The organism is Citromicrobium bathyomarinum (assembly GCF_038594605.1).
Lineage (GTDB): Bacteria > Pseudomonadota > Alphaproteobacteria > Sphingomonadales > Sphingomonadaceae > Alteriqipengyuania > Alteriqipengyuania bathyomarina_B.
In genome coordinates, this window is record NZ_JBCFZM010000001.1 from 310,802 (window position 1) to 363,958 (window position 53,157).

At 64.1% G+C, this 53,157-nt stretch carries 68 protein-coding genes, 1 tRNA gene and 1 pseudogene (2 of these 70 only partly in view); 44 read left to right on the plus strand and 26 right to left on the minus strand.

What is annotated here, in order from left to right; all coding sequences use genetic code 11:
• From AAG612_RS01420 to AAG612_RS01430, 3 genes are all read left to right on the plus strand, one after another.
• A protein-coding gene (locus AAG612_RS01420) for an EF-hand domain-containing protein (protein WP_342506522.1) crosses the window boundary here: on the plus strand, positions 1–466 show its 3' portion. The gene continues 164 nt to the left of window position 1, outside the view; 466 of the gene's 630 nt are visible here — the last part of the coding sequence; its start codon lies beyond the left edge, outside the window; it ends in the stop codon at positions 464–466.
• A gap of 302 nt (positions 467–768) precedes the next feature.
• Positions 769–1,671 carry a PEP-CTERM sorting domain-containing protein gene (locus AAG612_RS01425; protein ID WP_342506524.1) on the plus strand — a complete coding sequence of 301 codons (903 nt, stop codon included), beginning with the start codon at positions 769–771 and terminating at the stop codon, positions 1,669–1,671.
• 58 nt (positions 1,672–1,729) lie between these two features.
• The gene (locus AAG612_RS01430) at positions 1,730–1,867 is read left to right on the plus strand and encodes a hypothetical protein (protein WP_342506526.1); all 138 of its coding nucleotides are present in this window, start codon (positions 1,730–1,732) and stop codon (positions 1,865–1,867) included.
• 17 nt (positions 1,868–1,884) lie between these two features.
• Here AAG612_RS01430 and AAG612_RS01435 read toward each other — a convergent pair whose 3' ends face one another.
• Positions 1,885–2,361 (minus strand): MgtC/SapB family protein, encoded by a 477-nt coding sequence (locus AAG612_RS01435; RefSeq protein WP_342506528.1) that lies wholly within the window; start codon positions 2,359–2,361, stop codon positions 1,885–1,887.
• 118 nt (positions 2,362–2,479) lie between these two features.
• Between AAG612_RS01435 and AAG612_RS01440 the strand changes: the two genes are divergently transcribed.
• A complete protein-coding gene (locus AAG612_RS01440) occupies positions 2,480–2,962 on the plus strand; it encodes a TspO/MBR family protein (RefSeq protein WP_342506530.1) in 483 nt (160 codons plus the stop codon).
• Here the strand turns inward: AAG612_RS01440 and AAG612_RS01445 are convergent.
• Positions 2,959–4,041 carry a mechanosensitive ion channel family protein gene (locus AAG612_RS01445; protein ID WP_342506532.1) on the minus strand — a complete coding sequence of 361 codons (1,083 nt, stop codon included), beginning with the start codon at positions 4,039–4,041 and terminating at the stop codon, positions 2,959–2,961. The genes AAG612_RS01440 and AAG612_RS01445 overlap by 4 nt on opposite strands.
• Positions 4,042–4,314: 273 nt before the next feature.
• Between AAG612_RS01445 and AAG612_RS01450 the strand changes: the two genes are divergently transcribed.
• From AAG612_RS01450 to AAG612_RS01545, 20 genes and pseudogenes are all read left to right on the plus strand, one after another.
• Entirely contained in the window at positions 4,315–5,694 is a 1,380-nt protein-coding gene (locus tag AAG612_RS01450) for a DEAD/DEAH box helicase (protein WP_342506534.1), read from the plus strand.
• 76 nt (positions 5,695–5,770) lie between these two features.
• On the plus strand, positions 5,771–6,016 hold the full coding sequence (locus AAG612_RS01455; protein WP_342506535.1) for a helix-turn-helix transcriptional regulator: 246 nt from the start codon (positions 5,771–5,773) through the stop codon (positions 6,014–6,016).
• Positions 6,013–6,510 carry a hypothetical protein gene (locus AAG612_RS01460; RefSeq protein ID WP_342506537.1) on the plus strand — a complete coding sequence of 166 codons (498 nt, stop codon included), beginning with the start codon at positions 6,013–6,015 and terminating at the stop codon, positions 6,508–6,510. Before AAG612_RS01455 ends, AAG612_RS01460 begins: the two co-directional genes overlap by 4 nt.
• An 18-nt stretch (positions 6,511–6,528) precedes the next feature.
• Complete coding sequence (locus AAG612_RS01465; RefSeq protein ID WP_342506540.1) at positions 6,529–7,035, plus strand: hypothetical protein; 507 nt, start codon at positions 6,529–6,531, stop codon at positions 7,033–7,035.
• Between the two features lie 62 nt (positions 7,036–7,097).
• Complete coding sequence (gene gorA / locus AAG612_RS01470; RefSeq protein ID WP_342506542.1) at positions 7,098–8,453, plus strand: glutathione-disulfide reductase; 1,356 nt, start codon at positions 7,098–7,100, stop codon at positions 8,451–8,453.
• Between the two features lie 213 nt (positions 8,454–8,666).
• Positions 8,667–10,199, plus strand: coding sequence for an acyl-CoA carboxylase subunit beta (locus AAG612_RS01475; protein WP_342506544.1), 1,533 nt, complete (start codon positions 8,667–8,669; stop codon positions 10,197–10,199).
• Positions 10,200–10,235: 36 nt separating this feature from the next.
• Positions 10,236–11,075, plus strand: coding sequence for a M48 family metalloprotease (locus tag AAG612_RS01480; protein WP_342506547.1), 840 nt, complete (start codon positions 10,236–10,238; stop codon positions 11,073–11,075).
• A gap of 1 nt (position 11,076) precedes the next feature.
• Positions 11,077–11,532, plus strand: coding sequence for a methylmalonyl-CoA epimerase (mce, locus tag AAG612_RS01485; RefSeq protein WP_342506549.1), 456 nt, complete (start codon positions 11,077–11,079; stop codon positions 11,530–11,532).
• 173 nt (positions 11,533–11,705) lie between these two features.
• Complete coding sequence (locus tag AAG612_RS01490; protein ID WP_342506551.1) at positions 11,706–12,317, plus strand: glutathione S-transferase family protein; 612 nt, start codon at positions 11,706–11,708, stop codon at positions 12,315–12,317.
• Positions 12,318–12,368: 51 nt separating this feature from the next.
• A complete protein-coding gene (gene scpA, locus AAG612_RS01495) occupies positions 12,369–14,522 on the plus strand; it encodes a methylmalonyl-CoA mutase (protein WP_342506553.1) in 2,154 nt (717 codons plus the stop codon).
• A complete protein-coding gene (locus AAG612_RS01500; protein ID WP_342506555.1) occupies positions 14,519–15,055 on the plus strand; it encodes a hypothetical protein in 537 nt (178 codons plus the stop codon). Before scpA ends, AAG612_RS01500 begins: the two co-directional genes overlap by 4 nt.
• Positions 15,056–15,141: 86 nt before the next feature.
• On the plus strand, positions 15,142–16,434 hold the full coding sequence (locus AAG612_RS01505; RefSeq protein WP_342506557.1) for an O-acetylhomoserine aminocarboxypropyltransferase: 1,293 nt from the start codon (positions 15,142–15,144) through the stop codon (positions 16,432–16,434).
• A 480-nt stretch (positions 16,435–16,914) separates the two neighbouring features.
• A pseudogene (gene bioB, locus AAG612_RS01510) lies at positions 16,915–17,864 on the plus strand (biotin synthase BioB).
• Positions 17,861–18,712 (plus strand): alpha/beta hydrolase, encoded by an 852-nt coding sequence (locus AAG612_RS01515; RefSeq protein ID WP_342506560.1) that lies wholly within the window; start codon positions 17,861–17,863, stop codon positions 18,710–18,712. Before bioB ends, AAG612_RS01515 begins: the two are co-directional and overlap by 4 nt.
• A complete protein-coding gene (locus AAG612_RS01520) occupies positions 18,709–19,509 on the plus strand; it encodes a heme-dependent oxidative N-demethylase family protein (RefSeq protein ID WP_342506562.1) in 801 nt (266 codons plus the stop codon). Before AAG612_RS01515 ends, AAG612_RS01520 begins: the two co-directional genes overlap by 4 nt.
• Entirely contained in the window at positions 19,506–19,904 is a 399-nt protein-coding gene (locus AAG612_RS01525; RefSeq protein WP_342506564.1) for a lysozyme inhibitor LprI family protein, read from the plus strand. Before AAG612_RS01520 ends, AAG612_RS01525 begins: the two co-directional genes overlap by 4 nt.
• A complete protein-coding gene (locus AAG612_RS01530) occupies positions 19,904–21,940 on the plus strand; it encodes an ATP-binding protein (RefSeq protein WP_342506566.1) in 2,037 nt (678 codons plus the stop codon). The genes AAG612_RS01525 and AAG612_RS01530 overlap by 1 nt, the downstream gene beginning before the upstream one ends.
• Before the next feature lie 46 nt (positions 21,941–21,986).
• The gene (locus AAG612_RS01535; RefSeq protein ID WP_342506569.1) at positions 21,987–22,412 is read left to right on the plus strand and encodes a hypothetical protein; all 426 of its coding nucleotides are present in this window, start codon (positions 21,987–21,989) and stop codon (positions 22,410–22,412) included.
• Between the two features lie 9 nt (positions 22,413–22,421).
• A complete protein-coding gene (locus tag AAG612_RS01540; protein ID WP_342506571.1) occupies positions 22,422–22,793 on the plus strand; it encodes a tRNA-binding protein in 372 nt (123 codons plus the stop codon).
• Positions 22,794–22,852: 59 nt separating this feature from the next.
• A complete protein-coding gene (locus AAG612_RS01545) occupies positions 22,853–23,395 on the plus strand; it encodes a DUF421 domain-containing protein (RefSeq protein ID WP_342506573.1) in 543 nt (180 codons plus the stop codon).
• On the opposite strand, the gene aroB is transcribed toward AAG612_RS01545, so the two are convergent.
• Positions 23,389–24,507, minus strand: coding sequence for a 3-dehydroquinate synthase (aroB, locus tag AAG612_RS01550; protein ID WP_342506575.1), 1,119 nt, complete (start codon positions 24,505–24,507; stop codon positions 23,389–23,391). The genes AAG612_RS01545 and aroB overlap by 7 nt on opposite strands.
• A complete protein-coding gene (locus AAG612_RS01555) occupies positions 24,495–25,067 on the minus strand; it encodes a shikimate kinase (protein WP_342506577.1) in 573 nt (190 codons plus the stop codon). The genes aroB and AAG612_RS01555 overlap by 13 nt, the downstream gene beginning before the upstream one ends.
• Before the next feature lie 55 nt (positions 25,068–25,122).
• Here AAG612_RS01555 and AAG612_RS01560 point away from each other — a divergent pair, with 55 nt between their 5' ends.
• From AAG612_RS01560 to AAG612_RS01580, 5 genes are all read left to right on the plus strand, one after another.
• The gene (locus tag AAG612_RS01560) at positions 25,123–25,275 is read left to right on the plus strand and encodes a hypothetical protein (RefSeq protein ID WP_342506580.1); all 153 of its coding nucleotides are present in this window, start codon (positions 25,123–25,125) and stop codon (positions 25,273–25,275) included.
• Positions 25,272–27,137, plus strand: coding sequence for a hypothetical protein (locus AAG612_RS01565; protein ID WP_342506582.1), 1,866 nt, complete (start codon positions 25,272–25,274; stop codon positions 27,135–27,137). Before AAG612_RS01560 ends, AAG612_RS01565 begins: the two co-directional genes overlap by 4 nt.
• A gap of 20 nt (positions 27,138–27,157) precedes the next feature.
• A complete protein-coding gene (locus AAG612_RS01570; protein ID WP_342506584.1) occupies positions 27,158–28,066 on the plus strand; it encodes a tyrosine recombinase in 909 nt (302 codons plus the stop codon).
• The gene (locus AAG612_RS01575; protein WP_342506587.1) at positions 28,066–29,022 is read left to right on the plus strand and encodes an acetyl-CoA carboxylase carboxyltransferase subunit alpha; all 957 of its coding nucleotides are present in this window, start codon (positions 28,066–28,068) and stop codon (positions 29,020–29,022) included. The genes AAG612_RS01570 and AAG612_RS01575 overlap by 1 nt, the downstream gene beginning before the upstream one ends.
• A gap of 124 nt (positions 29,023–29,146) precedes the next feature.
• Positions 29,147–30,622: a M48 family metalloprotease gene (locus tag AAG612_RS01580; RefSeq protein WP_342506589.1), complete on the plus strand. Its 1,476-nt coding sequence runs from the start codon at positions 29,147–29,149 to the stop codon at positions 30,620–30,622.
• 75 nt (positions 30,623–30,697) lie between these two features.
• Here the strand turns inward: AAG612_RS01580 and AAG612_RS01585 are convergent, their stop codons facing one another.
• Entirely contained in the window at positions 30,698–30,865 is a 168-nt protein-coding gene (locus tag AAG612_RS01585) for a Flp family type IVb pilin (protein ID WP_342506591.1), read from the minus strand.
• 114 nt (positions 30,866–30,979) lie between these two features.
• A complete protein-coding gene (locus tag AAG612_RS01590) occupies positions 30,980–31,162 on the minus strand; it encodes a Flp family type IVb pilin (RefSeq protein WP_342506593.1) in 183 nt (60 codons plus the stop codon).
• A gap of 163 nt (positions 31,163–31,325) precedes the next feature.
• Between AAG612_RS01590 and AAG612_RS01595 the strand changes: the two genes are divergently transcribed.
• Together AAG612_RS01595 and AAG612_RS01600 are read left to right on the plus strand one after the other, a co-directional pair.
• Positions 31,326–31,715 (plus strand): NUDIX domain-containing protein, encoded by a 390-nt coding sequence (locus tag AAG612_RS01595; protein ID WP_342506595.1) that lies wholly within the window; start codon positions 31,326–31,328, stop codon positions 31,713–31,715.
• A 108-nt stretch (positions 31,716–31,823) separates the two neighbouring features.
• A tRNA-Arg gene (locus AAG612_RS01600) sits at positions 31,824–31,900 on the plus strand.
• 84 nt (positions 31,901–31,984) lie between these two features.
• Here AAG612_RS01600 and AAG612_RS01605 read toward each other — a convergent pair.
• From AAG612_RS01605 to AAG612_RS01630, 6 genes are all read right to left on the minus strand, one after another.
• Positions 31,985–32,770: an NUDIX hydrolase gene (locus AAG612_RS01605; protein WP_342506597.1), complete on the minus strand. Its 786-nt coding sequence runs from the start codon at positions 32,768–32,770 to the stop codon at positions 31,985–31,987.
• Positions 32,771–33,016: 246 nt separating this feature from the next.
• Complete coding sequence (grxD, locus tag AAG612_RS01610) at positions 33,017–33,346, minus strand: Grx4 family monothiol glutaredoxin (protein ID WP_342506599.1); 330 nt, start codon at positions 33,344–33,346, stop codon at positions 33,017–33,019.
• 36 nt (positions 33,347–33,382) lie between these two features.
• Positions 33,383–33,616 (minus strand): BolA/IbaG family iron-sulfur metabolism protein, encoded by a 234-nt coding sequence (locus AAG612_RS01615; RefSeq protein ID WP_342506601.1) that lies wholly within the window; start codon positions 33,614–33,616, stop codon positions 33,383–33,385.
• A 5-nt stretch (positions 33,617–33,621) separates the two neighbouring features.
• Complete coding sequence (locus AAG612_RS01620; RefSeq protein ID WP_342506603.1) at positions 33,622–33,945, minus strand: DUF1476 domain-containing protein; 324 nt, start codon at positions 33,943–33,945, stop codon at positions 33,622–33,624.
• 111 nt (positions 33,946–34,056) lie between these two features.
• Complete coding sequence (locus AAG612_RS01625; RefSeq protein WP_342506605.1) at positions 34,057–35,058, minus strand: NADPH:quinone oxidoreductase family protein; 1,002 nt, start codon at positions 35,056–35,058, stop codon at positions 34,057–34,059.
• Between the two features lie 36 nt (positions 35,059–35,094).
• Positions 35,095–35,274 carry a hypothetical protein gene (locus AAG612_RS01630; protein ID WP_342506607.1) on the minus strand — a complete coding sequence of 60 codons (180 nt, stop codon included), beginning with the start codon at positions 35,272–35,274 and terminating at the stop codon, positions 35,095–35,097.
• A gap of 134 nt (positions 35,275–35,408) precedes the next feature.
• Here AAG612_RS01630 and AAG612_RS01635 point away from each other — a divergent pair, with 134 nt between their 5' ends.
• From AAG612_RS01635 to AAG612_RS01655, 5 genes are read left to right on the plus strand one after another with little or no spacing between them, the layout of a single operon-like run.
• The gene (locus AAG612_RS01635) at positions 35,409–35,834 is read left to right on the plus strand and encodes an acyl-CoA thioesterase (RefSeq protein ID WP_342506608.1); all 426 of its coding nucleotides are present in this window, start codon (positions 35,409–35,411) and stop codon (positions 35,832–35,834) included.
• Positions 35,835–35,883: 49 nt separating this feature from the next.
• A complete protein-coding gene (locus tag AAG612_RS01640; RefSeq protein ID WP_342506610.1) occupies positions 35,884–36,645 on the plus strand; it encodes a fatty acid desaturase in 762 nt (253 codons plus the stop codon).
• Entirely contained in the window at positions 36,642–37,160 is a 519-nt protein-coding gene (locus AAG612_RS01645) for a sterol desaturase family protein (RefSeq protein ID WP_342506612.1), read from the plus strand. Before AAG612_RS01640 ends, AAG612_RS01645 begins: the two co-directional genes overlap by 4 nt.
• Positions 37,157–37,492 (plus strand): hypothetical protein, encoded by a 336-nt coding sequence (locus AAG612_RS01650; RefSeq protein WP_342506614.1) that lies wholly within the window; start codon positions 37,157–37,159, stop codon positions 37,490–37,492. The genes AAG612_RS01645 and AAG612_RS01650 overlap by 4 nt, the downstream gene beginning before the upstream one ends.
• A 52-nt stretch (positions 37,493–37,544) precedes the next feature.
• The gene (locus tag AAG612_RS01655) at positions 37,545–38,339 is read left to right on the plus strand and encodes a hypothetical protein (protein ID WP_342506616.1); all 795 of its coding nucleotides are present in this window, start codon (positions 37,545–37,547) and stop codon (positions 38,337–38,339) included.
• 15 nt (positions 38,340–38,354) lie between these two features.
• Here AAG612_RS01655 and AAG612_RS01660 read toward each other — a convergent pair whose 3' ends face one another.
• From AAG612_RS01660 to AAG612_RS01710, 11 genes are read right to left on the minus strand one after another with little or no spacing between them, the layout of a single operon-like run.
• Positions 38,355–38,762 (minus strand): SufE family protein, encoded by a 408-nt coding sequence (locus tag AAG612_RS01660; RefSeq protein ID WP_342506618.1) that lies wholly within the window; start codon positions 38,760–38,762, stop codon positions 38,355–38,357.
• A gap of 43 nt (positions 38,763–38,805) precedes the next feature.
• Positions 38,806–38,982, minus strand: a complete 177-nt coding sequence (locus AAG612_RS01665; RefSeq protein ID WP_342506620.1) for a hypothetical protein — start codon at positions 38,980–38,982, stop codon at positions 38,806–38,808.
• Positions 38,979–39,212, minus strand: a complete 234-nt coding sequence (locus tag AAG612_RS01670; protein ID WP_342506622.1) for a hypothetical protein — start codon at positions 39,210–39,212, stop codon at positions 38,979–38,981. Before AAG612_RS01670 ends, AAG612_RS01665 begins: the two co-directional genes overlap by 4 nt.
• Positions 39,213–39,255: 43 nt before the next feature.
• Positions 39,256–39,549: a hypothetical protein gene (locus tag AAG612_RS01675; protein ID WP_342506623.1), complete on the minus strand. Its 294-nt coding sequence runs from the start codon at positions 39,547–39,549 to the stop codon at positions 39,256–39,258.
• Complete coding sequence (locus AAG612_RS01680; RefSeq protein ID WP_342506626.1) at positions 39,549–39,854, minus strand: hypothetical protein; 306 nt, start codon at positions 39,852–39,854, stop codon at positions 39,549–39,551. The genes AAG612_RS01675 and AAG612_RS01680 overlap by 1 nt, the downstream gene beginning before the upstream one ends.
• A complete protein-coding gene (locus AAG612_RS01685) occupies positions 39,854–40,195 on the minus strand; it encodes a hypothetical protein (RefSeq protein WP_342506628.1) in 342 nt (113 codons plus the stop codon). The genes AAG612_RS01680 and AAG612_RS01685 overlap by 1 nt, the downstream gene beginning before the upstream one ends.
• Entirely contained in the window at positions 40,195–40,503 is a 309-nt protein-coding gene (locus AAG612_RS01690) for a hypothetical protein (RefSeq protein ID WP_342506630.1), read from the minus strand. The genes AAG612_RS01685 and AAG612_RS01690 overlap by 1 nt, the downstream gene beginning before the upstream one ends.
• 26 nt (positions 40,504–40,529) lie before the next feature.
• Positions 40,530–40,913, minus strand: coding sequence for an envelope stress response membrane protein PspC (gene pspC, locus AAG612_RS01695; protein ID WP_342506632.1), 384 nt, complete (start codon positions 40,911–40,913; stop codon positions 40,530–40,532).
• Entirely contained in the window at positions 40,910–41,233 is a 324-nt protein-coding gene (gene pspB / locus AAG612_RS01700) for an envelope stress response membrane protein PspB (protein WP_342506634.1), read from the minus strand. Before pspB ends, pspC begins: the two co-directional genes overlap by 4 nt.
• A 3-nt stretch (positions 41,234–41,236) precedes the next feature.
• Positions 41,237–42,124 (minus strand): phage shock protein PspA, encoded by an 888-nt coding sequence (pspA, locus tag AAG612_RS01705; RefSeq protein WP_342506636.1) that lies wholly within the window; start codon positions 42,122–42,124, stop codon positions 41,237–41,239.
• Positions 42,121–42,273, minus strand: coding sequence for a hypothetical protein (locus AAG612_RS01710; protein ID WP_342506638.1), 153 nt, complete (start codon positions 42,271–42,273; stop codon positions 42,121–42,123). The genes pspA and AAG612_RS01710 overlap by 4 nt, the downstream gene beginning before the upstream one ends.
• 151 nt (positions 42,274–42,424) lie before the next feature.
• Between AAG612_RS01710 and pspF the strand changes: the two genes are divergently transcribed.
• From pspF to AAG612_RS01735, 5 genes are all read left to right on the plus strand, one after another.
• Positions 42,425–43,450 (plus strand): phage shock protein operon transcriptional activator, encoded by a 1,026-nt coding sequence (gene pspF, locus AAG612_RS01715; protein ID WP_342506640.1) that lies wholly within the window; start codon positions 42,425–42,427, stop codon positions 43,448–43,450.
• A gap of 477 nt (positions 43,451–43,927) precedes the next feature.
• Positions 43,928–45,391 carry an IMP dehydrogenase gene (guaB, locus tag AAG612_RS01720; RefSeq protein ID WP_342506643.1) on the plus strand — a complete coding sequence of 488 codons (1,464 nt, stop codon included), beginning with the start codon at positions 43,928–43,930 and terminating at the stop codon, positions 45,389–45,391.
• A gap of 5 nt (positions 45,392–45,396) precedes the next feature.
• Positions 45,397–45,909 carry a DUF6653 family protein gene (locus tag AAG612_RS01725; protein ID WP_342506645.1) on the plus strand — a complete coding sequence of 171 codons (513 nt, stop codon included), beginning with the start codon at positions 45,397–45,399 and terminating at the stop codon, positions 45,907–45,909.
• A 184-nt stretch (positions 45,910–46,093) separates the two neighbouring features.
• Positions 46,094–47,287, plus strand: coding sequence for an RsmB/NOP family class I SAM-dependent RNA methyltransferase (locus tag AAG612_RS01730; protein WP_342506647.1), 1,194 nt, complete (start codon positions 46,094–46,096; stop codon positions 47,285–47,287).
• 59 nt (positions 47,288–47,346) lie between these two features.
• Entirely contained in the window at positions 47,347–47,877 is a 531-nt protein-coding gene (locus AAG612_RS01735) for a tetratricopeptide repeat protein (RefSeq protein WP_342506649.1), read from the plus strand.
• Positions 47,878–47,899: 22 nt separating this feature from the next.
• Here the strand turns inward: AAG612_RS01735 and AAG612_RS01740 are convergent, their stop codons facing one another.
• Positions 47,900–48,409 (minus strand): RNA pyrophosphohydrolase, encoded by a 510-nt coding sequence (locus tag AAG612_RS01740; RefSeq protein WP_425341824.1) that lies wholly within the window; start codon positions 48,407–48,409, stop codon positions 47,900–47,902.
• Positions 48,406–49,365: an alpha/beta hydrolase gene (locus AAG612_RS01745; protein WP_342506653.1), complete on the minus strand. Its 960-nt coding sequence runs from the start codon at positions 49,363–49,365 to the stop codon at positions 48,406–48,408. The genes AAG612_RS01740 and AAG612_RS01745 overlap by 4 nt, the downstream gene beginning before the upstream one ends.
• A 192-nt stretch (positions 49,366–49,557) precedes the next feature.
• Here AAG612_RS01745 and AAG612_RS01750 point away from each other — a divergent pair, with 192 nt between their 5' ends.
• The 3 genes from AAG612_RS01750 to AAG612_RS01760 are packed head-to-tail and all read left to right on the plus strand — an operon-like array spanning position 49,558 to position 52,851.
• Positions 49,558–51,492, plus strand: coding sequence for a 2-oxoacid:acceptor oxidoreductase subunit alpha (locus AAG612_RS01750; RefSeq protein WP_342506655.1), 1,935 nt, complete (start codon positions 49,558–49,560; stop codon positions 51,490–51,492).
• 1 nt (position 51,493) lies between these two features.
• Positions 51,494–51,820 carry a CPCC family cysteine-rich protein gene (locus tag AAG612_RS01755; protein ID WP_342506657.1) on the plus strand — a complete coding sequence of 109 codons (327 nt, stop codon included), beginning with the start codon at positions 51,494–51,496 and terminating at the stop codon, positions 51,818–51,820.
• Positions 51,817–52,851 carry a 2-oxoacid:ferredoxin oxidoreductase subunit beta gene (locus AAG612_RS01760; protein ID WP_342506658.1) on the plus strand — a complete coding sequence of 345 codons (1,035 nt, stop codon included), beginning with the start codon at positions 51,817–51,819 and terminating at the stop codon, positions 52,849–52,851. Before AAG612_RS01755 ends, AAG612_RS01760 begins: the two co-directional genes overlap by 4 nt.
• Before the next feature lie 12 nt (positions 52,852–52,863).
• Here AAG612_RS01760 and AAG612_RS01765 read toward each other — a convergent pair whose 3' ends face one another.
• Positions 52,864–53,157: the end of a phosphatase PAP2 family protein gene (locus AAG612_RS01765; protein ID WP_342506660.1), read on the minus strand. 477 nt of this gene lie beyond the right edge of the window; only the last 294 of its 771 coding nucleotides appear in the window; its start codon lies off the right edge, out of view; it ends in the stop codon at positions 52,864–52,866.

Here is a 53,157-nt window from a genome sequence, read left to right on the forward strand (position 1 = left end):
CCTCGACGAAGATCAGCAGGCGCGGTTCGACGCGATGGACCGCCAGGCGGTCAGCGACGAATACGACACGAACCGCGACGCGATGAATGACGAGATGGACTCGAACGAAGGCGCGATGGGCAGCGATACCATGGCGGGTGGCGCTTCGGAGGACGGTTCGTCCGGCACCGGCGGCGACGGCATGACCGGCGGCAGCGGCGGCGAGTCGATGATGCCGCGCAGCCAGATGGACTTCGCCTATCTCGACCGGAACGACGACGGGCAACTGTCGGTCGCGGAATATGCGATATGGGCGCTGCCGACCGATCCGAGCGAGCCTGAGCCCAACGATGCCAAGGCGCCCTACCTGACGCAAAGCCAGATCAATGAAGCGGGCGAGACCTTCTTCTACTTCGACGAGGATGGCGACAGCTATCTTTCGCAGGCCGAATTCCAGGCGGCGCGCAATTCGGCACGCACGCCGTAAGCGGGCAAGGACGAGCTTCCCCTCCCGAGGATGCGGCTCCGGCCGGTATCGCCGGGAAACTCAGGGCGCAGGGGCTTTTCGGCTCCTGCACCCTTTGCGTTTGGCTACGTCTCTCTAATCATGTTGCACGCGTTGGTGGTGCGTGACCCGCTTTCATCGCGGTGCTAGGCCCCTTCGCCGAATAATGGTTTGCGCCGCGATCACCCCGGGGGCGATGCGGTCCGAACGACGAAGATCGATGGCGGCGATGCGGAGTTCGATGCGAGCGCCGTGGTGCTGCTGCAAGCTGCGGGGTTGAGCGAATGATCCGTTTCCTGACCGCCCTTTGCGGGGCCTGTTCTCTGATGGCCTGCGTCCCCGGTGTGGCGCAGCAGGCCCCGCCGGACATGGCGACTCAGGCGCAGGAAGCGCCCCAGCGCATCCTGTTCGTCGGCAACAGCTTCACCATGGGCGCGAATTCGGCCGTGCTGCGCTATCGGCCCGACAGCGTGGAAGATATCAATGGCGAGGGCGTCGGTGGCATCCCCGCGCTGTTTGCCAGATTCGCCGAGCAGGCCGGACTGGACTGGACGGTTGCCCACGAGACGCGCGGAGGGACGACGCTCGACTTCCATCTCAACCAACGGCGCGAGGCGATCGACCGCCCGTGGGACGTGGTGGTGATGCAGCAATTTTCGGTCCTCAACCCCCAGAAACCCGGCGATCCGGGCGACACTGTGCGCGACGCGCCCGCGCTGGCGGATATCTTCGCGGCGCAGAACGAGGATGTGCGGGTTTACCTGCTGGCGACCTGGACGCGCGCCGATCAGGCCTGGAAGCCGGAAGGTACCTGGTATGGTCAGCCGGTCGAAGCCATGGCTCTGGACGTGCGGCGCGGGCTCGACATGGCCGATGCCGCATCGGACGAGATCGACGCGGTGATCCCGGTTGGCGAGGCGTGGAATCGCGCGATGGCGGAAGGCGTGGCCGACCCGAACCCCTATGACGGGCGCGCTTATGGGCAGGTCGATCTGTGGAGCTACGACCATTACCACGCCAGCGCTGAAGGCTCTTACCTCGAAGCGCTGGTGATCTTCGCGCAGGTGACCGGCTTCGATGTGCGCCAGTTCGGTTCTCAGGAGCGTGCGGCGCACGAGTTGGGGATCGATCCCAAGGTGGCCGATGCACTGCAGAAGACCGCCATGGCGCAGCTGGCCGCGGAGTAGTGGGCTGCCGCAGGAACCGGTGTTCCGGTGGCCCACGCGCCTTATTACCTGCTGGCCGATGTCGGATATCGCCGGTTCGTTGCGTGAGCTCGCCAGCGGCTACGTGCATGACCATCGGGTGCGGGTTGTGGTTTCGTACGTTGCGGGGTTGATCCTGTTCGCCCTCGACGCCGCGCTGAACTTTGGCCCGGTATAATTCCGGAGGTACAGGCCTCAGTCGCCATCGAGCTTGCGCTCTCGCTGGCCCAGCCACCCTTCGACAAAACGCATGATCGTGATGATCACCAGGCTAATGATCGCCAGCACCAAGACCAGCGGCCACTGGCCCAGTCCGCAGGCCAGCCCGATGACGGTCGCCAGCCATAAGTGCGCGGCGGTGGTGAGATTGTGGACCTTGCCGCGGCTGAACACGATCAGGCCCGCTCCGACGATCCCGATGAAGCCCGCAGCCGCTTCGAACATGCGCAGCGGATCTACCCTTGGTGCATCGAGCTGGTTGTAGAGCGCCATCACCGAGACCGCCATACCCGCAGCCGCAACGCAGACCAGTCCGTGGGTGCGCATGCCCGCCGCATGACCGCGCCATTCGCGGTCGAAGCCGACGATCAGGCCCAGCACTGCCGCCGCGCCAAGCCGCATCAGGATTTCCGTGTCGAGCATTTCGAGCGGGAAGGCAGGATTGAGTTCCATATGCCTATCGAGTGCGTGACCAGGGATTTGGTTTCGAACTCGCCGCTTGTCAGGGAGTCGGCTGCCCCCTTCGCAGTGTTCGATTGCCAAGCATCTGGCGTCGGCCTAGCATCGCTCCATGACATTCCCGATCATTTTCGCCGTCGTCTGGGCGATCGTCCTGACCGCCGGCGGCGGGCTGCTCACCAGTATCGGCGAATGGTATCACGATCTGGACAAGCCCAGCTGGCAGCCGCCCGACTGGCTGTTCGGCCCGGCGTGGACGGTGATCCTGGTATTGGCGGCGTGGGCCTTCGTGCTTGCCTGGAATGGTGCCCCCGAAGCGGATCGCCCGCTGCTGATCGGCCTCTACCTCGCCAACGGGCTGTTCCATTTCCTCTGGTCGCCGCTTTTCTTCACCGCGAAACGTCCCGACTGGGCGCTGATCGAGGTGCCGTTCCTGTGGCTTTCGGTTCTGGCGCTGAGCGTCTTCCTGCGCGAATGGTCGGTCGCGGCAAGCTGGATGATCGTGCCCTACCTCGCGTGGGTGAGCTTCGCGTCGATCCTCAACTGGAAGATCGTGAAGCTGAACGGGCCATTCGGGCGCAAAGCCGCCGCTTAGGCTGACGGTTCGGGCTCGGGCTCCTCGACCAGCCGCAGCTTGGCGAAATCCTGCGGGCGATTGTCCGCCAGCCATTCCATCATGCCTTCGCGGATGTCGCATCTGAGGTCGAACAAAGTGGGCGAGTTCTTCGCGCTCATCAGCAGACGCACTTCCTTGGAATCGCGCGTGGTCTCGGTCACCTGCACCACCTTCACGCGGCCATCCCAGCGCTCGTTCGCTTCGACCTGCCGGTAAAACTCCTCGCGGATCGGGCCGATTTTCGCCTTGGGATCGAGATGAAGGAACACCGTGCCGAGCAGATTGGCAGTCTGCTTGGTCCAGTTCTGGAAGGGTTTCTCGAGGAAATAGGACGTAGGCACCACCAGCCGCCGCTCGTCCCAGATCTTCACCACCACGTAGGTGGTGCGGATATCCTCGATCCAGCCCCATTCGCCTTCGAGCACGACGGCATCGTCGATATTGATCGGCTCGGTCAGCGCCATCTGCACGCCTGCGATCAGCGATTTGAGCGCGGGCTGCGCGGCGGCTCCGACCGCGAGACCGGCTAGGCCCGCCGAGGCGACCAGCGTCACCCCGATGTCGCGCACGCCGGGGATCGCCAGGAGCATCAGGCCCACGGTCACGAAGACGATGATGAAGGTCGCGATGCGGCTGAACATCGTCAGCTTGGTGCGTTTGCGCCGGGCCTTGAGATTGTCGGCCACCGAAATGTCGGCCTTCAGCTTCGCCGCCTCGACCAGCGCACGCACGATGGCGAGCGCCATCCATCCGACGACGGCAGGCAGCACGAAGGTGGCGATATCCGACCAGACCTCGCGCAGTTCGGGCACTTCGCGCGCTGCCAGCATCAGCCCGAGGACGACGAAAGCGAGCCGGGTGGGGCGGTGGAGATACCTGACGACGATATCGTCGGCCGATGCGTCGGTGCGTCGCGCGACGCGTCGCAGCAGGAAGAACACGGCGGCATGCAACCCCAGCGCCAGAGCCACCGCGATACCCGCCGCGAGCGCCGCATGCAGCGGGTCCGCCAGCAGTTGCGTGCCCTTGTCGATGGTATCTCCGATGGGTTCGATCACGTCCCGTCTCCCTCGTTCCTGCCGACCAACGCATATCGGCGGCAATCTGTTTCGCAGTTGCGAAAGGGATTCGATTGACTTTCAGGCTGCAATGCACCATCTGCGGCGAGAACGAAGCGCGAATGCCAGCGTGAAGTGACGGATGCGAAACCTGTCATCCGATCCCGGCAGCGCTTCGATTTTCTCCAGACTTCCCTTTTCACGCGGGTGGTTACAACCCCCGCGCCGCGCAGGCTTTGTCCGTGCGCGCCGCATATTTTGCGAGTTCAATACATGACAACCACTTTCGACCAGCTCGGCCTGTCGCAGCCCGTTCTTCAGGCGCTCGACCTGCAGGGCTACAAAGAACCCACGCCGATTCAGGCGCAGGCCATTCCTCCAGTGCTCGAAGGGCGCGACCTTCTGGGTATCGCGCAGACCGGCACCGGCAAGACCGCCGCCTTCATGCTGCCCAGCATCGACCGGCTGCGCGACGCCGGCAACCAGACCCCGTTCAAGTCCTGCCGCATGCTGGTGCTCGCACCGACGCGCGAACTCGCGGGCCAGATCGCGCAGAGCGCCAAGGATTACGGCGCGCTCGCGGGCCTCAAGGTCCAGTCGATCGTCGGCGGCACCTCGGTCAACAAGGATCGCAACAAGCTGCACCGCGGGTGCGACATTCTCGTCGCGACGCCGGGCCGCCTGCTCGACCTGATCGACCAGCGCGCCTTCAACCTCGATGGCGTGGAAATCCTCGTTCTCGACGAAGCGGACCAGATGCTCGACCTCGGCTTCATCCATGCGCTGCGCAAGATCAATGACCTGACCCCGAAGGATCGCCAGACGCTGTTCTTCAGCGCGACGATGCCCAAGGCGATCAAGGAACTGGTGAGCCAATATTGCCGCAACCCGGTGCAGGTTTCGGTCACGCCGGAAAGCACCACGGCGGAGCGGATCGACCAGTACCTCTTCATGGTCCAGCAGGACGAAAAGCAGAGCCTGCTCGAACTGATCCTGTCGGGCCGCCACGAAATCCCCGGCAAGATCGAGCGCGTCTTGGTATTCGCGCGCACCAAGCACGGCTGCGACCGGGTGGTGAAGAAGCTGGCGCAGGTGAACATCGCCGCCAACGCGATCCACGGCAACAAGAGCCAGCCGCAGCGCGAACGCGCACTCGACGAATTCAAGCGGGCGAAGACCCCGGTGCTGGTGGCGACCGATGTCGCGGCGCGGGGGATCGACATCCCCGGCGTCAGCCACGTCATCAACTACGAACTGCCCAACGTCCCCGAGCAGTATGTGCACCGCATCGGGCGGACCGCGCGTGCGGGTGCCGACGGCATCGCCATTGCCTTCTGTGCCGAGGACGAGCGGCAGTATCTCAAGGATATCCGCAAGACGACCGATGCGGAGTTCGAACGCCTGCCCCTGCCGGACAACTTCCGCGCGGTGGTTGAAGGCGTCGGTCCGACCAAGCCTGCACCCAAGCAGCAGCGTGGCCAGCGGGTGAAGCCCAAGCCGATGGGCGACGGCGCGCGGCGGCCCAAGAACAAGCACCCGGCGCGCAAGGGCAAGCCGCAGGGCTCGGGCGGTCAGGGTCGTGGCGGCCCCGGTGGCGGCCAGCGCCGACGTAACAACCGTTCCGGCGGCCAGCGCTCGGGCGGGCAGGGCTGACTCTGCACCAATATGCCTTGATATGACACAACATCGATTTGTTGCGTTTACATAACGATTTGCGTATCACCCTCACATGTCGAGGGTGATACACAATCGAATCGCCATGTTCCGCGCCGATGCGGGGCTTAGCCGACGCGAGCTGGCCGATGCCGTCGGGGTCAATCCCCAGACCATCGGCTTTCTCGAACGTGGCGACTACAAGCCCAGCCTCGAACTCGCGCTCGCCATCGCTCAGCACTTCGGTGTGGCGGTGGAGCATGTGTTCTCGTTCGATCCATTCCCCTCGCTGTCGCAGCAACTGAAGGGAGAGGGTCGATGAGCTACAAGGGTGACATAATCGCGCGTAGCGGAGAACGGTTGACCGACTGGGCCTGGTCGGGGCGGCTTTCCCCCCGATGGGTCATCGCGATCGCCACGGTCTGGCTGCTGATCGTCTGGACCTTCGGCATTTTGATAGCCGTCTACGATGTCGACTTCGAGATGGTTTTGCCGCTTGCCTTGCTCATGCCGGGTAATGTCCTCGGGGTGACCTTCCTCGGCCGCCGCCAGGGCGAGCCACCGGCGGACGAATGGCAGCGAGCAAGGCGCGACAGGGCCTTCATGTGGGGCGGAAATCTGACGCTCGGCCTGGTTGTCCTGTGGCTCGCTTCGACCATGGGTTTCGCGGAAGCCTCGTGGTTCTGGCAGCCGCAGACGCAGGGCGACTGGATGGCGGCCTTCCTGCTGGTCGTCACCACCTGGTTGAGCCTGACGACGATTGCGGCAGCCTGGCTGACGCCATCCTACGCCGCCGATCTCGATGATGACGACTGAACGCGACGGGCCGTAACTATGCCGTATCAAGGGAACCCGAACCACCAGTGGATGGATCGCGTCGCAAGAACGCTGACCGGCCGCCAGGTGCATACCGGGCGGATCGGCCCGAAGGCGCTCATAGCCAGCGCGCTGATCTTCATGGCGGTCGGCATATGCGGTCTGTGGCTGATGGTGGCGGGCAGCGATCTGGGCGCGAGTCTGATCTACTGCGCCGCAATCGGAACGCTCGCCCTCAAGCTCACGGGGGACTGGCGGGCACGCAGGGACGACCCGCTGGATGAGCGGGAACGAGCGATTTACTGGAAGGCCAACGCGGTCGGTGCGGCCGTACCTCTGGTCGGAATGATTATCTGGCTGCTGTTTCTGAGCACCTCTGCCGGCGATGGCCTTCGGCGGCCCAGCCGGGATTACGAATTCAGCGGCCTGGCCTTTTTCCTGCTTGCCGCGATGCTCCAGCTCGCGATGATCGTGATCGGATTATCGACCCCGTCCTATGCGGCGGACCTCGACGAACACGACTGACGGTTGGCATCGGGCCTCCTCGCAGCCATATCGCCCGCTCACCCGAGCAGGAGCGCGAGCCCATGGCGAACAACGAATACGACTACGACCTCTTTACCATCGGCGCAGGCTCGGGCGGGGTGCGCGCAAGCCGCGTGTCTGCTGCCCATGGGGCCAAGGTCGCCATCGCCGAAGAGCATCGGGTCGGCGGCACTTGCGTGATCCGCGGCTGCGTGCCCAAGAAGATGCTGGTCTACGGCGCGCATTTCGCGGAAGACCTCGAAGACTGCCAGCGGTTCGGCTGGGATATCGGCGAGCGCAAGTTCGATTGGATCAAGCTGCGCGACAACGTGCTGGAAGACGTCACCCGGATCGAGGGGGCCTATACCAACACGCTGGAAAGCCACGATGTGGAAATCTTCAAGGAGCGCGCCGAGATTACCGGCCCGCACGAGATCACGCTGGCGAGCGGCAAGACCGTCACCGCAAAGCACATCCTGATTGCCACCGGCGCGCGTCCTCGCATGCCCGAGTGCCAGGGCGCCGAACACGCCATCTCGTCCAACGAGGCGTTCCATCTCGACGAACTGCCCAAGAAGATCATCATCGCGGGCGGTGGCTATATCGCCAACGAGTTCGCAGGCATTTTCAACGAGTTCGGCTGCGATGTTCACATCGTCAACCGGGGCGACCGCCTGCTGCGCAGCTATGACGAGGCGTTGCGCGACCGGTTGCTGCAGATCAGCACCATGAAGGGGATCAAGTTCCGCTTCAACACGCACTTCGAATATATCAAGCCGTGCGATGAAGGCGGCTATTTCGTGAAGCTGTCCGATTGCGACGAGGAAAAGGCGGACCTGGTGATGTTCGCCGTAGGCCGCATTCCCAACACCGAGGGGCTTGGGCTGGAAAACGCCGGGGTCGAGCTGGGCGAGGGCGGCGAGATCAAGGTCGACCGGTTCAGCAAGACCAATGTCGATCACATCTATGCCGTGGGCGACGTGACCGACCGTGTGCAGCTGACCCCGGTGGCGATCCGCGAGGGGCAGGCCTTTGCCGACACCGTGTTCGGCGGCGGAGAGCCCGTCGCGGTCGACCATTCCTGCGTCCCCAGCGCGGTGTTCAGCCACCCGCCGATCGCCGCGGTGGGCATGACCGAGGGTGAGGCGAAGAACCAGCTGGGCAGCGTGAAGGTCTACCTGTCGGACTTCCGCCCGATGAAGAACGTGCTGGCGGGCCGTAACGAACGCAGCCTGATGAAGATGGTATGCGACGGCGATTCCGGCCGCATCGTCGGCATCCACATGATCGCGCCCGAAGCGCCCGAAATGATGCAGGCCGCCGCGATTGCGGTGAAGGCCGGGCTGACCAAGGCGGACTTCGATTCGACCGTCGCGATCCACCCGACCATGGCCGAAGAACTGGTGCTTATGCGGTAGGTGTTCCCCCTCATCCAATTGCGGCTAGGCTCCTGCGTCGCCGAGCCTCCATATCCTTCTCCCGAGGGAGAAGGATGGCGCAGCTTGCGCCGCAGGTGCTAGCGAAGCCTGGATGAGGGGTCTTAGCCTCCACCCCCCCACCGCGAACTCCCGATTGGCTTGACCCTGTGCGCCGCCCGAGCCTAACCCCCTCTGGCGCAACAGGAGCACCGAATGTCAGCCAATATTGCCGAAATGGAACGCCGCCGCGAAGCCGCCCGCATGGGCGGCGGTCAGAAGCGGATCGATGCGCAGCACGCCAAGGGCAAGCTGACCGCGCGTGAGCGGCTCGACGTGCTGCTGGACGAGGGGAGCTTCGAGGAGCTCGACACCTATGTGGTCCACGACTGCACCGATTTCGGCATGGAAGACCAGCAGATCATGGGTGACGGCGTCGTCACCGGGTCTGGCACGATCAACGGCCGGCTGGTCTATGTCTTCAGCCAGGATTTCACCGTCTTCGGCGGATCGCTGTCCAAACGCCATGCGGAGAAGATCTGCAAGGTGATGGACACCGCGATGAAGGTCGGCGCGCCGGTGATCGGCCTCAACGATTCGGGCGGCGCGCGTATTCAGGAAGGCGTCGCCTCGCTCGGCGGCTATGCCGAGGTGTTCCAGCGCAACGTGCTCGCCAGCGGCGTCATCCCGCAGATCAGCGTCATCATGGGGCCGTGCGCGGGCGGCGCGGTCTATTCCCCTGCGATGACCGACTTCATCTTCATGGTGAAGGACAGCTCCTACATGTTCGTGACCGGTCCGGACGTGGTGAAGACCGTCACCAACGAAGTCGTCACGCAGGAAGAGCTGGGCGGTGCGGTGACGCACACCACCAAGACCAGCGTTGCGGACGATGCGTTCGAGAACGACATCGAAACGCTGATGGCGACGCGCCGCTTCTTCGACTTCCTCCCGCTGTCGAACCGCGAGCCGGTGCCCGAAATGCCGACGAGCGATCCGTGGGACCGTCGCGAGGACAGCCTCGACACGCTGATCCCCGACAATGCGAACCAGCCCTACGACATGCACGAGGTGATCGCGAAGGTGCTGGATGACGGCGATTTCTTCGAGATCCAGCCCAAGCATGCGGGCAACATCATCTGCGGCTTCGGGCGTGTGGAAGGCCGCACCGTGGGCGTGGTCGCCAACCAGCCGCTGGTGCTGGCGGGCGTGCTCGACATCAACTCGTCCAAGAAGGCCGCGCGCTTCGTGCGTTTCTGCGACGCGTTCGACATTCCGATCGTGACCTTCGTCGACGTGCCGGGCTTCCTCCCCGGCACCAGCCAGGAACTCGGCGGCATCATCAAGCACGGCGCGAAGCTGCTGTTCGCCTATGCCGAGGCGACCGTGCCCAAGATCACCGTCATCACCCGCAAGGCCTATGGCGGCGCGTATGACGTGATGGCGTCCAAACACCTGCGCGGCGACCTCAACTACGCCTGGCCGACCGCCGAGATCGCGGTGATGGGCGCGAAGGGCGCGGTGGAGATCATCTTCCGCCAGGACCGCGACGATCCCGAAAAGATCGCCGAGAAGACCAAGGAATACGAAGACCGCTTCGCCAACCCATTCGTGGCGGCTTCACGCGGCTATATCGACGAGGTGATCTACCCGCACTCGACCCGGCGGCGGATTGCTTTGGGGCTGCGGAAGCTGCGCGGCAAGGAGCTGAGCAACCCGTGGAAGAAGCACGATAATATTCCGTTGTGAACGGATTTGGACGGTCGAAGGCTCGTGTTAAGCTCTTTGAACGCATCGTATCTAGGGCAATTCCTAGCATTTGTCGCTCTAGGTTCTATCATAGATCAGTTGCTGGGAGAAAAAGCACGAGTTTCGGCTGCGAGATACGCTTTTGGTTGGGTAAAAGGGGGGTTTTCAGAATTTGAGAGCTCGTTCATTACCGGCCTAATTAGCTGGTTCTGCTCTAGGAGTGATATAGAGAAGATTTCAAAGGTAAGAGTATTTTTTCTTTCTCTATTTGTTTCGACATTTTATTTTATATTTTTATTTCTATTTAACGGTACGGGAGTTCTTGGTCCAGAAGATATGTTGTGGACCGCTAGCCATCCGCTTTGGATAGTTTTAATTGTATCTTCTATTGCTTGCGTGTTGCTGGCTTTGATATCATTCCCATTCGATTTTTACTCTATATATGTCTCGAAGAAATTATTCTATTATAAGTTCTACAATCCGAGTGATCTTCCGAAAAAGATTATCGATGATGCTGTAGACTCATCGGCTCCGGTTTTTGCACTATTTGGAGCAATTGGCGTAATTATTTTCCTGTACAGCACTATCAGCGGATCGAGCGTGAGTTTTTCACAGTTCGCTTATTCGTATTTGCTTGGGATGGGTTCGCTTTGGTTGTATTTCGTCCCAAATCTAATAGCCACGGTGTCACTCACCATAATTCAGATTTGCGGACTATTAGCCGCGATTTTTCTGCGTGGAGTTTTTTCTATTAAGGTTTTTCGAAGATTTGAAGAGAGTAGCCGTTTGAAGAAAAATCCGTTTCTCTACATGTTTTTGATTTTGGGTGTGATTGCCTCTCTGATTGACCTAGCTAGTTACTTTTGGAGATTTTGACATGAAACTCGGCCGTCTCAACCATATCGGCGTCGCGACGCCTTCGATCGCGGACTCCATTGCCTACTACCGCGACACGATGGGCGCGGTGCAGATTACCGAGCCGTTCGACCTGCCCGAACAGGGCGTGAAGGTGTGCTTCGTCGATACGCCCGACAGCACGGGCGAACTCGGCAAGGGCACGCAGATCGAGCTGATCGAGCCTTACGACGAAAGCTCCCCCATCAACGGCTTCCTCGCCAAGAACCCCGCCGGGGGCCAGCACCATGTCTGCTACGAGGTCGAGGATATCGAGCAGGCGCGCGAGTGGTTCGAGGGGAAGGGCAAGCGCATCCTCGGCCCCACGCGCATCGGTGCGCACGGCACGCCGATTTTCTTCCTCCACCCCAAGGACATGATGGGCCAGCTGACCGAGATCATGGAGAAGCCCAAGGAGGGCGCGCACTGGTCGAACTAGCGCCTCCCTCTCCCTTGATGGGAGAGGATACGAAGGCTTGCGAGCCTGCTCGCTAGCCGCAGTTGGAGATGGTGGGACATGCCCTGACCCCTCTCCAAGTTTCGCTAGCCCGCTTCGCGACCAAGCTGCACTATCCTCTCCCGCACGGGGAGAGGGAAGAGGAGAGGATGCCGATGCTGTTCTACGATAGCCCGAACCCCGCGCCCAATCCGCGCCGCGTTCGCATCTTTGCCGCCGAGAAGGGCATCGACCTCCCGAGCAAGGAAGTCTCGATCCCGCAGCGCGAGCAGAAGGCGCCCGAATACCTCGCCAAGAACCCGCGCGGGCAGACGCCGATCCTCGAGCTCGATGACGGCACGGTGATTGCCGAAAGCGTCGCGATCATGCGCTATCTCGAGGCCGCGCATCCCGAGCCGCCGCTGTTCGGCACCCGCCCGGTCGAAATCGCGACAATCGAGATGTGGTGCCGCCGGGTCGAGATGATCCTGATGCCGCCGGTCGCGCAGGTGTGGGTCCACACGCATCCTTTGACCGCCGCGCTGCCCGGACGCAATGCCGAGTGGGGCGAGGCCAACCGTCCGCGCGTTGCGGAGGCGCTGCGGTTCTTCGATGGCGCGCTGGCGGAGAGCAAATATCTCGCGGGCGACAGCTACACCGCCGCCGATATCCTGCTGCTGACCACGGTCGATTTTGCGCGCTTCATCGGCCTCGACACGACCGACGGGCTCGAAAATCTGGCGCGCTGGTACACGCTGGTTTCCGCGCGCGAAAGCGCCGCCGCCTGATCGGTGCAAGGTCTCTCGACTTCGATCGACCCGAGGGTCTAGGGGAGGGGCATGACCGACAAGACCCCCACATACGACGACTGGAAAGCCAAGGCCGACAAGGAAGTGAAAGGCCGCGATCTTACGTGGCACACCCCCGAAGGCTTCGATGTAAAACCTCTTTATACGAGCGCGGATGCCGAGGGGCTGGACCCCGGCGTTCCCGGTTTCGAACCGTTTACGCGCGGGCCCTATGCCAGCATGTATACCGGCCGCCCGTGGACGATCCGCCAGTATGCGGGCTTCTCGACCGCCGAGGAATCCAACGCCTTCTACCGCCGCAACCTAGCCGCGGGGCAGAAGGGGCTGAGCGTCGCCTTCGACCTCGCCACGCACCGGGGTTATGACAGCGACCACCCGCGCGTGGTCGGCGATGTCGGCAAGGCGGGCGTCGCGATCGACACCGTGGCGGACATGCAGATCCTGTTCGATCAGATCCCGCTCGACACGATGAGCGTGTCGATGACGATGAACGGCGCGGTGATCCCCGTGCTGGCGTTCTACATCGTCGCGGCGGAGCGTTCGGGCGTGTCGCAGGACAAGCTTTCCGGGACCATCCAGAACGACATCCTCAAGGAGTTCATGGTCCGCAACACCTACATCTATCCGCCCGAGCCGAGCATGCGGATCGTGAGCGACATCATCGCCTACACCTCCGACCACATGCCGCGCTTCAACAGCATTTCGATTTCGGGCTATCACATGCACGAAGCGGGCGCGACGGCGGTGCAGGAGCTCGCCTTCACCATCGCGGACGGCAAGGAATACGCCCAGCGCGCGATGGATACCGGCCTCGATATCGACGCCTTCGCCCCGCGCCTGTCGTTCTTCTGGGGCATCGGGATGAACTTCTTCATGGAGATCGCCAAGATGCGCGCGGCGCGACATCTGTGGCACGACGTGATGGAAGGGCTGGGCGCGAAGGACCCCAAGTCCAAGATGCTGCGCACGCACTGCCAGACCAGCGGAGTCTCGCTGCAAGAGCAGGACCCGTACAACAACGTCATCCGCACCACGATCGAGGCGATGGCGGCGGTGCTGGGCGGCACGCAGTCGCTTCACACCAATGCGCTGGATGAGGCCATCGCGCTGCCGACCGACTTCTCTGCCCGTATCGCGCGCAACACGCAGCTGGTGCTGGAGGAAGAGACCGGCATTACCAACGTCGCCGATCCGCTGGGCGGCTCCTATTATGTCGAGGCGCTGACCGCCAAGCTGGTCGAGGAAGCGAAAAAGATCATCGACGAGGTCGACGCGGCGGGCGGCATGACCAAGTTCGTCGCCACGGGTGAGCCCAAGCGGCGGATCGAGCAGGCGGCTGCGGAAAAGCAGACCAATGTCGACCGAGGCGAGACGGTGATCGTCGGCGTGAACAAGTACCGGCGCGACAAGGAAGACGAGATCGAGACGCTCGATATCGACAACCACAAGGTCCGCCAGAGCCAGATCGCGCGGCTGGAGAAGGTGCGGTCCGAACGCGACGAGATGGCCTGCCAGGCCGCGCTCGACGCGCTGTCGCGCGGCGCTGCGCAAAGGCAAGGCAACCTGCTTGCGCTGGCAGTCGAGGCCGCGCGCCACGACGCGACGCTGGGCGAGATTTCCAGCGCGATGGAAGACGTTTTCGGCCGCTATGACACCAAGCCAACCCCGGTGAAGGGCGTCTATTCCAAGGCCTATGCGGCGGATAGCCGCTACCAGCAGGTGGTTCAGGGCGTCGACGCGGTCGAGCAGCGGCTGGGCCGCAAGCCGAAGATCATGATCGCCAAGATGGGGCAGGATGGCCACGATCGCGGCGCCAACGTGATCGCGTCTGCTTTTGCCGATATGGGTTTCGACGTCGTCTCCGGCCCGCTGTTCCAGACCCCGCAGGAAACGCTCGAGATGGCGCTGGCCGAGGGGGTCGATGCCATCGGCGCGTCGTCCTTGGCGGCGGGGCACAAGACGCTGATCCCCGAGCTGATCCGGCTGCTGAAAGACGCAGGCCGCGCGGATATCAAGGTGACCGCGGGCGGTGTGATCCCGCAGAGCGACTACCAGTTCCTGCGCGATGCAGGCGTGCAAGGCATCTACGGCCCGGGCAGCAACGTGGTCGAATGCGCGGCGGATATGCTGCGCCTGCTCGGCCACAACATGCCGCCGCCCGATGATTCCGAGGAGAACGCATGATGCTGTTAAAATCGTTTTGGTTGTTCGCCGCGATACAGGCAGTCGGCACCGGGAATGCTGCCAATGAAGCAGCGGCAAGCCAACCTGCATTCGAACTTTTCAAAACGATTTGTTTCGATGCATTTCCCGATCCGGCCGCCGCCGCTGAGGCTATTGCGACGCACCCGGCAGGATTCGAGAAAATCGAGAAGAGCGGCATGTCGGCGACTCAACCGGGTGATGCGTGGACTTCGGGAGATATTACGGTCACCTATGTCAACGCGGATTGGTTGCCCCGCGATTTGCCATCTCCGCAATGCTCTGTCTCGGTGCCTCTGACGGCGGGCGCGTCGCATAGTGAGATCGCGACGGCATTCGGGTCGAATTTCAATTTGCCGAAAGGCAAGATCGGAAAGGAGAAACCGCGATCGATCAGCAGGTGGGATATGCCGGGTGAGGGCAAAGACACTTGGCGCATCTTCCTGGCTACCGAGCCCGATGGACAAGGTAGCACGCTTCAGATTTCGCTGCTGAATTTACGCGCGAACAAATAACCGCATTCCGCAATGCTCGGACGGGATCGGCAGCGAAACGGCAGCGCCGTCCGATAAAACCCCACGCCCACCAAACGGACCCCCACATGACCGATCTCCACCCCGAAACCCTCGCCGTCCACGCCGGGTGCGAGCCCGATCCGACGACGAACGCGCGGATCACGCCGATCTACCAGACGGCGAGCTACGTGTTCGACAGCCCCGATCATGCGGCCAACCTGTTCTCGCTGTCGGAATTCGGGAACATCTATTCGCGGATCATGAACCCGACCAACGACGCGCTGGAGAAGAAGGTTGCGGCGATGGAAGGCGGCGTGGGGGCGCTGGGCGTCGCCTCGGGCCATGCCGCGCAGCTGATCGCGTTCCACACGCTAATGGAGCCGGGCTGCAACATCGTTGCGGCGAAGAAACTGTACGGCGGATCGCTCAACCAGATGGGCGAGGCGTTCCTCAAGTTCGGCTGGGAAACGCGCTTCGTCGATGCCGACGATCCCGAGAATATCCGCGCCGCGATGGACGACAAGACGCGCTGCGTCTTCATCGAAAGCCTCGCCAATCCGGGCGGCGTGGTCAGCGATATTTCCGCGATTGCCGACATCGCCCACGCGGGCGGCGTGCCGCTGATCGTGGACAACACCATGGCTACCCCTGCGCTGTGCAAGCCGTTCGACTTCGGCGCGGACATCGTCACCCATTCGACCACCAAGTTCCTCAACGGCCACGGCAATGCCGTGGGCGGCGTGATCGTCGATAGCGGCAAGTTCGACTGGAAGGCGCAAGGCGACAAGTTCGCATCGCTCACCCGGCCCAACGGGTCCTACCACAGCGCGGTGCTGGTCGACGCGCTGGAGCCGGTCGGCCCTGTCGCCTTCATCATCGCCTGCCGCGTGCTCGGCCTGCGCGACCTCGGCCCCGCGCTCGCGCCGATGAACGCCTTCCTTGCGCTGACCGGCATGGAAACGCTGCACCTGCGGATGGAGCGGCATTGCGACAACGCGCTGGAGCTGGCCGAATGGCTCAAGGGGCACGAGAAGGTCGCGTGGGTTTCCTACGCCGGGCTGCGGGACAGCGATTATCGCGCGCTGGCGAACAAGTATCTCGGCGGACGCGGCGGCGCGGTGTTCACTTTTGGGTTGAAGGGCGGATATGACGCGGGGACGGCGCTGGTGTCCAACGTGAAGCTGTTCAGCCACCTCGCGAATATCGGCGACACCCGGTCGCTCATCATCCACCCAGCCTCGACCACGCATAGCCAGCTCGGCGAAACCGAACTGATCGCGGCGGGCGCGGGGCCGGATGTGGTGCGCGTGTCGGTCGGGATCGAGAATATCGAGGATATCAAGGCCGACCTCGAGCAGGCCCTAGCTGAGGTGGGCTGAGGGGCGGCGGAGTGACAATCTCTCACACCGTCACCCCGGGCTTGATCCGGGGTCCCGCTTCTTCTCTAGTACCACTCAGAAGGAAGCTCGCCCCCGCCTGCACGGAGGTGGTGAGGTGGGAGAGGTCTTGCGATGAAAAATCGCGCACATCGTCAATGAGGGATTTTCAGAGGACCTAATTGGCGTGCAGGAGCTCGCAGCACTGCCTTCGATCGGGACCATAATCACCGTATTGGATCGCAACTCCAACCTGCACCGTATCAAGGTTAGCAGCATCGAGCTTTTCGCTTTGTCTACCGATGAAGAGCGACGGCAAATGCAGGTTGCGACAAGCGGCGAGACCAGAGTCCGTATCACTGGAACAAATATAATGACTAACACCCACACCGACTGGGCGCGCGAGGAAATAGCCTCCCGTCACCCCGAACTTGTTTCGGGGTCCAGCCAGCCATCAGAACTGACGAACGAAAGGAAAGCTGGATGCTGAAACAAGTTCAGCATGACGGAGTGAGGACCGACTGGACCCGCGAAGAAATCGCGGCCCTCTTCGACCTTCCCTTTACCGAACTGCTGTTTCGCGCGGCGAGCGTTCATCGCGAGAACCATCCGCCCGAACAGGTCCAGCTGTGCACGCTGCTCAGCATCAAGACCGGCGGGTGTCCGGAGGATTGCGGATATTGCTCGCAGTCGGTGAAGGCCGATAGCGGCGTCGAGGCGACCAAGCTGATGGATGTGCGCGCCGTGCTGCAAACCGCGGCGCAGTCGAGATCGTGAAGGGCGTGCGCGCCATGGGTCTGGAGACCTGCATGACGCTGGGCATGCTGACGCCCAAGCAGGCGGCTATGCTGAAAGAGGCGGGGCTCGATTACTACAACCACAATGTCGACACCGGGCCGGAATATTACGAGCGCGTGATCTCGACCCGCAATTATCAGGACCGGCTCGATACGCTGCAGAACGTGCGCGACGCGGGGATTAACGTGTGCAGCGGCGGGATCGTAGGGATGGGCGAAACGCGCGAGGACCGTATCGGCTTCGTCCACACGCTCGCGACGCTGGAGCGGCATCCCGAGAGCGTGCCGGTCAACGCGCTGGTGCCGGTCAAGGGCACCGTGCTGGGCGACATGCTGGCCGACACGCCACTCGCCAAGATCGACGATATCGAATTCGTCCGCACCGTCGCGGTCGCGCGGATCACCATGCCGATGAGCATGGTGCGCCTCTCCGCTGGGCGTGAAAGCATGAGCGAGGCGACGCAGGCGCTGTGCTTCCTCGCGGGCGCGAACTCGATCTTCACCGGCGACAAGCTGCTGACCGCGCCCAATGCGGGTGACGACAGCGATGGCGCGCTGTTCGCCAAGCTGGGACTGACCCCGCTGATGCAAGAAGAACCCGCGCGGGCGTGCAAGGTTGCGGAGCCCGCCGAGTGATCGGCGCGCTCGCCGCGCTGCTGCTCGCCTCGGGCCAGCCCGCGGCTGTGCCGGAGCCCGAGCCGATCGTGGTGGGCGAGACCTATACGCTCGAGGCATTGGGTGCGGACCGGGCGGTCAACGTCATGCTGCCGTCCGATTACGCTGACCAGCCCGACAAGAGCTGGCCGATTGTAGTTCAGCTCGATGGCGGGGTGGATCAGGACCTGCTCCTGGGCAACGGGTTGGAGAAATGGAACCGCCTGTGGGGCCGCAGCCAGCCGGCAATCCTGGTCGGCATCCAGACAGTGGATCGCCAGCGCGAGCTGTTGCCTCCGACCTCTCTTGCGGGGGAACGCGAGGAATATCCCGCCGCAGGAGAGAGCGAGGCGTTTCGCACATGGCTGGCGGACGCGGTGCTCCCGCTCCTGCGCGAACGCTATCGCGATAACGGCACGATGATCCTGCTGGGCGAAAGCGTGGCGGGGCATTTTGTGGTCGAAACCTGGCTGGAGAGCCCCGAGCTTTTCACCGGCTATGCGGCGATTTCTCCCAGCCTTCAGTGGGACGGTCAGTCGCTTGCCCTGACCGCGAGCGCCCCTGTGGCATCGCGTCCGCCGCTATACCTGTCGCTCGCCGACGAGGGTGGCGAGACCGAGCAGGGCATGTTCGCGCTGCTCGGCAAGCTTGGGCAGGGGCAGGCCTACTGTTTCTCCGACCGGCGCGCCGACCTGCATCACTCCAACAGCCTGCACGCCCTGATGCCGGAGGCGCTGCAATATCTCCTGCCGACCGACGCGGACTGGCTTGATGAGTACGGGCTGGGCCTTCGCTGCGACCGGGGTGGACCGGGGCCTTCCGCACAGTGAGTCTCGGCTTCTCCGTCGACGAGCTGCTGCCCCGTGCACGTGGCGGAGGGCAGCTCAAGATGGGTCTGGTGAAGCTGGGCGGCAGCGAGTGGCTCCAGTCCGATCCCGATCTGGCCGCGCGGGCGGAGGGCTTCGCGGCATTTCCCGAGGGCATCCAGGTGACGCCCGAGGGCGAGGCCGCGGGCCGCGAGCTTGCCACCGGGCTCGACGTCTCAGGCGGGCTGGCCGAAGCGGCCCATGCGCATCACGAGGATATGTGCCTCCTGACTCGCCGCAATGGCGAGGAGCATTATCGCCTCGTGGGTGCTGCTGTCGCGTGGCCATCCGACTGGACGCCTGCGGACAAGATGGGACTGCCGCTGCGCGCGCTGCATGCGCCGATCCAGGGGTATGAGGAACAGCTGGCGAGCGGCGTCGACCGCTTCATGGAAAAGCTGCGACCCGGCCCGATCTATGGCCGCGCCAACTGGTTCATTGCCGCAACGCCCGACATGCGCTGGGTTGCGGAGCCGCCCGCCCGCGCCTTCGCCCATGTCACGCCCGAGAACGCAGGGAGCACGCTGTTCGTCCGCTCCGAACGGCAGACGCTGCGCCGCCTGCCGCGAACGGGGGCCATCCTTTTTACCATCGGGATATACGTCTCGCCGTTCGGGCGGCTGGCGCCCGCCAATGTCCAGCGGCTTGCCGATGCGATGCGGAGCCTGCTCGATGGCGAAGGAGAACGTAGGGGTGCAGGGGCTTACGCTCATGGTTTAATCGGCTATGCGGATGCGACCCAAGAGGAGAGCCGACCATGATCGTAACAGCTTTGGCATTGATGGCGAGCGCGCAAGCCGCCGAGCCGAAGGTCGATTGCGAAAACGCCATGACGCAGACCGACATGAACATCTGTTCGTGGCAGTCGTACCAGCGCGCCGATGCCGAACTGAATGCGGCGTGGTCCCGCGCGGCGGAGCGGGCAAAGGAAATGGATCGCAACGCCGCCGAATATGATGGCGATGCCGACGCCCATGCACGCCTCCTCGCCGCGCAGCGTGCGTGGCTCAAATTTCGCGATGCCCATTGCCTTGCCGAAAATGGCGAGCGTGAAGGCGGCGGCACCATCTGGCCGTTGCTGCAGAATAGTTGCCTCGAAGCTCTGACCGAGGCTCGCACCGCTCAACTGCGCCAATATGTCGAGATGCCTTACTGATGTTCAAAAAGATCCTGATTGCCAACCGTGGCGAGATTGCCTGCCGCGTGATCCAGACGTGCAAGCGGATGGGGATCGCCACCGTGGCGGTCTATTCCGATGCCGATGCGCGCGCGCCCTTCGTGAAGATGGCGGACGAGGCGGTCCATATCGGCGCGGCTCCGGCGGCGGAAAGCTATCTGCTGGCGGACAAGATCATCGAGGCGTGCAAGGCGACCGGGGCCGAAGCGGTCCACCCCGGCTATGGCTTCCTGTCCGAACGCGCGAGCTTCGTCGAAGCGCTCGACAAGGAAGGCATCGTCTTCATCGGCCCGCCGGCCACCGCGATCGCCGCGATGGGCGACAAGATCGAATCGAAGAAGCTGGCCAAGGAAGCGGGCGTCAACGTGGTGCCCGGATCGAAGGATGCGATCGACACGACCGAGGAAGCGCTGAAGGTCTCCAACGACATCGGCTACCCGGTGATGATGAAGGCGTCTGCCGGGGGCGGGGGCAAGGGCATGCGCCTCGCCTGGAACGACAAGGATGTCGAGGAAGGGTTCGAGGCGACCAAGCGCGAAGGTCTGAACTCTTTTGGCGACGACCGCGTGTTTATCGAGAAATTCATCGAAGATCCGCGCCATATCGAAATCCAGATCCTGGCCGACAGGCAGGGCAACACGCTCTATCTGAACGAGCGCGAGTGCAGCATCCAGCGCCGCCACCAGAAGGTGGTCGAGGAAGCGCCGTCGCCCTTCGTCACGCCCGAAATGCGCAAGGCCATGGGTGAGCAGGCAGTCGCGCTGTCCAAGGCGGTGGGATACCATTCGGCAGGCACGGTCGAGCTGATCGTCAGCGGCGCGGACAAGACGGGGGAGAGCTTCTACTTCCTCGAAATGAACACCCGCCTGCAGGTGGAACACCCGGTGACCGAGGCGATTACGGGCGTCGACCTGGTCGAATGGATGATCCGCGTGGCGGCGGGCGAAGAACTGCCCATGAAGCAGGACGACATCGGAATCGACGGGTGGTCGATCGAGACGCGCGTGTACGCCGAAGACCCCTACCGCAACTTCCTCCCCAGCATCGGGCGGCTGGTCCGCTACGAACCGCCTGTGCCGGGCTGGACCGGCGACAGCGGCCCCGCTGGGCGGCGCGGCTTCGAAACCGGCGGCGGCGGCGTGCGGGTCGACGATGGTGTGTTCGAGGGTGGCGAGGTCTCGATCTTCTACGATCCCATGATCGCCAAGCTGATCACCTGGGCGCCTACGCGCGATGCCGCGGCGGATCTGCAGGTGGAGGCGCTCGACGCCTTCCGCGTCGAAGGGCCGGGGCATAATATCGACTTCCTCAGCGCGATCATGCAGCACCCGCGCTTCCGCTCGGGCGAGCTGACTACGGGCTTTATTGCGGAGGAATATCCCGATGGCTTCGAGGGCGCGGCGGCGGACGAGGATCGCCTGCGGTTGGTCGCCGCCCTGATGGCGGGCGCGCAGTTCAGCCTCATGGCACACGAGGGCCAGATTTCCGGCCAGCTGAACGGTGCGGCCCACCCGCCCAGCGAGTGGGTGGTGAAGATGGACGGTCGGGTGTTCGACGTGACGCTGGGCGACGGCGGCGCGACCGTCGACGGTGAGTGGATCGCCGGGACAACCGACTGGCAGCCGGGCATGGTGCTGGCCGCGGCAAGCGGCAATGGCGAGAACCTGGCTATCCAGTTGCGTCGGACGAGCAGCGCGATGTGGGCGCTGACCACGCGCGGCAAGACGCACACAGGGCTGGCCTTACCCGCACGGCTCGCTCCGCTGCTCGATCACATGATCGAGAAGGAGCCGCCCGATCTTTCCAAGATGCTCATCTGCCCGATGCCGGGACTACTGGTGAAGCTGCATGTGGAAGAAGGCGAAGAGGTCCAGCCGGGCCAGCCGCTCGCCACGGTGGAGGCGATGAAGATGGAGAACATCCTGCGCGCCGAGAAGGAGGGCACGATCTCCTCGATCAACGCCGCCGAGGGCGACAGTCTGGCGGTTGACGAAGTGATCCTTGAGCTGGAGTGAGCCGCTGTTACGCTGGGGCAAGGACGTTCGAAATCGGGGGAAAGCAATGCGATATCTACCGGCAGGCTTGTTAGCAGCGTTTCTCCTCGCCGCGCCGCTGAGCGCGCAGGAGGAGCCCGCTCCTTCGGCACAGGACTGGCAGGCTCTCGAAAGCCGGGCGCAAGGCATGTTCGACCTGCTCAAAATGCAGAACAGCGAGCTTGCTGCTTCGTCGCTTTTCGAGGGTGTCGGCGAAGACACCACGGAGAAGATTGCCCAGTTTTCGGAGCAGCTCGACACGATGATCGAGAGCGATGGACCCCTGCTGGGATGCGAAGTCGTGAGCAGAAACAATTTCGGCAGTTACATGGCGAAACTGGTTTATGTCTGTCAGCACGCTCGCGATGTCGCGGTATGGACGCTTACATACGAGAAGCCGGGCAGGGGCTGGCAGATCACGAACGTCACTTTCACCACGAGTTACGAGTACTAGGGCCGGTCGATGCACCTCTCCCACGAACCCGATGCGCCTGCTGCTGAGGAAACGAGTTTCGACCAGTTTCTGAAGGTGGATATCCGCGTCGGCACCGTGGTCGCGGCGCGTGAATTCCCCGAGGCACGCAAGCCTGCCTACAAGCTGGAAATCGACTTCGGGCCGACCATCGGCGTGAAGAAGACCAGCGCGCAGATCACCGCGAACTACGCATGCGAGGAACTGGTCGGGCGGCAGGTGGCGGCGGTGGTCAACTTCCCGCCGCGCCAGATCGGGCCTGTCATGTCCGAGGTGCTGACGCTGGGCTTCGCGGACGAAGCGGCCGAGGTCGTGCTGTTTGCGCCCGACAAAAAGGTGCCGGACGGATCGCGTCTCTTCTAGGCGGGCACCCATCGGTTGTTAGTTTCGGAGCGGTCACCGTCTTCGCGCATTGAGCGTGCATGGACTGGGTTGGTGTTTTCTTTGACGGATGGAACGGGCTGCTGCGCACGGTCGTGGCTGCGATCACGTCCTATGTCGGATTGATCGTCGTCCTGCGGGTTAGCGGCAAGCGCTCTCTCGCGAAGCTCAACGTCTTCGATTTCGTCGTCACCGTCGCGCTCGGCTCGACCCTCGCGACGATCCTGCTGTCGACAGACGTTGCGCTGGCAGAGGGCATGACCGCCTTCGTCATGCTGATTGCCCTCCAGTGGATCGTGGCGCGCTTGTCGGTGCGGTGGGTGCCGTTCCGGCGCCTGATCCGATCCGATCCGCGCCTCCTGCTGCAACATGGCAAGCTCAACCGTCGGACGATGGATGACGAGCGGATCACCGAAGTCGAGGTGGACGCCGCAATCCGGAAAAAAGGCTTCGGCGGTCGCTCCGACATCGCGTGGGTTGTGCTGGAAAGCGATGGCTCCTTCTCGGTGATCGCCGAGACGTCCGCGGGCGACGGGGTTGCGCTCGAAAGCGTGCCCGACGAACCGCGGCCGCAGGGTCAGTGAGCCTGTAGCTGCTCGTCCATGAACGCGGCGACATCCGCCAGCTCCACATCGCGCGCGACGAAAGCCTCGCCGATCGCGCGCAGGAGGATGAAGGGCACCGTGCTCGCCTCGGCCTTCTTGTCGTTGCGCATATGGTGGGCGAGGGTGCTCCCGTCGCAATCGAGCCCAAGCGCCGAAATTTCGGTCGGCAGGCCCGCGCGTGCCAGCGCATCGGCCACACGCTCCGCATCGGCGAGCGAAATAAGCTCGCGCCGCGCGGAATAGCGTGCCGCCAGCACCATGCCCAAGGCTACCGCCTCGCCATGCAGTAGCCTGTCCGAAAACCCGGTCTCCGCCTCTAGCGCGTGGCCGAAGGTGTGGCCGAGGTTCAGCAGCGCGCGCGCATCCTTCGTCTCGCGCTCGTCTTCGGCGACGACGCGCGCTTTCATGCCGACGCAATGCGCGATCACGGATTCGAGCGTCGCATCGTCGCAAGCAAGGATCGCCGAACTCTCGCTATCGACGCGCGCGAGGAAATCGGCGTCGCCGAGGATGCCGTACTTGAACACTTCGGCCAGCCCGGCGCGCATTTCGCGCTGCGGCAAGGTGGCGAGGCAGGTGGTGTCTGCCAGCACGAGCGAGGGCTGGTGGAACGCGCCGATCAGGTTCTTGCCCGCGGGCGCGTTGATCGCGGTCTTGCCGCCGACGCTCGAGTCCACCTGCGCCAGCAGCGTGGTGGGCAGCTGCACAAAGCCGCAACCGCGCTTGAGGATGGCGCAGGCAAAACCGACGAGGTCACCAACCACGCCGCCGCCCAGCGCGAACACATGATCCGAGCGCGTCACACCACGATCGAGCAACCAGTCGGTCAGCCGGACCAGTTCGTCCCAGCTTTTCGAGCTTTCTCCGGGCGCGACCTCGTACCAGTCGATCGAGTGCCCGGCCGATCGGAAGGAGGCCTGCAAACGCTCGCCGTGCAGACGTTTCGCGTTGGCGTCGGCCACCACCGGCACGGCGCGCTTGCCATAGGGTTCGATGAAGGAATGGGCGTCCGCATGAACCCGTTCGAGCAGCCCGGGACCGACCTTCACCCGATAGCTTCGCCCGGCCAGTGCGACATCTACGTCAGCCATTGTTCGATTCCCTCGATAATCGCCCATGCGGTGCGGGTGTGCGGGCCTCGCTGACCCTCTACCCGGATATGCGCCTGCGCGTAATACGGTGCGCGTTCTTTCATCAGGCGGCTCAGGATTGCTTCGGGATCGCCATCGCGCAGCAAGGGCCGATTGTCGCGCCGTCCCGTCCGCTCCACCAGAGTGGCGAGGTCGCAGTCGATCCACACCGCGATCGCACCTTCGAGGATGAGGGCGCGCGTCTCCGCATTGATGAACGCGCCGCCACCGGTTGCGATAATACCGTGGTTTTCCTCCATCAGCCGCGCAATCACGCGGCGTTCACCGTCGCGAAAATAGGCTTCGCCGAATTCGCTGAAGATTTCCGCGATGGGAAGGCGCGCAGCCTCCTCGATTGCGTCGTCGGCATCGATGAAGCTGCATTTGAGGATCGTTGCGAGGCGCCGCCCCACGGTGGACTTGCCTGCGCCCATCAGCCCGACCAGCACGATTGGCCGGTCGAGCCGCGCGGTCAGCGCCGCAACGCGGGACTTGGCGGCGAGGGACGACACGGGCTCCATTGCTCGGCGGCGTAGAGATGGGCTAGGGCGATGGCAACAAAGGGTATCGGATCGCGTGCAGATAGACATTTCCAAAACTGCGCGGCAGCGCATCGCCGTGGGCGTGGCAGTCGTCGCGCTCATTATCGGCTGGGCCTGGTGGGATGGCGGGGAAGAACCCGTCCGCCCGGTCGCGCAGACCATCGATCTGTCGGAGATGGAGGCATGAAGACGCGCGTGAAAGCGACGCTGCTGACGGGCGCGGGGCTGGCCATGCTGGCCGCGCCGATCGCGCTGATCGCGGGCAACCCGCAATCGCTGCTGCCGCCGGGCATGCAGGACCCTTCACCAGCTCCGGCGCCCACGCCGACGGCAAGCGCGCCTGCGCCGAGCCCCACACCGACGAGCGCCGCCACGCCGGTGGTGCAGGACGTCCCCGACGAGAGCGATGAAGACGGCGCGTCATCGGATGAGGGTTCGTCGAGCAGCAGCGGCAATCGCCTGCCGACGCTGGAGGAACTCGAGGCGCTCGATACGGACGAGCTCGACGAACTGCTCGGCCTCAAGCCCAAGTTCGACATTCCCGCGGCACAGCGCCGCGCCACGACCCGCGTCGGCATCCTTGCAGAAGACGAGGGCGGGCTGCCCGCCGTCTCGCTGGCAAACCAGCCGCAATCGCTGGTTCGCGCGGCCATCTCGGGTACGCAAGGCCGACTGGTTTCGCGCTGGGGGCACATCGCGCTGCGGCGCGCACTGGCGAGCCGTCTCGCGCCGCCCGCGGGCATGAGCGGGGCGGAATTCGCAGGCCTGCGCGCGCAGTTGCTCAACCGGATGGGCGAATTCCCCGCGGCCCGCGCCATCGCGCAGGATATCGATGTCGACAGCTGGAACACCCGCCTCGCGAATGCCGCGGTCGACGCTTACATCGCGACGGGCGATATCGTTGGTGCATGCCCGCTCGCGGTGCTACGTGGCGGATACCGCGACGATGTGGAATGGCGCATGCTGCGCTCGATCTGCAATTCCTACGGCGGCGAAACCGCACGCGCCCGTAACGACCTGATCCGCCTGCGCGACCGGGTCGATGGCGAGGAGACCGAAGTCATCGACGTGCTGCTGGCGCAGCGCTTCGCGGGTGCGGCGGGCCTCGGCAACAGCGTGGTCAATATCGAGTGGGACGATGTCGATGAGTTGACGCCATGGCGCTATGGCCTCGCCGCAGCACTAGGCATCGATATCCCCGAACGGCTGATCGACGATGCCGGTCCCTATTACCAGCGCGCTTCGGCATCGCTGCCATCGCTGCCGCTACCCTTGCGGATCGATGGCGCGCGCCGCGCCGCGCGCGAGGGGATATTCTCTTCCTCCGCCCTGATCGATCTCTATTCGCAGGCCTATGCGGCGAGCGGCAATGACGGCGCGATCGGCAGCGACGCGGCCCTGTTGCGGACTGCCTATGTCGATCCCGATCCGGCCGCCCGCCTCGCCGCGATTCGCAGCCTGTGGGGCGAGGGCACGCAGATCCCCTACGACCGGCAGGTGCTGACCGCCTATGCCGCCGCGCGCATCCCCGCGAACGGGAGCTTTTCCGGCGACGCCGGGCCGCTGATCGCCGCAATGCTGACCGCCGGGCTCGATCGCGATGCCGCACGGTGGAGCAGTATCGTGGACGAAGGCGATGCGGGCTGGGGCCTGCTGGCCGTCGGGCTGCCAGATGCCGACGGTGCCGTCTCGAGCAATGCCATCGACGCGTTTCGCGACAATGATTCGAGCACGGGCAGCCGCCGCACGCGCTTCCTCGTCGCTGGCCTTGCAGGCCTGGGGCGGATTTCGAGCGGGACGCGCAATTCGTGGGATCGCGAGCTGGATCTCGAATTGTCGCGCGAGACCCGCTGGAGCGAGGCGATTGCGCGTGCGGGCGAGGTTGAGAACGCGGCGCTTGTCACGCTTCTCATGGGGCTGGGCATGCAGGGCGACGACTGGAACCGGATGACCCCGCGGCACCTCTTTCACATCGTCTCCGCGCTCCGCCAAAGCGGCATGGAAGCCGAGGCGCGGATGATCGCGGCGGAGGCGATCGCGCGCGGTTAGACCGACCGCATGGCGAACTCATGTCCCACGCAGCGATAGAGGATTTTCTGGCGGCGCTGGCGGTGGATCGCGGCGCGGCCGCCAATACGCTCGCTGCCTACCGCCGCGACCTAGAAGGTGCGGCGCAGATCGTCGGCCCGCTCGAGGATGCCCCGCGCGGGGCACTGGCAAAGCTCGGCACGGCATGGGCCGATCTCGCCCCGGCGACGGTGGCGCGCAAGGCATCGGCGCTGCGGCAATTTTTCGGGTTTCTCGAGGACGAGGGGCTGCGGGTGGATAATCCCTCCGCTGCACTGCCCAATCCTGCCAGGCGCCGCAGCCTGCCCAAGGTGCTCGACCATGACGAGATCGCCGCGCTCTTCGCGCAGGCCGAGCAGGAGGCCGAAGGCGACAAACCCGCCGCCATTCGCCTGCTCGCGATGCTTGAGCTGCTCTATGGCTCCGGGTTGCGCGCGACCGAGCTGGTCGCGCTGCCATTGGCCTCGGTCCCGCGGGATGCACCGTTCCTTACGATTACCGGCAAGGGCGGCAAGGAGCGGCTGGTGCCGATGGGCACGCGGGCCCGCAGCGCGGTCTCGCGCTGGCTGACCGTGCGCGCCGAAGGCTCGCCCTGGCTGTTCCCGTCACGGATGAGCCATCTGACGCGCATCAGGCTTTACCAGCTAATCAAGGGCCTGGCGCAGCGCGCGGATATTCCTCCGGCGAAAATAAGCCCCCACGTTCTGCGCCATGCATTCGCCACGCACCTGCTGGAAGGTGGGGCGGACCTGCGCGCTCTCCAGACGCTGCTCGGCCACGCGGACATCGCCACAACCCAGATATATACCCATGTCGAGGCCGCACGGCTGGTCGCGCTTGTCAACGAAAGGCACCCCCTCGCGAGCCATGGCGGCTTGCGCGAGGGGCAACAGCCCGATAGCGCGGAATGATGCTGACTTTTCTCGACTTCGAGAAGCCTGTGGCACAGCTGCAGGCTCAAATCGCCGAATTGCGCGCCGCCAACGAATCTGTCGAAGGCGGCGAGCAGATCGATATTGCCGAAGAGCTCGCGAAGCTCGAGGCGAAGAGTGCGGAGATGCTCAAGAGCCTCTACGCCTCGCTTTCGCCATGGCAGAAGACGCAGGTCGCGCGGCATCCGCAACGCCCGCATTTTCGCAATTATGTGGAACACGCCTTTACCGATTTCATGCCGCTGGGCGGGGATCGCTATTTCGGCGAGGACGAGGCGATCCTGGGCGGATTCGCCACCTTGCGCGGGCGTTCGGTCATGCTGATCGGGCACGAAAAGGGCCACGACACGCAGACCCGCCTCCGGCACAATTTCGGAATGGGCAAGCCCGAAGGCTACCGCAAGGCGATCCGCCTGATGGATCTCGCCGGGCGGTTCGGCCTGCCGGTGGTCACGCTGGTCGATACCTCGGGCGCATTTCCGGGGATCGAGGCCGAGGAACGCGGCCAGGCGGAAGCCATCGCCCGCTCGACCGAGGCATGCCTTGCGCTGCCCGTGCCGATGGTCGCGACGATTGTGGGCGAGGGCGGTTCGGGCGGGGCAGTGGCGCTCGCCAGTGCCGAACGCGTGCTGATGATGGAGCATGCGGTCTATTCGGTCATCTCGCCCGAAGGCTGCGCGTCGATTCTGTGGCGCACGGCGGAAAAGGCGCCCGATGCGGCGGAGGCGATGAAGGTCACCGCGCAGAACCTGAAAGAGCTGGGCGTGATCGACCGGATCGTGCCCGAGCCTGTGGGCGGCGCACATCGCGATCCACAGTCGGCGATCCGCAATCTTGCCGATACGATCGACGACGAGCTTGGCAAGCTGGCCGGCAAGGATATCCTGCAACTGCAGGAAACGCGCGCCGATCGGTACCTCGCCATCGGCGCCTGACGCACACTTGACTGCATCCCGGTTCGGGAACCGCTTGCGCTATCGGCCTGTTGTATGGGCCATAACGCGGGCGGCGCGATCATCGCTCCCCCTCGCGTCTAACGCATCAGGGGAGACATTCCGCATGAGCCGTCGCAAAATTCTCGCATTCGCATCGCCCGTAGCCCTCGCACTGGGGCTGACCGGGTGTGCCGCAGTCGGTGGCGGACCGATTCCGGGCGCCAATACGCCTATCACGCAGAACGAGGCGCAGCAGGGCCGCGAGTATCACAGCCAGATTCTGCAGGAATTCGGCGGCGCGATGCAGGGCGGCACCGCCAATTACGTGCGCGGCGTCGGTCAGAAGATCGCGGTGCAGTCGGGCCTTGCCAATTCGGAAGGCGCGTTCACCGTCTCGCTGCTCAACAGCTCGGTCAACAATGCCTTCGCGACCACTGGCGGCTATGTCTACACCACCCGCCAGCTGGTGACGCTGATGAACAACGAGGCCGAGCTGGCCGCCGTGCTCGGCCACGAGGTCGGCCATGTTGCCGCGCGTCACTCGCAGCGGCGCCAGCAGGCGCAGCAGCAGAACACGCTGCTCGGCGCGGCGGGCGCGATTCTCTCGGGCATTCTGCTCGGCGACAGCCAGCTGGGCTCGACGCTCGGCCGGGCGGCGCTTCAGGGCTCGCAGTTGCTCACGCTCAGCTTCTCGCGCAGCCAGGAAGAAGAGGCCGATCGGCTGGGTGTCCAGTATCTCGTTTCGGCGGGCTACGATCCGCTGGCGATGAGCACGGTGCTCGAAAGCCTGGCGCGCCAGTCATCGCTCGACGCGCAGCTTCAGGGCCGTGACAATGCCAGCCTGCCGGAATGGGCCTCGACCCATCCCGATCCCGCCGGGCGCGTGCGGGATACCGCGACGCTTGCCGCCGGCAAGCCCGGGACGGTCCTCAATCGCGACACGTTCCTGCGCAATATCGACGGCCTCACCTATGGCGACGATCCCGAACAGGGCGTCATCGAAGGCCGTCAGTTCATCCATCCCGAGATGCGCTTTGCATTCACCGCGCCGCAGGGCTTCTACCTCGTCAACGGCACGCAGCAGGTGACGATCAACGGCCAGTCGGGGCAGGCAGAGTTGCGGATCGCGCAGTCGAGCGGCAGCCCTTCGCAACTGGTGAGCAGCGCGTTCCAGTCGCTATCCCAGCAGGGTCAGCAGATCCGGCCGCAGATCCAGACCACCACGGTTAATGGACTGCCCGCGGCCTATGGCGTCGCGCGCGCCAATTCGGGGCAGTCCCAGGTCGATGTCGTGGTCTTCGCCTATGACTTAGGCGGACGAAACTACTACTTCCAGGCGATTGCGCCCGCAGGTCGATCCGGGGTGTTCACACCGATGTTCGAATCTTTTCGCCAGATCAGTTCGACAGAAGCCGCGCAGGTGGTTCCGCGCGTGATCGACGTGGTGACGGTGCAACGGGGCGATACGGTGTCTTCGCTGTCGCGGCGGATGGCATACAGCACCGGGCAGGAAGCGCGCTTCCGCGTGCTCAACAGCCTCGATTCGCGCGAAGGCCTGCGGGCAGGCCAGCAGGTCAAGCTGGTGGTGCGCGGGCGCTGACGGGCCCGGCGGATACCACGCACAAAAAAACGGCGGGGATCGCTCCCCGCCGTCTTCGTGTTAGGTCGAATTGACTTAGTCGGCCGACATGTCGTCCGACACGGTGTTGAAGGTGTTGCCGAGCTGGTTGCCCAGGCTACCCATTGCAGTGATCGCGGCGACGGCGATGAGAGCGGCAATCAGGCCATACTCGATGGCGGTTGCGCCCTGCTCGTCGTTCATCAGTTCACGGAAGAATTTCATTTTTGGTCTCCTGTTGTCGTCTTCGTTACCGGCTCTGTCCACGTCCCCTCGGATAGAGCTGCTGCCGGTCTAGCCCCCGAGAGTTGAAATTTTCTAAATGCCCGTTGGCATGGCTCACGTGCGGTCGATCGCCTCGCTCGAGGTCTCGCGCACCGTGTCCCACGTGTTGATCACGCTGTTGGAGAAGGTGCCGACCGCGCTCACCATCGCGAGGAAGATAAGGGCGAGGATCAGGCCGTATTCGACGGCCGTCGCACCATTTTGGTCGCGGCAAAGGCGCTTCCAGAAGGTTTTCATCGCTACCCCCACTCGGTTGCCCAGTCGATTGCCCGGCCGATTGCCAAGCCTGCTTCCGCGACGTTAGATGCGGGCAGTTCCAGGCTGCTTGTGGCCGATCAGGGTTAAGCCGAGGTAAAACCGACTCCCGAAGGTGGAAAAAATTCCGACATATCTTCAGGTGGTGGCCGCCGCGATCGGTCCCGACGCCGCCGGACGCTGGCTGATGCACCGCCGCCCAGTGGGCAAGGCGCATGCCGGCCTGTGGGAGTTTCCCGGCGGCAAGATCGATCCGGGGGAGGGACCGCGCGAGGCGCTTGCGCGCGAGATTGCGGAGGAATGCGGTCTGGCGCTCGATCCCCACGCAATGTGCGAGGTCGGGTTCGCGGCGGACGATCCGGGCGCAGCGGGCGGCCCGCGGCCTGTATTGCTGCTGCTGATCCACTGTCCGACATGGAGCGGAGAGCCGCGTTCGCTCGAAGGTGGCGAATGGCGCTGGCTCGATCGGCAAGAGATTCGCGGCCTGCCCAAACCGCCGCTCGACCGCGAGCTGGCCGCGCGTTTTTTCGACTGATGTTGGCCGAAAACCGGCCAGATCGGCTATCTGGGGACAAAACCTGCGCCGTGGGTGACAAAAGGATTGCCAAGGTCGGGCACCCTTCCTATGTGCGGCGCCTCACAAGCGCCCGTAGCTCAGCTGGATAGAGTACCTGACTACGAATCAGGGGGCCGGAGGTTCGAATCCTTCCGGGCGCACCACTAACAAGCCCCGGGCCCTTCAGGGTTCCGGGGCTGTTTGATTCTGGAGCCTTTGCGGTCCGGTCCGGTGCTGGCACCGCGCGACTATCCGCGCTTTGCATCCCCCAGCAGGACCGAGGTAACAGGGTAGCCGCAGTCGGCGGGTATGCACAGGCTGCGCCCCTCCGGGCGTTCTTCTACCCATGGAACGATCGTGGGCATGGGCGTCGCTTCGGCGTGGGCTCTGGCCTGATCGAAGTCGTCGAACTGCGCCAATCGTTCGAGATTGCGGCGGGTGGGGAAGATGAGATCGATCTCGCCCCGGTCGGCAGCGTCGAGTGCAGCGACCGCGCTGGCCCAGAACAGCCGCGTATTCTCGCCGGCGTCCGTCGCAATCTCGACCGCGCCCGTGCCCAGATCGGCCAGATAGAAGCGCGTGTCGAAGATGCGCGAGAGACGCTCGTTCTTGGGAAACCAGCGCGCGAAGGGCACCAGATCGTTCAGCGCGATCCTCCAGCCCATTTGCGCCAGCACCGGTTCGAGCCGTCCCTTATCGAGCAGCATCGCACGGGCCTTCGCCGCAGACTCTGCGTCGATCGCCCCACGCAGACCGAGAGCAAGGCCCGTCTCCTCCAGTGTTTCGCGGATTGCCGCAATCTGGTGGGCTGACTCGTCGATGTCGACATATCCGGCTCGCCGCGCCAGCTCGAAATCGCTGTCGTCCACCCGCCCGCCCGGGAACACCGCCATGCCGCCCGCAAAGGCGAGTGCGCGGTTGCGTACCTGCATCAGGATCTGCGACGCACCGCCATCCGGTGCGCGGCGGAAGATCACCACCGTCGCTGCGGGAATGGCATCGCGCTCGCCGCTATCCGTTGACTTGTCAGCCACGCGGCGCGCCCGGCTTGCTGTCGGGATTTTTTACAGGGGCATTGTCAGGCTGACTGAAGTTAACCATCGGCAATCCTGCATTTGAGCCGTTTCGAAAAACTGGCACGGGGCATGCATATTGTCGTGCATCCCTGACCTTCGTTACGAGGCGGAGCCAAAAGGTCTCCTGGTTCCGCCTCCCCGAAGGTTGAAGACCCGGACGCGGTTCGGCGCATGTCCCCCCAGGCGCCGACCGCAACGGGCCGATCAGTCCGCGGTCTTCACGCCCTTGTCGGTGAAGACCTGCTGCAATTCGCCTGCTTCGAACATCTCAGTCATGATGTCCGATCCGCCGAGGAATTCGCCCTTCACGTAAAGCTGCGGGATGGTCGGCCAGTCGGAATAGGTCTTGATGCCCTGCCGGATTTCCATGTCCTGCAGCACGTCGACGCTTTCGTAGCTCACACCACAATGGTCGAGGATATGCACCGCACGGCTGGAAAAGCCGCATTGCGGGAACAGGGGCGTGCCCTTCATGAAAAGGACGACGTCGTTTTCCCCGACGATGCCGGAAATGCGTTCTTTGGTATCTGCCATGAGTTTTTAACCGCCGTTGCTTTTAGCTTCTGGCCGTCACTTGGGAGGCTCGGTGGTCAGTTGCAAGGCGTGGAGCACGCCGCCCATTTTCCCATCGAGCGCATCGTAGACCATCTTGTGCTGCTGGACGCGGCTTTTGCCCGCGAATTGCGGGGCGACGACCTTCGCCGCCCAATGATCGTTATCCCCGGCAAGATCGCGCATTTCGACCTCGGCGCCGGGAAGGGCTGCTTGGATCATGCCCGCGATTTCGTCCGCCTGCATCGGCATTGGGCTTATGCCCCTTCGATCAGCTGGCGGCGAGCCTCGATCTCGCATTCGGCCAGCTTGGCGCGCACTGCGGCTTCGTCCACGTCGCAGGACGCGGCGGTAAGATCGCCGAGCACCTTGCGGATCACGTCTTCGTCGCCCGCTTCCTCGAAATCGGCCTGGACGACCGCCTTCTTGTAGCTATCGGTTTCCTCATCGGTAAGGTTCATCAGACCCGCCGCCCATTCGCCGAGCAGGCGATTGCGCCGCGCAGCCACCTTGAAGGCGGTTTCCTCGTCCATTGCATACTTGGATTCTTCGCCCCGGCGGCGGTCGTTGAAATCGGTCATGATCGTGCTGCCTTTTCGGTTGGCCCGTTGTGGTGGTCGGGCCCGCTTCGTTTGCTGGTAAGTGTCGTGATCGAAGATAGGCCTCCGCGACGCGCGCGACAAGCGAGGTTGCTACTTGTCCATCGACACCACCAGCTTGCCGATGGCCTGCCGGTTTTCCAGCTTCTCGATCGCCTTGTGCGCATCATCGAGGCTGAAGGTTTCGCTGATCTGCGGGCTGATCTTGCCGTCCTGCCAGAATTCGAACAGCTCGGCGATGTTCTGCGCGTTGCGCTGCGGTTCGCGCGCGGCGAAGGCGCCCCAGAAGACGCCGCGAATGTCGCAGCTCTTGAGCAATGTGAGGTTGAGCGGCATCTTCGCGATGCCCGCCGGGAAGCCGATCACCAGGAAGCGGCCTTCCCATGCGATGGAGCGCAATGCGGGTTCCGAATAGTCGCCGCCGACAATATCGACCACGATGTCCGCACCATTGGCACCGACTGCGGCCTTGAAATCGCCGGCCAGTTTCTTCGAGGCATCCTTGTCGAAGGGCGCGCGCGGGTAGACGACGGTTTCGTCTGCGCCTGCGTCCTTCGCGACCTTGGCTTTCTCGTCGCTGGAGACTGCCGCGACCACCTTGGCCCCGTAGGCCTTGGCCAGCTCGATCGACGCAAGGCCCACGCCGCCTGCCGCGCCGAGCACCAGCACGGTATCGCCCGGCTTGATATTGCCGCGATCCTTCAGCGCGTGGATCATCGTGCCGTAGGTCATGAGCAGCGCCGAAGCCGCGGTCAGGTCGATACCTTCGGGCACCTTGAATAGCCGTCCCGCTTCGACGCAGACCTGTTCGCGCAGGCCGCCGCTGCCGATGCCCGACAGCACGCGGTCGCCGACCTTCCAGCCGTCCACGCCTTCGCCGACGGCGGCGATGGTGCCCGAGATTTCTCCGCCCGGTGAAAAGGGGCGCTCGGGTTTGAACTGATAGAGATCGCGAATGATCAGCGTGTCGGGGAAATTGATCGCGCAGGCGGCGATATCGACCAGCACTTCGCCCTTGGCGGGGCTGGGCGTATCGATCTGTTCGATGACGAGCGTTTCGGGCCCGCCCACTTCTTTGGTCAGCACGGCTTTCATGGGTCTCTCTCCCTTATTGTTCTGATCGGTAAAGGCTTAGTCGGTCTGCGGGTCTTCGCCCGAGGGGATCGGTGGCAGCTGCTTGGGCTCCGTATCCTTGTTCCCCGATTTGCGACGCTTGCCTGCGTAAAGCAGCGCGGCGGCAATGGCGGCGGACCCGATGGCGGCACCGGTCGCGAGGGCGACTCCGGAAAGGTTCTTGTTGGACTTGCTCATGCCTATCCTAGTGCATGGCGCGCGAATTCGTTGCAACCGCAAGGCGACACAGCGCACGAAAGCGGCGCGAAAAAAGGACGAGAGTCCGGCCGATGGTCATGGTAATGTAAGCCTTTGATCGCTAGCTTACACATATGTCAGCAAAGCCTTACGCTCATCCGATCAATATCAAGCCCGCCGATATCGACTTCATGGGGCACGTGAACAACGCGCGCTACCTCGGCTGGGTGCAGGACGCCGTGCTGGCGCACTGGCAGAAATTCGCGCCTGCCGATGCTGTGGCTGAGCGTGCGTGGGTCGCGCTCAAGCATGAGATCACCTATCGCAAGCCAGCCTTCCTCGAAGACGATATCATCGCGCGCACCGTGCTCGAGAGCACCAGGGGGGCGCGCGCTTTCTATCACACCGTGATCGAGCGGGGCGAGGAAGTTCTGGCCGAGGTCAAGTCGAGCTGGTGCTGCATCGACGCGAAAAGCCTGCGGCCCGCGCGGATCGGCGAGGAAATCGCGAGCTACTTTTTCCCGCGGCACGATGGCAAAGGCCCCGGCAGCGAGGATTGATCGCGATCCCGGCTTTCGCTGCAAGCGTCGAGCGTCTATTGCCAGCCCCATGTCCCGCGCATTCCTTTCATCCTTTCAACCGGTGGTCGGCCTCGCGCTCGCGCTTGCGATCCTGGGCGGCTGGATCGCGCTGCACGGCTTTGCGCTGCTCGCCTTCGATCTGAGCTGGGAAACCCTGCCGCTCGCTCTGGGCATGGTGGCGGTCCTGTGCTGGCTCTCTGTCGGGCTTTTCATCGTCAGCCATGATGCCATGCACGGCTCGCTCGTCCCCGGCGCGCCGCGTTTGAACACGGCCATCGGCACCGCGCTGCTGTTCCTTTACGCCGGCTTTTCCTACGACAAATTGCGCGCGGCCCACTGGGAGCATCACAAGGCCCCGGGGACGGATCGCGACCCCGATTTTGCGGCCGACCATCCGCGCGCGTTCTGGCCATGGTATGCGACCTTCCTGCGGTGCTATTTCGGGCTCGGCTCGTTCTTCTACGTGACGGCGATCTTCTGGGTGCTGCACTTCGCGCTGGAGGTGTCGATCGTGCAGGCAATGGTGTTCTACGCCGTCCCGTCGATCGCCAGCTCGCTGCAGCTGTTCTATTTCGGCACTTTCCGCCCGCACAGGCATGGCGAAGACACGTTCGTGGACCGGCATAACGCGCGCAGCGACAATTTCGGCACGCTGGCGAGCTTTGTGACCTGTTACCATTTCGGCTATCATCTGGAGCATCACCACCACCCGCACGTGCCGTGGTGGGCATTGCCCGATGCACGGCGCGAAGCGCGCGCGCAGCCTATCGAAGAAGGAGCCGGGGCATGAGCCTGTGGCAGATCGTCGCCATCGTCGCCATCACCTTCGTGGCGATGGAATTCTACGCGTGGGCGCTGCACAAATACGTGATGCACGGCTTCGGCTGGGGCTGGCACCGCGACCATCACGAACCGCATGACAACCGGTTCGAGAAGAACGATCTTTATGCTCTCGTCGGGGCAGGCATCAGCATCTCGCTATTCGTCATCGGCAGCCCGCTGGTGATGGGCGACAATGCGTGGGAGCCAGCGACCTGGATCGGCGTGGGCGTGCTCGCTTACGGGGTGGTCTACACCTTCATCCACGATGGCCTCGTCCACCAACGCTATTTCAAGATCGTGCCCAAACGCGGCTATGCCAAGCGTCTGGTGCAGGCGCACAAGCTGCACCATGCGACGATCGGAAAGGAGGGCGGGGTGAGCTTCGGCTTCGTATGGGCCCACGATCCGGCCAAGCTGAAGGCGGAGCTGAAGCGCCAGCGCGAGGCGGGTATCGCCGTGGTGCGCGACAGCGCTGGGGCGTGACCGGGCAGAACGACCGAATACTCTTCGAGCTCGACGACCCGGAGAAACTCGCGGATCGTTACTCCGAGCTGCGAAGCCGTTACGCGGATAGGCCCCAGTCGCGCTGGCTCCTGCGCATCAAGGAACTTCGTGCCCGACATGGTGTGAGCATTTTAGAGGCCGAACGGATCGCGCTGGAAGAGCCCGCGATAAGACGCTGGGCATTGAAGATGATGAACTCGAACCAGACGTGCCGGAAGGCGGCACAAAGCCACATCCGCCATAATGGGGAAAAATCGCTGATCGAGACTGACGGCTTCGTCTTCAGCTACCGGCAAGAGTGCGATAGCTAGCGCCCCGGCTCGCCTCCCTGCTTGTCTCTCCGTCCCATTCTCCTGAGGCCCGTTGCCCGAAGCTCAGTCCCTTGACGATCACCCGCTGTTCGAACCGCTGCGCAGTGAGCGCGGCCGGCGGCTGGTCGGGCTCGTCGCCGCACTGGCGATCGAGGCGGTCCTGCTGATCGTTCTCCTGACGCTGAGTATCCGCGACGAGCCGGCAGCCGCACCGGGCAGCCTCACTGTGGTCGACCTGAAGGCGCAGAACGAGCCATCGCAAGAGCCGGAGCAAGCCGAGCAGGAGCCGAGCGAGACCGCCCGGCCAGTTGCGCAGCCAGCGGCCCCCTCCGATCCGCAAGTCGAGCGTCCCGAGCTGGTGCAGCCCGAAGTGATGCCCCCGGTTGCGTCCACACCGCCGATGCCGCAGCGGGTCATACCGTCGCCGTTCAAGCTGCCGCCGCAGCAGGAGCCTGCGCGCCCGGCGAAGCAGGATGCGCCGAAGCAGGTCTACGGGCCGGTCGATACCGGCCCGCGACCGGGCATGGCGGATTCCGAAGTGGTTGGCACCGCGCCCGATGGGCAGCCGCTTTACGCCGCGCGCTGGTATCGCGAACCGGACGATAGCGAGCTGGCGGGCTATCTCTCCACCGCGAGCGGACCGGGCTGGGGCCTGATCGCGTGCAAGACGGCGCCCGAATTTCGCGTGGTCGATTGCGTGCCGCTTGCCGAATATCCGCAACGCTCGATGATAAACCGCGCCGTCCTGGCGGCTGCATGGCAGTTCCGGGTTCGTCCGCCGATGCTTGGCGGCAAGCCCCAGATCGGCAGCTGGGTCCGGATCCGGATCGATTACAGAAACCGCTGAGCGGCGGCGCGCAGGTTACCCCGTCGCAATCCGTGCGGCGTGTTCCTTCACCAGCGCGATCATGTTGGGCACGCCTTGCGTCCGGTTGCTCGATAGCTGGTTCTTCAGGTCGAACGGGTCGAGCGCCCCGGTCACGTCCATCTGCGCCACTTCGGCAGCGGGCTTGTCCTGCACCGCGGCGATTACCAGCGCGACGATGCCCTTGGTGATCGCGGCGTTGCTGTCCGCCAGGAAATGCAGCTTGTCGCCTTCTCCGGTGGGATAGACCCACACCGCTGCCGAGCAGCCGCGCACCAGCGTTGCGTCGGTCTTGAGCGCGTCGGGCATGTCTTCCAGATCGCGGCCAAGCTCGATCAGCAGACGATAGCGTTCGTCCCCTTCGAGGAATTCGTATTCTTCGCGGATATCGTCGAGGCTGCGCATGAGGGCGGATGTAGGGGCGCGATCCGCCTGCGTCCATGCAGGACTAGCCGGAAATCCCGCCCGGGCGCGTCAGAGCGTAATAGATCACGTAAAACCACGAGAGGAAGCCGTGCACGATCGCCCAGACGATCGACTGGTGAAGCGACCACGAAATCGCGACCGCGATGGCACTGCCGAGGCCGATGCCCGCCTGCGCGGCCTGGCTCGATGCTCCGCTCACAGATCCACCCCGTTGGCGATGGCTTCGAGCTTGCGGATGCGTTCGCGCAGGTCGGCGAGCGCAATCCGGCCTGCGCCGCGCGTGTCGTCGGGAGCTGCGTCGCCGCGCGATATGGCGTCCAGCTCGCGGCGTTTGAGTGCCAGCCAGCCTTCCCAGGCGCGCAACAGTGCTGCAGCGACCAGCCCGAGGCCGAGAAGCGATGTGGCGGCGATAACCAGTGTCGGCTCCATAACTTTCAGTCCTCCATTGGCTGCCCCGTCGTCGGGGAGAGGGTCAGTTCTGCTCTTCGCGCAGCGCGTCGATCTCGGCAGAGATGCGCGCGCGTTCCTGCGCGGTGGTGTTGTTCTTGTCGTAGGCGATGCGCTCCAGCACCGCGATCCGCTCTTTCAGCGTCTCGATTTCGCGCTGGGCTTCCTCGTCGGTTTCGGGGCGTTCCGGTCGATGGGTGATCGTCTGGTTGCCCATCATGTCTTCGGTGATCCCGGCCTGCGAATTGTAGCGCGCGCGCAGGATGCTGGCGACGGCGCCGATCATTACGATCAGGACAATGGCGCTCCACATGCTCATCAGTTGATCTCCTTGCTTTCACGCAGACCCTCGATCTCATGATTCAGGGCATAGCCGCTGTCGGTCACGATCCGCTCGACATTGCCGAGGCGGTCCTTGATGGAGCCCAGTTCTGCGCGCAGCTGGGCGTTTTCCTGCGTCAGCAACTTCACGCGCTCTTCGCTGCCCTTGGGATAGATCGCCTTGCCCCAGCTGTTTTCCAGCGGGTAGCCGTGCTTGATCCGCATCCAGGTGGTGAGGACCCAGCCCGCCACACCGGCCAGACCGACGATCGCGATCACTTCGGAAGTCATTTCGAAAGGCATCACACGCTTTCCCTCTTGCCGGTGTCGAGCGGCACGCCGCTGCTTTCATCGCGCCGCAGCGCCTCGATCTCGTCCGACAGCGAATAGCCGCGTTCGGTCACGATCTTCTCGAGCACTTTCAGCCGTTCGGCATGATCGTCGAGCCGCTGGACCAGCTTTGCGTTCTCGCCGCGCAGCCCCTCGATCTCGGCTGACTTGTCGGCGCGGCTGGTCTTGCCGCCCCATTCGTCTTCCAGATCGTAGCCATGCTTGGCGCGGATCCAGTTGTTGATCAGCCATCCGCCCGTCGTCAGAGCGATGATGAGGACGACGATGCCGGGGCCGCTGAAGAGGTCTTCCATCAGGCGCGCTCCCGCTTGTCGAAGTCGAGCGACATGCCTGCCGCCTCATCGTGGCTGCGCGCATCGCGCAGCGCCTCGATTTGGGTGGCGACGTCGTAGCCCTTGTCGGTCACGATGCGTTCGAGCACCTGGACCCGGTCCTCGAGCCGCTGGATCTGAGTGGCGTATTGCGCGGCCTTTTCGGCGCTGGCGCTGGCGGTGGTTTCGATCTGCATCTCGGCCAGTTTTCGCTGGTGGGTCGTCCAAATTGCTATGATCGGGATCGAGAGGGCAATAATCGGGATCATGAGGCCCAAGAAGGCTTCCATTGGTAGTCTCCCCTATTCGGTTCGAGTTAGCGCAGGCGTTCGATTTCGGCGTCGAGGCGCGGGTTGGAGCTGACATAGTGCTCCTCCACGCTCGCCAGACGGCGGTCGATCTCGCGCAGCTTGCCGCGGATTTCGCGTGAGGTGCGCTTCGGATTGGCGCGCACGCCCTGCCAGTATTTCTGTTCCTGCTTGTCCTGCGTGTAGAGATGCGGGGGCTTGCGGTTCAGGAGAAGGCCCATGATGAAATAGGCGGGCAGGGTGACGGGAAATCCGCCGGAGAGTGTCGCGACGAGCATTCCCAGGCGCCACCAGAGCGCATCGACGCCGGTATAGTCGGCCAGGCCTGCGCAGACGCCCATCAGCTTGGCATTCTGCTCGTCCTTGTAGAGCGTGGTGCGGGGCGTGTTCATGCGCGGGTTTCCTTCTGTTCGGCGCGCTTGCGGGCCAGCAGCGCTTCGAGTTCGTCGAGTTCTTCGTTGTCGGCCTTGTTGTCGGCGATCAGGCGGGCGGGCTTGAAGTCGGCGTGGTCGTGGGCGACCAGTCGCTCGACCGTGTCCATCCGCTCGTCGAGCCGCTTGGCGAGGTTATAAAGCTCTTCGAGCAGCGCTTCGTCGTCCTGGGTGATGCCACCGCCCGAAGTCTTCCACTTGGTGATGTAGTGAAGGATGACCCAGGGCAGACCGATGAAGAGGATACTGCAGATGATGATCGGTAGAAAAACGTCTTCCATGGGTCAGTCCCCCTTCTTCGCGTCGTTGGCTCCCTTGCCGAGCGCGCGTTTCATTTCTTCCAGTTCCTCGTCGACCTTGTCCGATCCTTCGAGGGAGGCGATTTCGTCGGCGAGTGACAGCTTGCCGCTCTCGCTTTCCATCTTGAGCTGGTCGGCGCGGCCTTCCGCGTAGTCGACCCGGCGTTCGAGCTGGTCGAAGCGGGTCAGCGCTTCGTCCACGCGTTCGGTTGTCATCAGGCTGCGCAGCTTCACGCGGTTTTCCGCGCTTTCGAGCCGGGCCGCGATCTGCGTCTGGCGGCTGCGCGCTTCACGCAGGCGGCTCTGCAGCTTCTGAATGTCCACGTCGTAGGCGCGCAGCGAGTCGTCGAGGACGGAGATTTCCGCCTTGAGCTGTTCGCTCATGTCGGCGGCCTTCTTTTTCTCGACCAGCGCGGCGCGGGCCAGATCCTCGCGGTCCTTGCTCAGCGCGAGCTGCGCCTTTTCGCCCCAGTCGCTCTGCAACTTGTCGAGCTTAACCGAATGGCGGTGCATTTCCTTCTGGTCGGCGATCGTGCGTGCGGCGCTCGCCCGGACTTCGACCAGCGTTTCCTCCATCTCGAGGATGATCATCCGGATCATCTTCGAAGGGTCGTCGGCCTTGTCGAGCATTTCGTTGAAATTGGCCGCGATAATGTCTCGCGTGCGACTGAAAATGCCCATGAAGGGTGCTCCGTATGATATGAAATCGTTGAACTTTTCGCTGACCTTGTCCGCGTCCGTCCAGTCCGCCGCGCGGCTCGCGCCGGAGCGCCCGCCTTGCGTGGGGGTTGGGCTGCGGCGTAGCCGCTCCACCTCGTTGTCGAGGCGGGAGAGGCGGCTTGCGCGGCCCGGAGGATCGGTATGGTCGGTCATGCGAGTTCGGTTACCTGTAGCATATATGGGCGGTCGGAATGCGGGCCATCGGCAGACGGCGGATTCATCGCGACGAGCGCCCCCGCGGCGAGGACCGTGACCAGCACGGCCTTGCCGAATACGCGTTTCGGTTGGGCTTGTTCGTGCATCTCTGGTCCTCCTTGGTTGGTGTTGCCTCTTACTTTGCAACTGGTGTGCCAAATCGTGGAAATGGCGTAATTGCGCCGTTCTCACAAAATTCGACTAACGGCATGTTGGTGATAATTGCCAAGGCTTGGTGCTGTGGCCTATATCTCGGCCATGGAGCGGGAAAATCAGTTCGTCGGGCAATCGCTCGCCTTCCTCGACGCGGTCGAGCGGACCAGCCGTGCGGCGGCTTTGCAGCGGCCGGTGCTGGTGATCGGCGAGCGTGGCACGGGCAAGGAACTGATCGCCGAACGCCTCCATCGCCTGAGCCCGCGCTGGGGCGAGCCGCTGGTCACGATGAATTGCGCCGCGCTGCCCGAGACGCTAATCGAGGCCGAACTGTTCGGCCACGAGGCGGGCGCCTTTACGGGCGCGACCCGCGTGCGCGAGGGGCGGTTCGAGGAAGCTGATGGCGGCACGCTGTTCCTCGACGAACTGGGCACGCTCTCGATGGCCGCGCAGGAACGCCTGCTGCGCGCGGTCGAGTATGGCGAGGTTACGCGGATCGGCTCCAGCCGTCCGATGCGCGTCGATTGCCGGATCGTCGCGGCAACCAACGAAAATTTGCCCGCGATGGCGGAGCGGGGCGATTTTCGCGCCGATCTGCTCGATCGCCTCAGCTTCGAGGTCATCACCCTGCCGCCCCTGCGCGCGCGCGAAGGCGACATCGCAGTGCTGGCCGACTATTTCGGGCGTCGCATGGCAGCCGAACTCGAATGGGAGACCTGGCCCGGCTATGCCGACCATGTGACGCAGCAGCTCGAAGACCATCCGTGGCCGGGCAACGTGCGCGAACTGCGCAACGTGGTCGAGCGCGCGATCTATCGCTGGGACGATGCGCAATCCCCGATCGGCCACATCGTGTTCGATCCGTTCGACAGCCCGTGGATGCCCGCTGCGGCGCCCGCCCAGAAGCGGCAGGCATCGGGCGAAGGTGCAGCCCCGGCACCCGCTGCTCAGCGCCTCGATTTTGACGATGTTGCCGATCTGCGCGGCGCGGTCGACATGCATGAGCGCGCGATCGTGGAGCATGCGCTGGGCAAGCATCGCTGGAACCAGCGCCAGACCGCCAAGGCGCTGGGTCTCAGCTACGACCAGCTGCGCCACTGCATCAAGAAGCATGGCCTGATGGAGGAATAAGGGCAGGGACCGGGGCTCGATTACCAGTATTTATCGATCGATTACAGATCGATATCGGATGGAATATGGATGCGATTGCCCGGGAACTGAGCAATCACCCTGATTGCGGGGAGTATGCTTCACCCGGATGATTTCCTCGCCGTTGTCGGCACACATAGCGAGCAGCACGCGTTCGGTTCATACCGTGCGCTACAACCGCAAACAGCCGGACATCGTGAAGGTCGACTGGCACAACTGAGCGACCGTGAATGCGGGGACGGATGGGCGTTTGCCTGTACATTTCGGCCAAACGACGCCGCACCGTCCGACGCCCGATCGCACGGAAGTTTGGATAGTCGCTTTCGCGCCTCTGGCGGATCGCGATCTGCCCCGCTAAGGGCCGCCTGCAAGACAGTGGTTTAAATCCCCCGCGATCTGCGAGTCGTCCGTCGTTGAACGGGCTCGCTATCGCAACCCAGCTTGCGAAAGGTGCCCGCCGTGGCCTTCAAGGAAATCCCCCTCGCCCTGACCTTCGACGATGTGCTGCTGCGCCCCGCCGAAAGCGACGTGATGCCGAGCATGGCGGACACCCGGACGCGGCTGACGCGCGAGATTTCGCTCAATATCCCGATCGTCTCGGCGGCGATGGACACCGTGACCGAGGCCGACATGGCCATCGCGATGGCCCAGATGGGCGGCATGGGCGTGCTCCACCGCAATCTCGATATCGACGAGCAGGTTGCCGCGGTGCGTGCGGTGAAACGTTACGAAAGCGGCATGGTCGTCAACCCGATCACTATCCACCCCGACGCCACGCTGGGCGATGCGCAGGAACTGATGAGCGCGAACCGCATCAGCGGCATTCCGGTAACCGACCGGGGCGGCAAGCTGGTCGGCATTCTGACCAATCGCGACGTGCGCTTCGCGGAAAATCCGAACCAGCCGATCCGTGAACTGATGACGACCGAGAACCTTGCCACGGTGCCGCTGGGCACCGGGCAGGAAGAGGCGCGGCGCACGCTCCACCAGCGGCGGATCGAAAAGCTGATCGTCGTGGACGAGGATTATCGCTGCATCGGCCTGATTACGGTCAAGGACATCGAAAAGGCCGTGACCTACCCCGCTGCGACCAAGGATTCGGCCGGGCGACTGCGTGTCGCGGCGGCCAGCACCACGGGCGACAAGGGCTTCGCGCGCACGCAGGCGTTGATCGATGCCGACGTGGATGTGGTCATCATCGATACCGCGCACGGCCATAACCGCGACGTGATCAAGGCCGTCGAGCGGGCGAAGGCGCTGTCCGGTTCGGTCCAGATCATCGCGGGCAACGTCGCCACCGCCGAGGCGACCCGTGCGCTGATCGACGCGGGCGCGGATGCAGTGAAGGTCGGCATCGGGCCGGGCTCGATCTGCACCACTCGCGTGGTCGCGGGCGTCGGCGTGCCGCAGCTCACAGCGATCATGGACGCCGCCGAAGAAGCCGAGAGGTCGGGCGTTCCGATCATCGGCGATGGCGGCCTGCGCACCAGCGGCGATGCGGCCAAGGCGCTGGCCGCCGGCGCCTCTGCCGTAATGATCGGATCGATGCTCGCCGGGACCGAGGAAGCGCCGGGCGAAACCTTCATCTACCAGGGCCGCAGCTACAAGAGCTATCGCGGGATGGGATCGGTCACCGCAATGGCGCGCGGCTCTGCCGACCGCTATTTCCAGCAGGACGTTTCCGCGATGAAGCTGGTGCCCGAAGGGATCGAGGGCCAGGTGCCGTTCAAGGGCCCCGCGAGCGGGGTGATCCACCAGCTGGTCGGCGGGATCAAGGCGGCGATGGGCTATACCGGCAGCCGCACGATCGAGGATCTGCGCAAGGGCGCGCAGTTCGTGCAGATCACCAATGCAGGCCTCGCCGAAAGCCACGTCCACGATGTCGCCATCACCCGCGAGGCGCCGAATTACCCGGCGCGGTAAGGCTGATGGCTCTCGAAAAGCATGTGGCGGACTTCTTCCGGCTCGATGAAGAGGGCTGGGCGCGACATGCTAATCCGTGGAGCGGATGGTCCCGGCTGGTAACCGGGATGGTCCTTCCGATTGTCGCGATCTGGAGCCGGGCGTGGATCGGTTGGTGGGCCATACTCGCCTTCGCAGCCGTCGCGCTCTGGCTGTGGCTCAATCCGCGCCTGTTCCCGCCGGTCGAACACGATCGCGGCTGGATCTCGCAGGGTGTTTTCGGTGAGCGCGCCTTTATCGAGCATCGCGAGATTTCGGCCGGTCTGATCTCGGTGCCGCGCGCCAATTTCTTCAACATCCTCGCGGCTCTCGGCCTGATCCCGCTTACCTATGGGTTGTGGGCGCTCGATCCGGTGGCGACCGTCAGCGGGGCGAGCATCAGTATCGCGGGCAAAATGCTGTTTATCGGAGAGATGGTAGCGCTGTACGACCGGGTGAAGGCCGCGCATCCCGAACTTGCCTATCGCGCCGAGCGGTGATCGCAATCGCGCAATTCCGGGGGCGAGATGCGCTTTCCTAGCCAGCGCATGCATGCCATGGCTGGGGTATGATTCCCGCTTCATCATCCCTTCGCGACAGCATGGCTTTTCTCACCCGAGGCGAGGCAGGTTTTTCGCCTTTGGACACTGTGTCAGGTGTGTCAGGCCGCAGGAAGATCGACCAATGATTCCGGCAGCGCGGGTTCAGGCCGCGATCGAGATTCTCGACCGGGTGATCGAGGGCGCGAAGGGGCAGGGTGCCCCTGCCGACCGGATCATTTCCGAATGGGCCAAGGTCAACCGCTATGCCGGATCGAAGGACCGGCGCGCAATCCGCGAACTGGTCTATGAGGCGATCCGCCATTGCGCAGAGGTTCCGGTATCCGGCCGTGCGGCCATGCTTGCGCAGGCATCGCGCGATGCGAGCTTGCTCGCGCTGTTCGATGGCTCGCAATACGGGCCCGAACCGATCCGCGAGGGCGAGCCGGTGGCCGAAGCGGGCATTGCGCCTGCATGGCTGGTCGAACGGCTGGTCGCGTCGGGCATCGAGGGTGACGAAGCCGCGGCACTGATGGGCCGCGCCCCGCTCGACGTGCGGGTCAATACGCTCAAGGGCGACCGCGACGGCCTCGACCTCCCCGAACCGGGCGAACACCTCGCCGCACCCAACGGCCTGCGCTTCGAAGCGGGCACGCAGGTCGACCAGTGGGACGCTTACCGCGAAGGCCGGATCGAGGTGCAGGATCACGGCAGCCAGCTGGTCTGCCTCGCTGCCGGGGCGCGGCCCGGCGAAACCGTGATCGATCTGTGTGCAGGGGCTGGCGGCAAGACGCTCGCGCTGGCGGCTGCGCTGGAGAACACAGGGCGCCTGATCGCTTCGGATACGGACAAGCGCCGCCTCTCGCAGCTTGGCCCCCGGGCGCAGCGTGCAGGGGCGACCATCGTCGATCAGCGGTTGCTCGATCCGGGCAAGGAACTGGAGCCGCTGGGAGATCTGGAGGCGCAAGCGGACTGCGTGGTGATCGACGCACCGTGTTCGGGCGTGGGCACATGGCGGCGCAAACCCGAAGCGAAATGGCGCCTCACGCCCGATCGGCTGGCGCGCTTCGCGGCGACCCAGGATCACCTGCTGGCACTGGGCGCGAAACTGGTGAAGCCCGGCGGGCGGCTGGTCTTCATCACCTGCTCGCTGCTCGACGAGGAAGGACCGGATCGATTCGCGCGGTTCCTTGAAAGCCATGAGGCTTGGCGCGCAGACCCGCCGGCCTTGCCGCTCGGCCGGGCGCGAGGGCCAGGGGGGGCGACGGGAATTCGCCTCTCCCCGTCCCATGACGGCACCGACGGATTTTTCGTCGCGCGTGCCCTTTTGACGTGTTAATCTTTCGTCCTATGGTTGCGCCCGTTCACGATTTTACGGCATCCTCGAAGGACATGTTCATGCGTTTCGCCCCCGCCGCCGCCGCCCTTTCGCTGCTGGTCGCGGTTACCTCCAGCGTCGGTTCGGCGCAGGAGGCTCCGGTCGATCCGCGCGCCGGGGTGCTGATCGCGCAGGGGCAGGCCGCGCTGGAAGCGGGGCAGCCGCAACGCGCGGTCGACTCGCTCGAAGCGGCGTTCGCCATCGATCCTCAATATACCCCGATCCTGCTCTCGCTGGCCGAGGCTGCGCGGCGCCAGGGGCTGCAGGGCAAGGCGATCCGCTATTACCGTGAGGCGCTGACGCGCGACCCGGGCAACTATGCCGCGATTTCGGGTGAGGGTGCCGCCCTGGTCGAGAGAGGCGCGATCGAGCGGGCCGAGCGTAACCTCGCGCAGCTCGAATCGCTATGCGGGTCGAACTGCCCCGAAACCCGCTCGCTCGCCAAGGCGATCGAGCAGGGGCCGCACAAGTCCAGGATGATGACCGCAGAGGCCGTGATGCCCGATGCGGTGGTGACGCAAAACCTGTCGCAGGACGGCGATACCAACTAGGCAGCCATCTTCGACGGGCGCGCTAGATCAGTTCCGCGAATTCGGCGACGACCGCGCGGTAGACGCGCTTCTTGAAGGGCACGATCAGGTCTGCGACCGTGCTGGCGGGCACCCAGCGATATTCGCAGAATTCGGGCGTTTCGTGGGCTTCGAGGTCGATGTCGTCCTCGCTCCCGTCGAACCGGGCAAGGAACCACTCCTGCTCCTGCCCACGGAACTCGCCGCCCCACAGCTTGCCCATCAGCTCTTCGGGCAGGTCATAACGCAGCGGCTCGCCGGTCTGGCCGATGATCGCGACCTTGTCGGCGGTGACACCAGTCTCTTCGTACAGCTCGCGCAGGGCAGCGTCCTTGGGGGCTTCGCCCTCGTCGATCCCGCCTTGCGGCATCTGCCAGAAGTCGCCTTCCTTGTTGTCGATGCGTCGCCCTACGAACACTTCGCCCGCCGGATTGACGAGCATCACGCCCACGCAGGGGCGATAGCCAAGCGCGCTCGGCTGCTGCTTCTTCACCGGTTCTTTCGTCATCGTCATTTCCGTCGTCCCAGTGTTGCCCCAACCGCATCGATAAAGGTCTCTACGTCCGCTTGCCCGCTGGGGATTGCCTTACGCATGGTGAAGAATCCGTGGATGATACCGGGAAATTCCAGATAGGTGACCTCGGTTCCATTCTTGACGAGAGACGCGGCGTAGGCGCGCCCGGAATCGCGCAGGGGATCGAGCCCGGCCGTGCACAGAACCGTCGGCGGCGCGTCGGAGCAATCGCCGTGCATCGGCAGATTGCGGGGGCTTTCGGGATCGGGCGCATATTGCGCGTCGAACCAAGCCATCGTTTTCCCGGTGAGGAAGTAGCCTTCCTTGAAATTCCGATAGCTCTCGTGCTTTCCCGCCTCGTCGGCGACCGGATAGATCGGCGCCTGGACCAGCACCGGCACGGCTGCGGGCGCATCGCGCAGGGCATTGGTGGTGACGATCGTCAGGTTGCCGCCCGCGCTGTCTCCGCTGATGACGAGCCCGGTAACTTCACGTCCCAGTGCCTCGGGCGAGGATGCGAGCCAGCGCGCCGCCGCTTCGCAATCGTCGGGCGCGGCGGGGAAGGGCGCTTCGGGCGCAAGCCGGTAGTCGACCGACAGCACCGGCAGGTCGAGCCGGTGGGCGAATTCGGTGCACAGGCTGTGATAGACATCGAGATCGCCGATCACGAAGCCGCCGCCGTGGAGGAACAGCACGGCCGGGCCAGCCTCGCGCGATTCCCGGCTGTCGTAGAAGCGGCAGGGAACATCGCCATCGGGCCCGGGACAGGTCACGTCCCTGATGACCGCAAGCTCCTTCGGCTCCACTTCGCCGATCTGTCCCATCGCGCGCATCCCCTCGCGCCCTGCGACCGCGCCCACTTCCTCGACCGGCGGGCGGTTCATCGCCTTCATCATGTCGAGCAAGGTGCGTACATCGTCGCGGACAAAGGGTTGCGTCGTAGGGGCGTCGGCCATGCGGAGGGTCCTTCGGTGAATCGAGCGCGAAAACGGGCTGCGCTGGATAGGCTTTGGCCAACGTGCCTGTCCACCGATCTCCATCAGGCGCACTAGAAAAACTTGATTGCTCGACAGCGGACGGCCACGTAGGCGACGGCCAGATGCGCAGGTTCGAAAAAGCGCACGCGAAGACCCGAAGGATGTATTTTCATGGCGACTCAGGCGCCTCCAGCCTCCACCTCCGACATGCCCGCGGCCCCCGATGCGATCGTGGTGCGCTTTGCTGGCGATTCCGGCGACGGGATGCAGCTGACGGGCGGGCAATTCACGCTCAGCACCGCGCTGGCGGGCAATGACCTTGCCACGTTCCCCGACTTCCCGGCAGAGATTCGTGCGCCGCAGGGCACGCTGTTCGGCGTCTCCGCCTTCCAGATCAACTTCGGCTCCAGAGCGATCAACACCGCGGGCGACGCGCCCGATGTGCTGGTCGCGATGAACCCCGCCGCGCTCAAGGTGAACCTTGCTGCGTTGAAGCCGGGTGGGCTGGTGATCGTCGACACGGGCGAGTTTACCAAGCGCAATCTCGACAAGGCGAAATACGACGCCAGCCCGCTGGACGACGAGAGCCTAGCCAAGTTCGACGTGCTTGCCTTCGACATCAGCGCGCGCACGATCGAAGCCGTGGAGCCTTTCGGCCTCGGCAAGAAAGACGCTTTGCGCTGCAAGAACATGTGGACGCTGGGCCTCGCGCTGTGGATGTTCGACCGTCCGCGCGAGCCGCTGCACGACTGGCTCAACAAGAAGTTCGCCAAGGCGCCCGACATTGCCGCAGCAAATATCGCCGCGCTCGACGCAGGCCACGCCTATGGCGAAACCGCCGAGCTTTCCGCACCGCTCAAGCAGGTGCATCTGCCGCCCGCGCCGTCGGAGCCGGGGCTCTACCGGACGATCACCGGGGCTGAAGCGGTATCGCTCGGCCTTGTGGCGGGCGCGCAGCTGGCCGAGCTGCCGATGTTCTTCGGCGGCTATCCGATCACGCCTGCTTCGGCGATCCTCCACCACCTCGCACGGCTCAAGGAATACGGCGTCACCACCTTCCAGGCGGAAGACGAAATCGCCGCCGTGTGCGCCGCGATCGGCGCGAGCTATGCGGGCCAGCTGGGCGTGACCTCGTCGTCGGGTCCCGGCATTGCGCTCAAGACCGAGGCGCTGGGCCTCGGCATCATGACCGAGCTGCCGCTGGTGGTGGTCAATTCGCAGCGCGGCGGGCCGTCGACCGGCCTGCCGACCAAGACCGAGCAGAGCGACCTCTATCAGGCGGTCTATGGCCGCAACGGCGACGCGCCGATGCCGGTGATCGCCGCGCGCAGCCCCGGCGATGCCTTCGAGGTGGCCATCGAAGCCTGCCGCATGGCTGTGCAATACATGACCCCGGTCATGCTGCTCACCGATGGCTACATCGCCAATGCGGCGGAGCCTTGGAAGGTGCCCGATCCGAGCAGTTTCGAGCCGTTCCCCGCCAAGTTCCTGACCGAACCGCGCGGCGAGGTGCTGGAGCCTTACAAGCGCGACGCGAAGGGCGCTCGTCCGTGGATCAAGCCCGGCACTCCGCACATGATGCACCGCATCGGCGGGATCGAGAAGGACGCCAATACCGGCAACATCTCCTACGATCCGGCCAACCACCAGCTGATGACCGACACACGGCGCGAGAAGATCGCAAATATCCCCGTGCCCGATCAGGAAGTGGCGTTTGGCGAAACCACGGGCAAGCTTGCGGTGGTCGGCTGGGGTTCTACCTACGGCCCGATCAAGCAGGCGGTGCGCCGCAGCATCGACAAGGGTTGCTCGGTCTCGCACATCCACATCCGCCATATCTGGCCGCTGCCCAAGAACCTCGGCGAATTGCTCGAAGGGTTCGACCGCGTGCTGGTGCCCGAGATGAATACCGGCCAGCTCAAGACCGTGCTGCGCGACCAGCTGCTGGTCGATGCGGAAAGCCTGACCAAGACCAGCGGCCAGCCGTTCCAGATCGCCGAACTCGAAGAGGCGATCTGCGCCTACTTCGATGGCGTCCAAGGCAACGAGGGCGGGCAGGTCGCCGCAAACGACCAGCAGTTGCCGAGCACGGTGGAGAGCGAGTGAAGTGCCGCCGCGCCGCCTCGAGAAGTTCTCGTGCCCGGTCTGCGGCGTCTCGGAAATGGAGGAAGGCGACTATTCCATCTGCCATAACTGCAAGTGGGAGAACGACCCGAGCCAGATGCGACGCCCCGACATCGGTGGCGCGAACTACATGAGCCTCGATTACGCGAGGATCTATTGGCAACTGACGCAAAAGCCGATCCCATGGAATATGACGCCCGAGATGGACGCGGCCTTCAAGCTGGTCGACAGCGAGATGAACCGCCGGAAATATGCCGAGAAATACGGCCACGACAAATACGGCCAAGATGATGGACAGCCCGAAACATGAACGCACCCGTTAAAATCGAAACCACGCTCAAGGACTGGGAAACCGACCAGGAGGTCCGCTGGTGCCCGGGTTGCGGGGACTATGCGATCCTCAAGGCCGTGCAGCGCACGCTGCCGCAGCTGGGCTGCGATCCGGCGAACACGGTGTTCATCTCCGGTATCGGCTGTTCCAGCCGCTTCCCCTATTATATCGAAAGCTACGGCTTCCATACGATCCACGGCCGCGCGCCGGCGGTGGCCACGGGTGTGAAGCTCGCCAATCCGGACTTGGATGTCTGGCTGGTGACCGGCGACGGCGATGGCCTGTCGATCGGCGGCAATCACATGATGCATGTGCTGCGCCGCAACGTGAACATGCAGATCATGCTGTTCAACAACGAGATTTACGGCCTGACCAAGGGCCAGTACTCGCCCACCAGCCGCGAAGGGACGCGCACACCGACCAGCCCGATCGGCTCGGTCGACCATCCCGCCAACCCCTGCGCCTTCGCGCTGGGCAGCGGCGCGCGCTTCGTCGGGCGCGGGATCGACGTCTCGAAGAACCTTCCCGATGTGCTCAAGGCCGCCCACGCGCATCAGGGCGCGGCCTTCGTCGAGATCTTCCAGAACTGCATCGTCTACAACAAGGATGTGTTCGACGCCTTCGCCGCGCCCAAGGGTGCGGAAGGCCAGCAGCTGTGGCTGGTCGACGGCGAGCCGATGCTGTTCGACAAGGGCCAGAAGGGCCTCGCGTTCGACGCCGACCGGCTTGTCTTCACCGTGGTCGATGTCGTCGATGGCGACTGGCAGGCCGCTGGCGTGCGCGTGCACGATGTGAAGAACCGCGTGATGGCGCATATGCTGGCCGAACTGCCCTTCGACCCGTTCCCGATGCCGCTCGGCGTGCTCTACGACGATCCCGCCGCGACCTACGAAAGCGCGGTCATTGCCGAGCGCGAAGCCTCGGTCAGCGGCAAGGAAGCGAACCTCGCCAAGCTGCTCAGCGGCGGCCAGACGTGGACGGTCGATGGGACCGCACAGGACCCGGTCTAAGCGTTCATTCGCTTAGTGATGGACCGGATCGAGCCCGTGCGCTGCCGCGCTATCGGCGGCGCGCTTGGCGGGTTCGTATAGGAGGGCGGCGGCGGTGAAGGCCCACGCCGCGCCGCCGGTCCACCCGGCGATGACGTCGCTGGGAAAATGGACGCCGAGCATCACCCGGCTCCATGCGATCATCGCCGAGATGACCATCGCGCTGCCGATCAGCGTATAGCGGACCGAGTGCCTGCTGCTGAGCGAGGCGAATGCCAGCGCCATGCCGATATAGATCATGGCCGAGGCAAAGCTGTGCCCGCTCGG

Bases quoted from the DNA above. Each gene is read 5' to 3' on its own strand.
- AAG612_RS01425 (WP_342506524.1), top strand. From the start codon at position 769: ATGATCCGTTTCCTGACCGCCCTTTGCGGGGCCTGTTCTCTGATGGCC.
- AAG612_RS01430 (WP_342506526.1), top strand. From the start codon at position 1,730: ATGTCGGATATCGCCGGTTCGTTGCGTGAGCTCGCCAGCGGCTACGTG.
- AAG612_RS01435 (WP_342506528.1), bottom strand. From the start codon at position 2,361: ATGGAACTCAATCCTGCCTTCCCGCTCGAAATGCTCGACACGGAAATC.
- AAG612_RS01440 (WP_342506530.1), top strand. From the start codon at position 2,480: ATGACATTCCCGATCATTTTCGCCGTCGTCTGGGCGATCGTCCTGACC.
- AAG612_RS01450 (WP_342506534.1), top strand. From the start codon at position 4,315: ATGACAACCACTTTCGACCAGCTCGGCCTGTCGCAGCCCGTTCTTCAG.
- AAG612_RS01455 (WP_342506535.1), top strand. From the start codon at position 5,771: ATGTCGAGGGTGATACACAATCGAATCGCCATGTTCCGCGCCGATGCG.
- AAG612_RS01460 (WP_342506537.1), top strand. From the start codon at position 6,013: ATGAGCTACAAGGGTGACATAATCGCGCGTAGCGGAGAACGGTTGACC.
- AAG612_RS01465 (WP_342506540.1), top strand. From the start codon at position 6,529: ATGCCGTATCAAGGGAACCCGAACCACCAGTGGATGGATCGCGTCGCA.
- gorA (WP_342506542.1), top strand. From the start codon at position 7,098: ATGGCGAACAACGAATACGACTACGACCTCTTTACCATCGGCGCAGGC.
- AAG612_RS01475 (WP_342506544.1), top strand. From the start codon at position 8,667: ATGTCAGCCAATATTGCCGAAATGGAACGCCGCCGCGAAGCCGCCCGC.
- mce (WP_342506549.1), top strand. From the start codon at position 11,077: ATGAAACTCGGCCGTCTCAACCATATCGGCGTCGCGACGCCTTCGATC.
- AAG612_RS01490 (WP_342506551.1), top strand. From the start codon at position 11,706: ATGCTGTTCTACGATAGCCCGAACCCCGCGCCCAATCCGCGCCGCGTT.
- scpA (WP_342506553.1), top strand. From the start codon at position 12,369: ATGACCGACAAGACCCCCACATACGACGACTGGAAAGCCAAGGCCGAC.
- AAG612_RS01500 (WP_342506555.1), top strand. From the start codon at position 14,519: ATGATGCTGTTAAAATCGTTTTGGTTGTTCGCCGCGATACAGGCAGTC.
- AAG612_RS01505 (WP_342506557.1), top strand. From the start codon at position 15,142: ATGACCGATCTCCACCCCGAAACCCTCGCCGTCCACGCCGGGTGCGAG.
- AAG612_RS01525 (WP_342506564.1), top strand. From the start codon at position 19,506: ATGATCGTAACAGCTTTGGCATTGATGGCGAGCGCGCAAGCCGCCGAG.
- AAG612_RS01530 (WP_342506566.1), top strand. From the start codon at position 19,904: ATGTTCAAAAAGATCCTGATTGCCAACCGTGGCGAGATTGCCTGCCGC.
- AAG612_RS01535 (WP_342506569.1), top strand. From the start codon at position 21,987: ATGCGATATCTACCGGCAGGCTTGTTAGCAGCGTTTCTCCTCGCCGCG.
- AAG612_RS01540 (WP_342506571.1), top strand. From the start codon at position 22,422: ATGCACCTCTCCCACGAACCCGATGCGCCTGCTGCTGAGGAAACGAGT.
- AAG612_RS01545 (WP_342506573.1), top strand. From the start codon at position 22,853: ATGGACTGGGTTGGTGTTTTCTTTGACGGATGGAACGGGCTGCTGCGC.
- aroB (WP_342506575.1), bottom strand. From the start codon at position 24,507: ATGGCTGACGTAGATGTCGCACTGGCCGGGCGAAGCTATCGGGTGAAG.
- AAG612_RS01555 (WP_342506577.1), bottom strand. From the start codon at position 25,067: ATGGAGCCCGTGTCGTCCCTCGCCGCCAAGTCCCGCGTTGCGGCGCTG.
- AAG612_RS01565 (WP_342506582.1), top strand. From the start codon at position 25,272: ATGAAGACGCGCGTGAAAGCGACGCTGCTGACGGGCGCGGGGCTGGCC.
- AAG612_RS01570 (WP_342506584.1), top strand. From the start codon at position 27,158: ATGTCCCACGCAGCGATAGAGGATTTTCTGGCGGCGCTGGCGGTGGAT.
- AAG612_RS01575 (WP_342506587.1), top strand. From the start codon at position 28,066: ATGCTGACTTTTCTCGACTTCGAGAAGCCTGTGGCACAGCTGCAGGCT.
- AAG612_RS01580 (WP_342506589.1), top strand. From the start codon at position 29,147: ATGAGCCGTCGCAAAATTCTCGCATTCGCATCGCCCGTAGCCCTCGCA.
- AAG612_RS01585 (WP_342506591.1), bottom strand. From the start codon at position 30,865: ATGAAATTCTTCCGTGAACTGATGAACGACGAGCAGGGCGCAACCGCC.
- AAG612_RS01590 (WP_342506593.1), bottom strand. From the start codon at position 31,162: ATGAAAACCTTCTGGAAGCGCCTTTGCCGCGACCAAAATGGTGCGACG.
- grxD (WP_342506599.1), bottom strand. From the start codon at position 33,346: ATGGCAGATACCAAAGAACGCATTTCCGGCATCGTCGGGGAAAACGAC.
- AAG612_RS01615 (WP_342506601.1), bottom strand. From the start codon at position 33,616: ATGCCGATGCAGGCGGACGAAATCGCGGGCATGATCCAAGCAGCCCTT.
- AAG612_RS01620 (WP_342506603.1), bottom strand. From the start codon at position 33,945: ATGACCGATTTCAACGACCGCCGCCGGGGCGAAGAATCCAAGTATGCA.
- AAG612_RS01625 (WP_342506605.1), bottom strand. From the start codon at position 35,058: ATGAAAGCCGTGCTGACCAAAGAAGTGGGCGGGCCCGAAACGCTCGTC.
- AAG612_RS01630 (WP_342506607.1), bottom strand. From the start codon at position 35,274: ATGAGCAAGTCCAACAAGAACCTTTCCGGAGTCGCCCTCGCGACCGGT.
- AAG612_RS01635 (WP_342506608.1), top strand. From the start codon at position 35,409: ATGTCAGCAAAGCCTTACGCTCATCCGATCAATATCAAGCCCGCCGAT.
- AAG612_RS01640 (WP_342506610.1), top strand. From the start codon at position 35,884: ATGTCCCGCGCATTCCTTTCATCCTTTCAACCGGTGGTCGGCCTCGCG.
- AAG612_RS01645 (WP_342506612.1), top strand. From the start codon at position 36,642: ATGAGCCTGTGGCAGATCGTCGCCATCGTCGCCATCACCTTCGTGGCG.
- AAG612_RS01660 (WP_342506618.1), bottom strand. From the start codon at position 38,762: ATGCGCAGCCTCGACGATATCCGCGAAGAATACGAATTCCTCGAAGGG.
- AAG612_RS01670 (WP_342506622.1), bottom strand. From the start codon at position 39,212: ATGGAGCCGACACTGGTTATCGCCGCCACATCGCTTCTCGGCCTCGGG.
- AAG612_RS01675 (WP_342506623.1), bottom strand. From the start codon at position 39,549: ATGAGCATGTGGAGCGCCATTGTCCTGATCGTAATGATCGGCGCCGTC.
- AAG612_RS01680 (WP_342506626.1), bottom strand. From the start codon at position 39,854: ATGCCTTTCGAAATGACTTCCGAAGTGATCGCGATCGTCGGTCTGGCC.
- AAG612_RS01685 (WP_342506628.1), bottom strand. From the start codon at position 40,195: ATGGAAGACCTCTTCAGCGGCCCCGGCATCGTCGTCCTCATCATCGCT.
- AAG612_RS01690 (WP_342506630.1), bottom strand. From the start codon at position 40,503: ATGGAAGCCTTCTTGGGCCTCATGATCCCGATTATTGCCCTCTCGATC.
- pspC (WP_342506632.1), bottom strand. From the start codon at position 40,913: ATGAACACGCCCCGCACCACGCTCTACAAGGACGAGCAGAATGCCAAG.
- pspB (WP_342506634.1), bottom strand. From the start codon at position 41,233: ATGGAAGACGTTTTTCTACCGATCATCATCTGCAGTATCCTCTTCATC.
- pspA (WP_342506636.1), bottom strand. From the start codon at position 42,124: ATGACCGACCATACCGATCCTCCGGGCCGCGCAAGCCGCCTCTCCCGC.
- AAG612_RS01710 (WP_342506638.1), bottom strand. From the start codon at position 42,273: ATGCACGAACAAGCCCAACCGAAACGCGTATTCGGCAAGGCCGTGCTG.
- pspF (WP_342506640.1), top strand. From the start codon at position 42,425: ATGGAGCGGGAAAATCAGTTCGTCGGGCAATCGCTCGCCTTCCTCGAC.
- AAG612_RS01725 (WP_342506645.1), top strand. From the start codon at position 45,397: ATGGCTCTCGAAAAGCATGTGGCGGACTTCTTCCGGCTCGATGAAGAG.
- AAG612_RS01730 (WP_342506647.1), top strand. From the start codon at position 46,094: ATGATTCCGGCAGCGCGGGTTCAGGCCGCGATCGAGATTCTCGACCGG.
- AAG612_RS01735 (WP_342506649.1), top strand. From the start codon at position 47,347: ATGCGTTTCGCCCCCGCCGCCGCCGCCCTTTCGCTGCTGGTCGCGGTT.
- AAG612_RS01740 (WP_425341824.1), bottom strand. From the start codon at position 48,409: ATGACGATGACGAAAGAACCGGTGAAGAAGCAGCAGCCGAGCGCGCTT.
- AAG612_RS01745 (WP_342506653.1), bottom strand. From the start codon at position 49,365: ATGGCCGACGCCCCTACGACGCAACCCTTTGTCCGCGACGATGTACGC.
- AAG612_RS01750 (WP_342506655.1), top strand. From the start codon at position 49,558: ATGGCGACTCAGGCGCCTCCAGCCTCCACCTCCGACATGCCCGCGGCC.
- AAG612_RS01760 (WP_342506658.1), top strand. From the start codon at position 51,817: ATGAACGCACCCGTTAAAATCGAAACCACGCTCAAGGACTGGGAAACC.